Origin of the sequence: Streptomyces sp. NPDC102283 (assembly GCF_044766265.1) — a bacterium.
Classification (GTDB): domain Bacteria; phylum Actinomycetota; class Actinomycetes; order Streptomycetales; family Streptomycetaceae; genus Streptomyces.
Genome location: NZ_JBIWLQ010000027.1, coordinates 1 through 55283, shown reverse-complemented (window position 1 = coordinate 55283; position 55283 = coordinate 1). Strand labels below are relative to the sequence as shown.

Sequence of the window (55283 nt, the reverse complement as noted above, 5' to 3'; positions counted from 1 at the left end):
ACGGCCTCCGCGCCGGTGGCGGCCTCCCCGATGACCTCGATGCCCTCCTCGGCGTCCAGGATCACGCGCAGCGCCGTACGCACCATCCGCTCGTCGTCCGCCAGCACCACCCGCACCGCGGCCCCGCTCATCGCCGCCCCTCCGTCCGCCCGGCCGTGCCCGGCACCGTCGGCAGCGCGGCGGTCAGCCGCCAGACGCCGCCGTCCGCCCCCGCCCCGGTCCGGCCGCCCAGCAGGACGGCCCGCTCCGCGACGCCGCGCAGCCCGCGACCGCCCCCGGGACGCAGCCCGGCGGGCCGCTCGCCCAGCGGATTCTCCATCACGATCTCCAGCTCCCTCTCCCGAACCGCGATCAGCAGCCGCACCGGGGACGTGCCCCCGCCGTGCCGCGACGCGTTGCTCAGCCCCTCCTGGACGATCCGGTACGCCTCCCGCGAGACCACCGGGTCCACACGGTCCGGATCGCCCTGCCGCTCGTACGCCACCCGTACCCCGCAGTGCGCCAGCAGCCCGTCGAGCGCGTCGAGCCCCGGCCCGTACGCCGTGTCCTCGTCGTCCGGCTCCCCGTCCTGCCGCAGCAGCCCCAGCACCGAGTCCAGCTCCCCGACCGTCCGCCGCGTCGTCTCCTCGATGGCGGTCAGCGCCTCGCGGACGAACTCCGGATCGCGGTCCAGGACCCGGCGCGCCGCCCCCGCCTGAAGGGTCACCGCACTCAACGCGTGCCCCACCGAGTCGTGCAGCTCCCGGGCGAGCCGGTTGCGCACCGCCAGATCCGCCGCGCGGCGCTCGGCGGCGGCCAGCCGGTCCTCGGGCGTCGGCCCCAGCAGCACCGGCGCCCGCCGGGCCAGCACCTCCCCGGCCACCGCCGCGACCGACGCCAGCGCCAGCAGCATCGCGAGCCCGGCGAACGGGGCGAGGGCCAGGGCCCACGGCTCCCGCAGCGCCTCGGGACCGTCGAGCAGCCAGGTGGAGCGCAGCCCCGCGGAGACCGGCAGGGCGGCCACCGCCACCGCGAACGGCGGCAGCGCCAGGGTGCTGCCGCTGACGATCCCGCCGAGCGCCAGATGCAGGGTGTACCAGCCGGCGGTACGCACCCGGGCCTGCCGGGTCCGGGCGGGCCCCTCGGCCAGCAGGGCGGGCACGACCCCGCACAGGGCGCGGGCGGCGGCCACGGACAGCGGCCGGACGAGCGGGAAGAAGCCGGTGACCGCCGCGATCGGCAGGGCGATGGCGAACGCGGCGAACTGGGCGGCCACGGACGAGGAGAGAGCCCTCCCGCCACCCGTCATGCCGACCAGGACCGTGCCGACGAGGAAGTACGGCATCAGCAGTGCGCCGCCGATGATCAGATGCAGCCAGCGCAGCCGCGCCCGCCGCCCGAACAGCGCGGCCGGCGGCATCATGACACCCGGTCGGCGGCCGGGTCGGGGGCTCCGGCGGTCGCGGGCAGCGCGGAGGCGGCCGCGCGCTCCGCGAAGAAGTGGGCGCCCAGCGTCACGACGAGTGCTCCGGCCAGCATCTGGACAGCGTAGGTCAACACCGTCGCCGTGGTCGGACGGTCCGCCGCTTCGCCCGCCCCGATCAGCCCCGCGACGCTCAACCAACCGCCCCAGCAGGCCATTTCCGCCGAACCCGCCCAGGCCAGGACGAGCGGCAGCCGCAGGGAGAGGCGGCCGGACCGCCGGAAGCCGAGCAGCAGCACGCCGACGGCGGTGACCACCACGAAGAGCAGGTTGACCGCTTCCAGGACGTAGAAGTCGCTGGTGCGGTCCGCCGCCCGGCCCGCGTCGAGCCCGGCGGTCGAACCGGTGACCCACAGCAGGTGCGTGACGCCGGGGAAGAGAGCCGCCGAAGCCGCGGCGACCGCGGTCGCGCGCAGGGCGGGCGCGGTCGGACCCTCCGGCAGATCCCGCAGCCGCCCCCGCCACAGGTGGCCCCAGCGCTCCCTGGCGTACAGCGCGAACAGGACGCCGAGGGCGAGCCCCTGGACGATGAAGCCGCCGTAGACGACGCCGAAGACCCACGGCTGGAGGAACGGTTCGGAGTTCCCCTCGCCGACCGGCCGCCCGCCGCCACCGCCGAGGAGTCGGACGGCCAGCTGGACCGGGAAGGCCGTCATGATCGGCAGCAGCAGACCGCTCGCCACCCACATCGGCAGCACCAGCAGCCAGGCGGGCACCCGCCGGCCCCAGGGCCGGGTGAGGAGCAGCGCGAGGACGATGACGGCGCCGTCCATCAGCACCGTGGCCCCGTTGGCGACGCGCAGCAGGGTGCCGCCGTCCAGCAGCGCGCTGCCCTCCGGGATGCCGAGCCGACTGCCCGCCATCCAGGCCACCTTGAGCCCGATGTAGGGCAGACAGGCCACCATGGCGACCACCCGGAGCACGGACCGCGCGAGGCCGACGCGGTACGAGGGCGCCTCGGGCGGTGCGACGCGGGAGGGTGCCGCGGCGCGGTGCGGTGGCGCCCCATGGTGCTCGGGCGCCCCGGACCGGTGGGGCGGGGCGGGCGCGGGTGCCTCGGGGGGCCGGTTCACTGTCATGGCACCCAGGCTTCCGCGCCCGCCGGCCCCGCACGTCCTGCCCGGCGACGATCCGTCTCCGCCGCGCGGGGGAGGAGTCCGGCTCAGCCGCGCAGCGTGACCAGGACCTCGTCGACCTCCTCGCCCCGGGCCCGGGCGAACCCGCGCTCCTTGCCGGTCACCACGAAGCCGCACTTCTCCAGCACCCGGCGCGAGCCGAGGTTGTCGGCCGCAGCCCGCGCGTGCAGCGGGCGCGTGGGCGTCTCGTCGAGGAACGCCCGCAGAGCGGCCGTGGCCAGCCCCCGGCCCCAGTGCGCGCGGTCGATCCAGTAGGTCACCTGGCGGTCGCCGGGGTCCCCGTACTCCCCGACGTGGCCCACCACCGCACCGTCGACCACCACCGTGCGCATCACCACGCGGGTCCCGGCCCGGATCCGCGCCCAGTGGGCGTCGAACGCGGCCCGGTCGGTGGGGTCCTCGGCGGTGAACGCGGCGACGCGGGTCGCCCCGGGGTCGCTCATCCAGGCGAAGAACAGCGGCAGGTCGCCGTCTTGGACCGGGCGCAGTGTTATCCCGCCCATCAGAGCCTGCGGGTCGCGAGAGCGAGCCGGTCCCGGGCGTCGAACAGGGCGTCCTTCACCAGCTGTTCGTGTCCGGGGGTGAGCCGGGCGACCGGCACCGAGCAGCTGATCGCGTCGCGCGCGGGTGTCCGGTAGGGAATCGCCACGCCGAAGCAGCGCAGGCCGATGGTGTTCTCCTCGCGATCCACCGCGTAGCCCTGCTCGCGGACCAGCCGCAGCTCCTCGATGAGCTTCTCGCGGTCCGTGATGGTGTGCTCGGTCAGCGCGGGCAGCGACTCGGGCAGCATCTTGCGGACCTGCTCGTCGCTGTGGGTCGCCAGCAGCGCCTTGCCGAGCGAGGTGGAGTGCGCGGGCAGCCGACGGCCGACCCGGGTGAACGGGCGCAGGTAGTGCTGGGACTGCCGGGTGGCGAGGTAGACCACGTTCGTCCCGTCGAGGCGGGCCAGGTGGATGGTCTCCGTGGTGTCGTCGGACAGCCTGTCCAGGGTGGGCCTGGCGGCGGCCACGACCTCGTCGCCGTCGATGTACGACGTGCCGACCAGCAGCGCGCGGACGCCGATCCCGTACCGGGTGCCCGTCGCGTCCGTCTCCACCCAGCCCAGCTCCACCAGGGTGCGCAGCAGCATGTAGAGGCTCGACTTGGGGTAGCCGACGGCCTCCTGGACGGCGGCCAGCGAGTGCATGCCCGGCCGCCCCGCGAAGTATTCGAGGAGTTCCACGGTCCGTACCGCGGACTTGACCTGTGCCCCACCGGACTCGGCGACCGACATCGCCCACGCCCCCTTCTCCAGCTCGACGACTTCGCGTCCGCGTCCGGGTCCACAGCTCGTTCCGCGTCCGCGTCGGCGTCCGAAAGGCCGCCACCCGATCCGCCGCACGATTGCCAACACCGAACGCCCGCAAATAGAGTCCCAGGACATTCACGTCCAGGAACTCTGTTCAGAATACCGAACACTTGCTGATGTGCGGCCGAAGCCGGCCGGAAGTCGGCCGGAGGTCGGTCGCACCACGGGAGGTAATCACGGTGAACGCAGCACCAGTCTGGAGTGTCGACCCCCGAACCGGGAAGCCGCGCGAGCAGGTCGCGGTGGAGGCCACCGCCGGGGAGGTCGACCGCGCGGTCCGGGCGGCCCACGCCGTCCGCGACGCCCTCGCCGACCGCGCGGCGCGCGCCGCTTTCCTGCGTACGGCGGCGGAGCTGCTGGAGGAGTCCGGCGAGCACATCGTCGAGGCGGCCGACGCGGAGACCGCCCTCGGCCCGGCCCGGCTCAGCGGCGAACTCGCCCGCACCGCAGCCCAGTTGAGGGCCTTCGCGGAGGTCGTGGACGAAGGCGCCTACCTCGACGTCCACATCGACCACCAGGACGGCTCCCAAACCCCGCCCTGGCCCGACCTGCGCCGCTACAAGATCCCGCTCGGGGTCGTCGCCGTCTACGCGGCCAGCAACTTCCCGCTCGCCTTCTCCGTGCCCGGCGGCGACACGGCCAGCGCGCTCGCGGCCGGCTGCCCGGTCGTGGTCAAGGCGCACCCCGACCACCCGGCCACCTCCGAACTCTGCGCCTCGGTCCTCCGCCGCGCCGCCACCCGCACCGGACTGCCCGAGGACGTCGTGACCCTGGTGCACGGCTTCGACGCGGGCGTCGAGCTGATCCGCCACCCGCTGGTGGGCGCGGCCGGCTTCACCGGCTCGGTACGCGGCGGACGCGCCTTGTTCGACGCGGCCGCCGCCCGCCCCGCGCCCATCCCCTTCCACGGCGAACTCGGCTCCCTCAACCCGGTCGTCGTCACCGGGGCGGCCGCCGCCGAGCGCGCCGGGGAGATCGGCGCCGGACTCGGCGGCTCGATGACCCTGGGCGCGGGCCAGTTCTGCACCAAGCCCGGCTTCGTCCTGGTCCCCGAGGGCGCGACGGGCGACCAGCTCCTCAAGACGCTCACCGAGACGGTCAGCTCCACCGGCTCCGGCGTCCTGCTGGACCACCGCATGCGGGACGCCTTCGTCGCGGGCGTACGGGAGCGGGCCGCCCTGCCGGACGTCGGGGCGCCCGTCACCCCCGGCGCGGGCGGCGAGCACACCGTCTCCGCCGGATTCCTCACCGTCCCGGCCGCCCGGCTGACCGCCGAGGGCCCGCACGACGCGCTGCTGGAGGAGTGCTTCGGGCCGGTCACCGTGATCGCCCGGTACGCCTCCGCCGACGAGGCCGCCGCCGTCCTCGCCCGGCTGCCCGGGAACCTCACCGCCACCCTCCAGGCCGCCGTGGACGCCGACCCCGACGCGGCGCGCCTGCTGGCCGCCCTCACCCCGCTCGCCGGGCGCGTCCTCGTCAACGGCTGGCCGACCGGCGTCGCCGTCGCCCCCGCCCAGCACCACGGCGGGCCCTACCCGGCCACCACCTCCACCTCCACCTCCGTCGGCGCGACGGCGATCGAACGCTGGCTGCGCCCGGTCACGTACCAGTCCACGCCCGAGGCGCTCCTCCCGCCGGAGCTGCGCGAGGACAACCCGCTGGGCCTGCCCCGCCGGGTGGACGGGCGCCGCGCGTGAGCCCGCACCTGGACGCCCTCCCCTTCGCTCTGCAAGCGGAGGGCCCCGACGGACGCTGGACCCACGCCGACGGCGTGCTGACCGGCCGTGCCGGACCCGGCCAGGACCTGTTCGTCCCCCCGTCCGGCGACTCCCTCGATCCGGCCGCCGACGCGCCGCGCCTGCTCGGAGCGGTGGGGGAGGGCGACTTCCGGCTGGTGGCCCGGGTGCGCCCGGGGCTGCTGGCGGCCGGTGACGCGGGCGCGCTGTACCTGCACGTCGGGGACCGCGCGTGGGCCAAGCTCTGCCTGGAGCACTCCTCGGACCTCCCGACCGTCTGCACCGTCGTGACCCGTGGCCACAGCGACGACGCCAACGCCTTCGTGGTGGAGGAGGGCGTCTGCTGGCTCCGCCTCAGCCGCACCGGCGGCGCGTACGCCTTCCACGCCTCCGCCGACGGCGAGAGGTGGACCTTCGTCCGCTTCTTCACCCTCGGCACGGCGGCGGAACGGGCGGCCGCCCGCGTCGGCTTCCTGGTGCAGTCGCCCACCGGCGAGGGCTGCGGCGCGGTCTTCGACCGGATCGCGTTCCTGGCCGGGGGAGTGGAGGACCTGCGCGACGGGCGGTGACGGCGGTGGGGGAGACGCGGCGGTCGTGGGGCGGAAGGACGCACGGGAAGGTCCGGGAATCACCCGGTACGGATTCGCGTTCGACTCACTGACCTGTACGGAGGACACCTGTGCGCAGGACCCCTCCGCGCCCGCCGCGACCCCTGGAGAGAAGAAGAGTCATGCGCGTCGAGATCTGGAGCGACATCGCTTGTCCCTGGTGCTACATCGGCAAGGCCCGCTTCGAGAAGGGCCTCGCGGAGTTCGCCCACCGGGACGAGGTCGAGGTGGTGCACCGCTCCTTCGAGCTCGACCCCTCGCGGGCCAGGGGCGACACCGCGCTCGTGATCGACATGCTGGCCGAGAAGTACGGCCGCAGCCGCGAGGAGGCGGCCTCGATGGAGGCCAACGTCGCGGCCAACGCGCAGGCCGAGGGGCTCGGCTACCGCACCGAGGGCCGTGACCACGGCAACACCTTCGACCTCCACCGGCTGCTGCACCTGGCCAAGGCCCGCGGACGTCAGGACGAGCTGCTGACACTCGCCTACCGGGCGAACTTCGCCGAGGAGCGGTCCGTCTTCGACGACGAGGTGCTGTTCGCCCTCGCCGTGGAGGCCGGACTCGACGCCGACGAGGCCCGTGCCGTGATCGCCGACCCGGAGGCGTACGCGGACGACGTCCGCGCCGACGAGCGCGAGGCGGCCGAACTGGGCGCCAACGCCGTGCCGTTCTTCGTCCTCGACCGGCGGTACGGGATCTCCGGCGGCCAGCCGTCGGAGGTCTTCGTCCAGGCGCTGGAGCAGGCCTGGAAGGACCGCCCCGTCACCGCCCTCACCGCCGTCGGCGGGGATGCGGCGGCCTGCGACACGGACGGGTCCTGCGAGGTCCCGCGCAGCTGAGCTCCCTTCCGGAGCGGTGCCCGGGAGGAGCACGGAAGCCGTACTCATAAGCGTTCCTTGGGTACCCTCATGACTATTCGTGATTGACTTTGAGTCAGGGGGGCTTCAGGGTGGACGCATGACGATCTTCGCGCCCATCCGAGCGGCAGCCGTCGAGTTCGCGCCCGAGGTCACCTACCTCAACACCTCCAGCTGGGGCCTGCTGCCCCGCCGGACGATCGCCGCGGTCAAGGCCCTGGCCGACGAGAACGCCGCGGGGCGCCGGGTGGGGGCGGGCAGCTTCGAGGCGGTGGAGGCCGCCCGGGTCGGCTTCGCCCGGCTCGCCGGGGTCCATCCGGACCGGGTCGCCACCGGCGGTTCCGTCACCGTCCACGTCGGTCTGATCGCCGCTTCGCTGCCGCCGGGCGCCGAGGTCCTCTGCCCCGAGAACGAGTTCTCCTCCGTGGTCAGCCCGTTCGCGCTCCGCGGCGATCTGCGCGTGCGGTACGCGCCGCTCGACTCGCTCGCCGCGGCCGTGCGCCCCTCGACCGCCCTCGTCGCCTTCTCCGCCGTGCAGTCGGCCGACGGCCGGGTGGCCGATCTCGCCGCCGTCCGCGCCGCCGCCGCGGCGCACGGGGCCCGGACCCTGCTGGACGGCACCCAGGCGGCGGGCTGGCTCCCCCTGGAGGCGGGGGCGTACGACTACACCGTGACCGGCGGCTTCAAGTTCCTGCTCTGTCCGCGCGGTACGTCGTTCCTGACCGTCACCGAGGAGGCGCAGGGCACCCTGCCGCCCCTCTTCGCCGGCTGGGTCTCCGCCGGCGCCCCCTGGACGGGCAACTACGGCCCGCTGGAGCGCCTCGCCCCCACCGCCCGCGGCCTCGACGAGCCGCCCGCCTTCCTCTCGTACCACGGGGCCGAGCACTCCCTGGACCTGCTCGCCGAGGTGGGCGCCGACGCCCTGTACGCGCACGCCACCGGGCTCGCGGCCCGGCTGCGGTCCGGGCTGGCGAAGCTCGGGCACGAGACCGTTCCCGGAGAGTCGGCGATCGTCTCCGTGCCGGGTCTCGAGGGCCGTCAGCCCGATCTGGCGGAGGCCGGTATCGCCGTCTCCGCCCCGGCCGGGAATCTGCGGATCTCCTGCCACCTCTACAACACCGGGGCCGATGTGGACCGGGTCCTGGATTTCCTGGCCTGAGCTGTGCGGCTGCGCCCGCGGCGTCAGTGCCGGTCCGGGCAGTCCGCGGTCTCCCGGCAGAGGTTCTCCTCGACCTTCGCCAGCAGCCGGACCAGCTCCGTGCGCTCGGCCGGGTCGAGGCCCGCGAGTGTGTGCTCCTCCAGGCTGCCCCAGGCGTCCCGCACCGCGGTGTGGAGCGCGCAGCTCTCGTCCGTCGCCTCGACCAGCACGGCCCGCCGGTCGGCCGGGTCGGGGCGGCGGCGCACGTGCCCGGTCTGCTCCAGCCGCTGGAGCATCTTCGTGACCGTGGACGGGTCCAGGTCCAGGGTCCTGATCAGCTCCGTCTGACGGACCGCGCCCCGGTCCCACAGGTGCATCATCAGCAACTCCTGCCCCGGGTAGAGGTCCACCCCCTTGAGCGCCTTGCCCGCGGCGGTCCGGTGCAGCCGGGCCACCCGGGACACGGCGTGGCTGACGGGCCCGCTGAGCGCCGCCGTGGGCGGCGCGTCCGTACAGGCGTCTTCCGCGGGGGTGGCGCGGCCGGTGGTCATGGCGGGCTCCTGGGAGGTCCTCGGGGTTGCGGGCGGAGGCTCTCGATGATGCCCGACGGTTTCCCGCAACTTTACCTTGGTCGGCCAATGGATGGGTTACAGTTGCCGCTACCGCCGATGCTTGGCCGACCACATACTTCTTGGGAGCCCTCATGACCACCGCTTTCGACCCGATCGACCTGTCCGGCACCCAGCTGGCCAACCGCATCGCACTGGCCCCGATGACCCGCAGCCGGGCCGACGAGGGCGGCACCGCCACCGAGCTCACCGCCACGTACTACGCCCAGCGCGCCTCGGCCGGCCTCGTGATCACCGAGGGCATCCAGCCGTCCGTCGTGGGCCAGGGCTACCCCGCCACGCCGGGTCTGCACAGCGCCGAACAGGTCGCCTCCTGGCGCAAGGTCACCGACGCGGTGCACGCCGAGGGCGGCCGCATCTTCGCCCAGATCATGCACGCGGGCCGCATCGGCCATCCGGTCCTGCTGCCGGACGGCCTCGTGCCCGTCAGCGCCTCCCCGGTCAGGGCCGAGGGCCAGGTCTACACCCACGTCGGCCCGAAGGACTTCGTCGAGCCGCGCGAGCTGACGGACGCCGAGATCCACGCGACCGTCGCCGACTTCGTCGCCGCCTCCCGCAACGCCGTGGACGCCGGCTTCGACGGGGTCGAGCTGCACGGCGCGAACGGCTACCTCATCCAGCAGTTCCTGGCCCCCAACACCAACCTGCGCACCGACGCGTGGGGCGGCTCCGACGAGGCCCGCACCCGCTTCGCCGTCGAGGTCGTCAAGGCCGTCGCCGCCGAGATCGGCCCGGAGCGCACCGCCCTGCGCATCTCGCCCGGCAATCCGTACAACGACATCGACGAGCCCGCGCCGGAGGCCACGTACACCGCGCTGGTGCGGGCGATCGAGCCGCTCGGCATCGCCTACCTGCACGTCCTGGAGGCGGCCCCGATCCGGGAGCTGACCCTCGCCCTGCGCAAGGCCTTCTCCGGGACCGTCGTCATCAACGTGCACTCCGAGGGAGCCACCGGCCCCGACGACCACACGGTGATCGACGACGGCATCGCCGACCTGATCTCCTACGGGTCGCTCTTCCTCGCCAACCCGGACCTGCCCGCCCGGCTGAAGGCGGGCGGGCCGTTCAACACCCCCGACCCGTCGACCTTCTTCGGCGGCGACGCCAAGGGCTACACCGACTACCCGGCGCTCGGCGCCGTCTGATCGTCCTCGCGAGGCCTTCCGTCCCACCGCCACGAGGTGCGGCGCGGGTGGTCCGGCAGCTCGGCGCGTCCGGTGGCCCACAGCAGTACGGCCCACCGGTCGCCGCCCGCCGGGGCGTCCGGGAAGAGCCGGGCCAGCACCCGGTCGCAGAGCGCCGGGGGCGGCGACCAGGCCGGCCCCAGGCCCTCGGCGAGGTCATGCGTGTGCACCAGGGTCTCCACCACGCCCATCGCGGCGAAGCCCTCCGGGTCGGAGATCCCGTACCCGTGGTACGAGCGCACCTCGCGCGGCGTCGTCCGCACCATCGAGGCCAGCAGCGCCCCGCTCGCCTCCAGCGTGGCCAGCAGCCCGGCGGGGCCGGCCCCGCGGTCGGCGAACACCGCGTTGTGGGGCCCGCCCTGCCGCTCGGGCGCCCACCGGTAGGGCACCTCGCGGTCCAGCGGAGGCGTGCGGGGCCCCAACTGCACGGCGTACGCGAACAGATCGTCGCTCAGGTGCTCCACCGTCTCCCAGCAGGTCCAGTCGAGGCTCCCCGCGGGCGCGTCCCAGCGGTCCGCCGGGGCTCCTGCCAGCACGTCCACCGCGAGACGCACCGCCGAGGTCACATCGTCGGCGGTCACCGGCAGCCGGGTCCCGGTGAGCGCCGCCCGCTCGGCGGCGGAGCACTCCACACAGAACTCGTTGCCCTCGGGATCGGCGAGCGTCGCCCAGCCGCGCCCGTTCGGCCTGCGGTGGTCGCCCACCATCCTCGCGCCGAGCGCGAGCAGCCGCTCCACCTCCTCGTCCCGGGAGCGGTCCTGCGGCTGGATGTCCAGGTGGACGCGGTTCTTGGTCCGTTTCCCCTCGTCCACCTGAACGAAGAGGATCGCCGCGCCGGGGGCCTCGACCAGCGCCTCCGGGTCGCCGGGGGCGTCGTCGTCGGAGAGCGGCGCGCCGAGCACCTGGGCCCAGAAACCGCCGAGGGCGTAGGCGTCGGCGCAGTCGATCGTGATGTGGCGTACATGGGAGGTCATGGCGCACAGCCTCTCCGCAGACCCGGCCCCGGTCCAACGAGTTACGCGGAAGGGGCCGGGACGGCGTACCGTCCCGGCCCCGGGTCCCACCCGTGCGTCCCGCTACCCCACCGGAGTGAAGTCCCGCGCCCCGATGAACTCGGGGCGGCGGATCGGAGCCGCGAAGGGCTCCTGCGCCGCGTTCTCCACGCTGTTGAAGACGATGAAGACGTTGCTGCGCGCGTACGGGGTGATGTTGTCGCCCGAGCCGTGCATGGCGTTGCAGTCGAACCAGGTCGCCGAACCGGCCTTGCCCGTGAAGAGCTTGATGCCGTGGCGGTCGGCCATCTTCGTCAGCGCCTCGTCGGACGGAGTGCCGGCGTCCTGCATCTGGAGCGACTTCTTGTAGTTGTCCTTCGGCGTCTCGCCCGCGCAGCCGAGGAACGTCTTGTGCGAACCGGGCATGATCATCAGCCCGCCGTTCGTGTCGAAGTTCTCGGTCAGCGCGATGGACACGGACACCGTCCGCATGTTCGGCAGACCGTCCTCCGCGTGCCACGTCTCGAAGTCCGAGTGCCAGTAGAAGCCCGTGGCCCCGAAGCCCGGCTTCACGTTGATCCGGGACTGGTGGACGTACACGTCCGATCCGAGGATCTGGCGGGCCCGGCCCACCACCCGCTCGTCGCGGACCAGACCGGCGAAGACCTCGCTGATCCTGTGGACCTCGAAGACGGACCGTACGTTCTGTGACTGCTTCTCGACGATCGAGCGCTCGTCGGCGCGGATCGCCGGGTCGGAGATCAGCCGGTTCAGCTCCGCCTGGTAGACGGCGACCTCGTCCGGGGCGATGAGCTGGTCGACGGTGAGGAAGCCGTCGTGCTCGTATCCCTGGAGGTCCTTGGCGGCGACCGGACCCGGTGCGCCCGGCGCGGACCAGATGACCGGGTCCTGGCGGGGAGTGGTCATCTCGGCGGCGCCGCGCGAGGGGTACAGATCGGCGCGTACTTCGGTGGTCATGGTGGTTCAGGCCTCCTCGGTCAGCAGTGGGTAGACACCGTTCTCATCATGGTCCTCCCGTCCGGTGACGGGGGGATTGAAGACACACACGCAGCGGAAGTCGGTCTTGGGCCGCATGGTGTGCCGCTCATGCCCGTCCAGCAGGTACATGGTGCCGGGAGTGATCCAGTGCGTCTCGCCGGTCTCGTCGTTGGTGAGCTCGGCCTCGCCCTCGGTGCAGAGCACCGCCTCGATGTGGTTCGCGTACCACATGGAGGTCTCCGTGCCCGCGTACAGCACGGTCTCGTGGAGCGAGAAGCCCACCTTCTCCTTGGCGAGCACGATGCGCTTGCTCTCCCAGGTGCCGGATGCCGCCTTCACATGCCGGTCGGTGTTCTCGATGTCACTGAAAGATCGGACGATCACGGTGAGCGGTTGCCTTTCTTTTCGGACTGCGCCCCGGGCCTCGCGGCCCGGGACGCTCTTCTCCGCCTGCCCCGGCAGTGCCGGGTCAGGCCGTCTCGCGGACGCAGCGGGCCAGCGTGCGCAGGCCCTCGTCCAGCTCTTCGGGGGTGATGGTCAGGGCCGGCAGCAGCTTGACGACCTCGCTCTGCGGGCCCGAGGTCTCCAGCAGGAGACCCAGCTCGAAGGCGCGGGCGCAGACCGCCGAGGCGCGGGCGGGGTCCTCGAACTCCATGCCCCACACCAGGCCCCGGCCGCGGAACCGCGCGGTCGACTCCTCGGCGCAGATGGCCAGCAGCGTCTGCTCGACCTGCTCGCCGCGGGCCAGGGTCTGCTTCTCCATCTGGCCGTCGGCCCAGTAGGCGTCCAGCACGGCGGCGGCCGTGACGAAGGCCGGGTTGTTGCCGCGGAAGGTGCCGTTGTGCTCGCCCGGCTCCCAGATGTCCAGCTCCGGCTTGAACAGGCAGAGCGACATCGGCATGCCGTAGCCGCTGATGGACTTGGAGAGCGTGACGATGTCCGGGACGATGCCGGCTTCCTCGAAGGAGAAGAAGCCGCCGGTACGGCCGCAGCCCATCTGGATGTCGTCGACGATCAGCAGCATGTCCTGGCGGTGGCACAGCTCCTGGAGCGCGCGCAGCCACTCGGCGCGGGCGACGTTGATGCCGCCCTCGCCCTGGACCGTCTCCACGATCACCGCGGCGGGCTTGTTCAGGCCGGAGCCCTGGTCCTCCAGCAGTCGCTCGAACCAGAGGAAGTCGGGAACCGTGCCGTCGAAGTAGTTGTCGAACGGCATCGGGGTGCCGTGCACCAGCGGGATGCCGGCCCCGGCCCGCTTGAACGCGTTGCCGGTCACGGCGAGCGAGCCCAGCGACATGCCGTGGAAGGCGTTGGTGAACGAGACGACGGACTCGCGGCCCTTGACCTTGCGGGCCAGCTTCAGTGCCGCCTCGACGGCGTTGGTGCCGGTCGGGCCGGGGAACATCACCTTGTACGGCAGGTCGCGCGGCCGCAGGATCACGTTCTGGAACGTCTCCAGGAACGCGCGCTTGGCGGTGGTCGCCATGTCAAGCCCGTGGGTGATGCCGTCGCGCTCGATGTAGTCGATCAGCGCTCGTTTCAGCACCGGGTTGTTGTGGCCGTAGTTGAGCGAGCCGGCCCCGGCGAAGAAGTCCAGGTAGGAGTGGCCGTCCTCGTCGGTCAGCCGGGCGCCCTGCGCGCGGTCGAACACGGCGGGCCAGCCGCGGCAGTAGCTCCGTACCTCGGACTCCAGGGTCTCGAAGACGCTCAGGGCGGGCGGGGTGATGGTCACAGCGGATCTCCTGCGTGAGGGGGTGTGACGGGCAGTGGTCGAGTGCTCCCGGCCGCACGGATGCGGCCGGGCCCGCGCCGAGTGGTCGGACGGCGCGAGAAGTCGGTGGGTCCGGACGTACGGGTCGGGTACGCCGGAGTGCGATGGCCGGGGCGGCTCAGGTGGCGAACGGGCCTATCCGGTAGAGCACCTCGGGCAGGTGCGTCTCCTCGGGGAACAGCGCGCCGTCGAAGAGCACTTCCTTCTCCAGCGCGACGTCGTGGCGCTGGGCGTAGGACGTGAACAGCCGGTCGGAGGCGGTGTTGTCCGGCGTGATCGTCGTCTCCACGGACGACAGGCCCTGGTCGGCGGCGACCCGGGCGGTCAGCGCGTCCAGCAGAGCGGCGGCCAGCCCCTTGCCGCGGTGGGCCCCGTCGACGGCCACCTGCCAGACGACGAGGGTCTGGGGGCGGTCGGGCCTGATGTAGCCCGTCACGAAGGCGATGGGCTCGCCGTTCTCGCCACGGGCGACGGCGGAGGTCGCGGCGAAGTCACGGCACCACAGCAGGTAGCTGTACGAGGAGTTCAGGTCCAGGACCTTGGAGTCGCGGGCTATGCGCCAGATCGCGGCTCCGTCCTCCACTCGTGGCGCATCGATACTGAGGAATTCGCTTCGGGCACGGGCAAAATCTGCTGGTGCGGCGGTCATGCGAATTGAATTTACCCAGCAAATTTCGAAATTGCATCGACGTAGAGGGTTGGGCGGAGGCCCGTCATGTGTTATCAGGCGTGCGCGAGCCTCCCGATGGTTCGGGTGCAACTTCCTGCACTTTGTCCTGAATTAATCGGGCATAACGCTTCCCTTGTGGAGTCGGTCACAGGGTTGTAACTCTCGTGAGACCTGTCCGAATCGTGAAGTTCGAGGCCGGAAAAAACTGCCCCGTTTAGGTGACGGAAAAGCGGGCAGAAGAATGTGGGAAGCTGCTTTTAATAAAGCAGCTTCCCACACTATGAATATCAGAGGCTCGGCCAGGTTTCCGAAACAGCCCTACGGGCAGCCTCGATATCGACCGGCCGGCCCGCGTCGGCCAGCACCGCCCCCAGAGCCGCGAGCGAGGACAGCACCGCGCCCCGCGTCGCATCCGCGCCGTAGTGATTGACCCGGATCATCTCCTTGGACAGCGCCCCGCCGCCCGCGACGAGCGGCAGCGCCGGGTCCGCCGCCAGCGCCCCCGCCACCAGCGCGGCCGCGTCCGTCCCCGCCGGGGCGCGCAGTGTCGTCGCCACCGGGGCCGCGTCCCGTGCCTCGTGGACGTACGGCTCCAGCCCGCCGCCCAGGGCCACCGCTCCGGCCCGGGTCGCCGCGGCGGCCGCGGCGTGGCGGGCCATCACCGAGTCCAGGCCCTCGTCCTCGATCCGCGCCACGCAGGCCTCCAGGCCCAGCATCTCCAGCTGCGCCGGGGCGTGCGGCAGCGCCCGGCGGCCGGCGTCGATCCAGCGCTCCTTCCAGTCCAGGAGGGAGAGGTAGGAGCGGCGCGGGGCGGCCGGGTTGGCGGCGATCCGCTCCCAGGCCCGCCCGCTCACCGACACCGCCGACACCCCGGCGGGCCCGCCCATGGCCTTCTGCGCGCCGATCACGCACAGGTCGACGCCCCAGACGTCCGGCAGCAGCGGCTCGGCGCCCACCGAGGCGACCGCGTCCAGCATGAACAGCGCGCCGTGCGCCCGGACCGCCTCGCCGATCTCCGCGACCGGGTTGGTGTTGCCGGTCGCCGCCTCGGCGTGCACCAGCGAGACGAAGTCGATCTCCGGGTGCTCGGCGAGCGCCTCGGCGACCTGGTCGGCGGTGACCGCGGCGTGGAAGGGCACCGTGAGGTCGACGACCTCCGCGCCGCAGTCCCGCAGCCAGTTGCCGAAGGTCTGCCCGTACGGTCCGGTGACCACGTTCAGTGCTTTCGAGCCGGGCCGCGCGCCGCCGCGGATGCAGCCCTCCAGCGGCAGCAGCGCCTCGCCCTGGGTGATGACGACGTCCTGCTCCGTGGCGAGGAGCCGGGCCACGCGCCGCTCGATCGCCGCGAAACGGTCGGCGGTCAGCGGGGGGAGGTCGAGGAAGGGGTGCGTCACGGCGGGGCTCTCTTCGGGTTCGTTCGACGGTCGGAATCGCACTGGCAGCCTACCGACGGCCTCGTACAGTGCCGCGTATGAGTGATCAGGAGGAGCAGCGGGTGCTGCGGGTGAAGGGCCGGGTGCTCGTCGGCCCGGACGAGGTGCGGGACGAACTGTGGGCCGTGGGCGGGCGGATCACCTACGAGCGGCCGTCCGGCGCCGACGACGCGGTGACGGTCACCGGCTGGGCGCTGCCCGGTCTGGTCGACGCGCACTGCCATGTCGGCCTCGACCGGCACGGACCGGTCGACGCGGAGACCGCCGAGAAGCAGGCGCTCACCGACCGGGAGGCCGGAACCCTGCTGATCCGGGACGCGGGATCGCCCTCCGACACCCGGTGGATCGACGACCGCGAGGACCTGCCGAAGATCATCAGGGCCGGCCGTCACATCGCCAGGACCCGCCGCTACATCCGCGACTACGCCCATGAGATCGAGCCCGGCGACCTCGTCGCGTACGTGGCCCGGGAGGCCCGGCGCGGGGACGGCTGGGTCAAGCTGGTGGGGGACTGGATCGACCGCGACGCCGGGGACCTGACCGCCTGCTGGCCGCGCGGCGAGGTCGAGGCGGCCATCGCCGAGGCGCACCGGCTCGGCGCCCGCGTCACCGCGCACTGCTTCGCCGAGGAGTCGCTCACCGACCTGGTGGAGGCGGGCATCGACTGCGTCGAGCACGCCACCGGCCTCACCGAGGAGACCATCCCGCTCTTCGCCGAACGGGGCGTCGCGATCGTCCCGACGCTGGTCAACATCGCCACCTTCCCCGACCTCGCGGCGGGCGGCGAGGCCAAGTTCCCCCGCTGGTCGGCCCATATGCGGCAGCTGTACGACCGCCGCTACGACACCGTGCGCTCCGCGTACGACGCCGGGATTCCCGTCTATGTCGGCACCGACGCGGGCGGCTCCCTGGCGCACGGACTGGTCGCGGGCGAGGTCGCCGAGCTGGTCAAGGCGGGCATCCCGCCCCTGGAGGCGCTCTCCGCCACCGCGTGGGGAGCCAGGCGCTGGCTCGGTCGGCCCGTGCTGGAGGAGGGCGCCCCGGCGGACCTGGTCGTGTACGGCGAGGATCCGCGCGCGGACGTCCGGGTGCTGGCGGCTCCCCGGCACATCGTGCTGAACGGGCGGGTGATCGGATGAGTCGTCGCGGAGTCGCGGAGTCGCCGAGTCGCTGAGTCGCTGAGTTGACGAACGGTGACGGATGTTGTCCCCGGATCGTTGAAGCACCTCTGTGCACGCTCCGGCGCGAGCGCACTCCGTGCGGCTCGCGACGGGTGAAACGAGTGACACCGGCGAACGCACGTGCCGAAAGATTCGAATATGTGCGCGGAAACCCCCCTTTGGGGTGAACTCACGCCAGGTGTCCGTCAGTTCACCCTCAGTGCGTAAAGATTCACGGAGTCGAGGCCACCGGCGCAGGCGATGTCCCCCATTGGACTGTGCCGGTGGCTCCATGTCTCTTGTGGGGGTTCCACCATCTTGAACAGCAACACCTTCCGTCTCGCCGCCCTGGCGGTCGCCGCCGGCCCTGTCGCCCTGCTTGCCGCCGTCCCCGCGCACGCAGCCCCGGCGACGCCCACCACCGGCGGCGAGGGCAGGGCGAGCGCGGTCGTGCTCCGTACCGGGCTCGATGTCTCGCTCCTCAACAAGTCCGTCCAGGTACCGCTCAAGGTCACGCTCAACGAGGTGCAGGCCCCGGCCAGCGCCCGGAAGACCGCGCTCAGCGTGAACGTGGACGGGGTGGAGGGCGGAGCCCCGGTCAGCGTCCTGCGCGCCGACGTGGCCACCGCGAACGCCACGGCGGACGAGCACCGGGCCGAGGGCTACACCAACCTGGCGAAGGCCAGCATCCATGTGCCCGGACTGCCGGTGCTCTCACTCATCGAGGTCGAGAAGGTCACCTCCAAGGCGGTCTGCGAGACCGGCAGGAAGCCCGTCGCCGAGTCCAACGTGCTCGGCCATGTCGCGGTGCTCGGCAAGAAGGTGACGCTCTCCGCCGGCGGGCCGACCCGGGTGGCGGTGCCGGGCGTGGGCGAGGTCTCCCTCGACCTGTCCAAGACGGTCACCACCGAGCGCACGGCGGCCGCGACGGCGCTCCAGCTCAAGGTGTCGGTCAACCCGCTGAATCTCAACGTCGCCGAGGTGGAGGGCGAGGTCACCCTGGCCGAGGCGACCTGCGAGACCCCGAAGGGGCCGAAGATCCCTGAGGAGCCGAAGACTCCTGAGGAGCCGAAGACTCCTGAGGAGCCGGGCTCCACGGACGGCGGCTCCACGGGCGGCGACGTGGAGACGCAGACCGGCACCGACACCGGCACCGCCCCCACCGAGGCCAACCTCGCCGAGACCGGCGGCAGCTCCACCACCCCGTACATCGCGGGCGGAGCGGCCCTGCTGCTGGCCGTCGGCGCGGGCGCGACGGTGCTGGCCCGCAGGCGGGGCGGCAGCCAGAGCTGATACGTGTGAGGGGGCGGCGTCCGCCGTACGGACACCGCCCCCGGCAGGCCCGGCCGGAAGGGCCTCTCAGCGCCCGGAGCGCACGGGCAGCGCCTGCACGGCCTGGTCCAGGGCCTGGAGGAAACGGTTGGTCGTGGCCCGGTCGCGGACCGCGAGCCGCAACCACCGCGGCCCCAGGCCCGGGAACGTGTCACCGCGCCGGGCGGCGAAGCCCAGCAGCCGCAGCCGCTCCCGGACCTCCGCCGCCCGCTCCAGACGCACCAGGACGAACGGCCCCCGGGCCGCCTCCACCACCTCCACCTCGCTGAACTCGGCCAGCCCGGCGAGCAGATGGGCCCGGTCCACCGTGATCCGGTCCGCCGCCTCGGCCGCCTCCACCAACGCCCTCGGCTCCATGCACGCCTGAGCCGCCGCCAGCGCCGGGGACGACACCGGCCACAGCGGCTGCGCCTCGGAGAGCAGCGCCACGGTCTCCGGACCGGCCAGGACATAACCGATCCGCAGCCCGGCGAGCCCCCACGTCTTGGTGAGGCTGCGCAGCACCACGAGCCCCGGGATGTCCGTCCGGTCGCACAGCGCCTCACGCTCGCCCGGCACGACGTCCATGAACGCCTCGTCGACCACCAGCGTCCGACCCGGCCGTGCCAACCGCTCCAGCAGCGCCGCCGGGTGCAGCACGGACGTCGGGTTCGTCGGATTGCCGATCACCACGAGGTCCGCCTCTTCGGGCACCGCCTCCGGGTCGAGCCGGAAGCCGTCCTCGGCGCGCAGCAGCACCCGCCCTACCCCGTGCCCGGCCGCCCGCAGCGCCGCCTCCGGCTCCGTGAACTGAGGATGCACCACGACCGGACGACGGGCCGGAAGAGCACGGGCGATCAGGACGAACGCCTCGGCCGCGCCCGCCGTCAGCAGCACTCGCTCCACCGGCAGTCCGTGCCGGTCGGCGACCGCGGCGCGGGCCGAGGACCCGTCCGGGTAGGCGGCCAGCGAGGTGAGCGACGCGGCTATCCGCTCGCGCAGCCACTCCGGGGGAGTGTGGGTGCGGACGTTCACGGCGAGATCGGTCAGATTCTCGCCGCGCACCTCCGCGTCGCCGTGGTGGCGCAGGTCGGGCCCTGCGCTCTCGATGTTCCGCGTGGGGGGTTTCATGGCAGCCATGGTGAACGGGCGGGAGCCCGCAGTCACCGGTGAGGTGGAAGTTTTCCTCCCGGAAACCTCGAAAGTCCCGGCGACCGCCGGAAACCGGCGGGCCACCGCACAGGTCGCCATCCCCCCGCCGGCGGCCTTCCCGCCCGGGGCGCGGGTCTTCGGCACCACCAGTTCGTCCGCCTCGATCAGCGCCGCCGCCTCCGCGACCGACGCGGTCCCCACCGCGGCACCCACCGCGTCCGAGGGGTGCGGCACCCGGACCGCGGCCAGCGCCCCGGCCGGATGGGTCCGCAGCGGCACCCCGAGCCGGGCCGCCGCACCCACGATCCCCGGCTCGTCGCCCTTGGCGTCGACCGTCGCCACCTCCAGCACGTCCGCCGCGTCCAGCCCCGCCCCGCTCAACACCGCCTCGATCAGGGCGAACACCACATCATCGGGGGCGCCCCGGCGTGCGCCGACCCCCACCACCAGACTGCGGGCGCCGGACTCCGGTCCGGTGCCGACGGATGCTCCGGTCATCGGCGGAGTCCTGCCTTTCAGGTCATACGTCTCGGTGGTGCGGGGGAGGCGGCGGGGCCGTTCCGTATACGGGATCGGGCGGCAGGAAGGGCGCGGCGGACGCCGCCGGTAAGGACACCCTGAGATGCGGAGAGAGGGCCCGATCGGCTAGCAAGGCCCCATGGCGGTGTTCGTCGCGCTCGGCGCGTTCCTGATGACTCTGGCCGGCGGCTGGGTCGCACAACGCGTCACCGACCGCCGTCACCTGGTGCTCGGCCTCGCGGGCGGGCTGATGCTCGGCGTGGTCGGACTCGACCTCCTGCCGGAGGCGATCGAGGCCGCGGGCACGCCGGTGTTCGGGGTCCCCGCCGCCCTGCTGCTGTTCGTCGGCGGCTTCCTGGCGGCCCATCTGGTCGAGCGGCTGCTCGCCGGACGTCAGGTGGCACACGGGGCGAGCGGCGGACGCGTCCCGCAGGTGGGTCTGACGGCGGCCGCCGCGATGGTCGTCCACAGTCTGATGGACGGCATCGCGCTGGGCGCCGCCTTCCAGGTCAGCGGTTCCATGGGCGTGGCCGTCGCGCTGGCGGTGATCAGTCATGACTTCGCCGACGGATTCAACACGTACACCCTCACCAGTCTTTACGGGAACGCCCGCCGCAAGGCGCTCCTGATGCTGTTCGCGGCTGCCGCGGCACCGGTCGTGGGCGCCGCGACGACGCTGCTGTTCACCCTTCCGGAGGAACTGCTCGGCGGCTATCTCGGCTTCTTCGGCGGAGCGCTGCTCTACCTGGCCGCTGTGGAGATCCTTCCCGAGGCGCACCACACCCATCCCGCCCGCTCCACCCTTCTCTGCACCATCGGGGGCGTGGGCTTCATCTGGCTGGTCGTCGGCATCGCGGAGTGAGCCGCGCGTACGCCCGAGCGCCCGGTCACGACGGACGCGCCCCCCGGAGGGTGGGGTCACCGCGCCCGGCAGTGCTCGACGAACCGGCGGGCCACCCCGGGCGACGCGGCCCAGTGGGTGTGCAGATAGCTCGCGTGCACGCCCCGCTGGACGTACCCCTCGACCCGCCGCTCCGGCTGGTGCATGCCCCAGGCGGGTGTGGTCCCCGCCCCCGGCTCCAGCACCGTGCGGTGGAACTCATGACCGCGCATCCGTGTGCCCGCCACCGCCAGCGCGCTGTCCGACACGGCCACCGCCTGCCGGTACCCGAGCGTGAGGCGCTCGGACATCCGGGCCTCGGCGTCCAGCACCCCGCACATGGGCCTCCCGTCCAGCTCCCGCGCCAGATACAGCAGCCCCGCGCACTCGGCCGCCACCGGGGCTCCGCTCAGGGCCAGTTCCGTGACCGCCCGCCGCAACGGCTCGTTGGCGGAGAGCTCGGGGGCGTACATCTCCGGGAATCCGCCGCCGATCACGAGCCCCGCCGTGCCCACCGGCAGCTTCTCGTCCCGCAGCGGGTCGAAGACCACGACCTGCGCACCCGCCGCGGTCAGCAATTCGGCGTGCTCCGCGTACGCGAACGTGAACGCCGCCCCACCGGCCACGGCCACGACGGGCTTCATGGCGACAGCGTCGGGCTTCCGGGCGCACTCCGGCTCCCACGCCTCGTCCGGCAGCGCCGGCGCGGTCCGGGCCAGCGCCATCAGCGCGTCCAGGTCGCATCCGGCGCGCACCCGCTCGCCCATCGCCGCCACGGCGTCCACGGCTTCGGGGCCCCGCTCGGCCACCGGCACCAGACCGAGGTGGCGCGAGGGCGTCGCCACCTGCGGGGCCCGCCGCAGCACGCCCAGCACCGGCAGCCCCGACTCGTCCAACGCGTCCCGCAGCAAGGCCTCGTGCCGGTCGGAGGCCACCTTGTTCAGGATCACCCCGCCGATCCGGACCTCGGGGTCCCAGGAGGCGAACCCATGCACCAGGGCCGCCACCGAACGGGACTGCGAGGAGGCGTCCACCACCAGCACCACGGGGGCGCGCAGCAGCTTCGCGACCTGCGCGGTGGACGCCAGCTCCCCCTGACCCGAGGCGCCGTCGTACAGCCCCATCACACCCTCGACCACGGCAAGGTCGCACCCCGCCGACCCGTGCGCGAACAGCGGGGCGATCAGGTCCGTCCCGCACATGTACGCGTCGAGATTGCGGCCGGGGCGTCCCGTCGCCAGCGAGTGATAGCCCGGATCGATGTAGTCCGGCCCCACCTTGTGCGGGGAGACGGCGAGCCCGCGCGCGGCGAAGGCGGCCATCAGGCCGGTGGCGACGGTGGTCTTGCCGCTGCCGGAGGCCGGAGCGGCGATGACCAGACGGGGCACATTCACCACTCGATGCCCCTCTGCCCCTTCTGCCCCGCGTCCATCGGGTGCTTGACCTTCGACATGTCGGTCACCAGGTCGGCGGCCTCGATCAGCGCGTCCGGCGCGTTGCGGCCGGTGATCACCACATGCTGGGTGCCGGGCCGGTTCCGCATCACCTCGACGACCTCGTCGGTGTCGATCCAGCCCCAGTGCATCGGGTAGGCGAACTCGTCGAGCACGTAGAGCTTGTACGTCTCGGCCGCCAGGTCCCGCTTGACCTGCTCCCAGCCCTCGCGGGCCTTCTCCTCGTTGTCCAGCTGACCGTCGCGCTGGACCCAGGACCAGCCCTCGCCCATCTTGTGCCAGTCGACGGTGCCGCCCTCGCCGCTCGCTCCGAGGACCTTCAGCGCGTTCTCCTCGCCGACCTTCCACTTCGCGGACTTCACGAACTGGAACACCCCGATCGGCCAGCCCTGGTTCCAGGCCCGCAACGCCAGCCCGAAGGCCGCCGTCGACTTGCCCTTGCCTATGCCCGTGTGGACGAACAGGAGCGGGCGGTTGCGCCGCTGACGGGTGGTGAGCCCGTCGTCCGGCACCGATGTCGGCTGTCCCTGCGGCATTAAGCGGCCCTCCCGGCTGCGGTGACGTCCTTGACGAGCCCGGCGATCGAGTCGGCCCGCAGCTCGTCGAGCGTGACGGCGGTGCCTCCCAGTTCCCGGGCCAGCTCCCCGGCGAGACCGAGGCGTACGTACCCCGACTCGCAGTCCACGACGACGGATGCCGTCCCCTCCGAGCGGTGCAGCCGCCCGGCCCGCCCCGCGAGCGCCACCGGCTCCGGCCCGCCGGTCGCCCGGCCGTCCGTGACGACGACGAGCAGCGGCCGCCGTGACGGATCGCGCAGTCGCTCGACCCGCAGCACGTCGTGCGCCTTGAGCAGCCCGGCGGCCAGCGGGGTGCGGCCCCCGGTCGGCAGCGACTCCAGACGGGAGGCCGCCGCGTCCACGGACGAGGTCGGCGGCAGTGCCACCTCGGCGTCCTTGCCCCGGAAGGTGACCAGGCCGACCTTGTCCCGCCGCTGGTAGGCGTCGAGCAGCAGCGACAGCACGGCCCCCTTGACCGCGCTCATCCGCTGCCGGGCCGCCATCGAGCCCGACGCGTCCACGACGAACAGCACGAGGTTGCCCTCACGCCCCTCCCGGGTCGCCTGCCGCAGATCGTCCCGGCGCACCACGAGCCCGCGCCCGGAACGCCCGCGCGCCCGCTGGTGCGGGGCGGCGGCCCGCACGGTCGCCGCCAGGTGCAGCTTGGTCAGCGACCCCTGCGGGCGGCGGGCGCCGGTCGTGCGCCCGTGCTCGGTACGGGCCCGGGAGCGCCGCCCCGCAGCGCCCTCGCCGAGCCCCGGCACGCTGAGCATCTTCGTCCGGAACGGCTCGGCGGACGCCACGGGCTGCTGCTCGGCCCCGGTGGAACGGCCGGGCGCGTCGGGGCTGCCCTCGGGGGCCCCGGAAAGCGTGTCGCTGTCGCTTCCGCCCTCGCCCCGCGGCGGCGTACGGTCTCCATCGGCCTGGGGCGGTACGCCGCCGCCACCGCCGTCATCGTTCCCGCCCCCGTCGGGGTCGGGATCGGGCTGGTCGTCGCCGTCGTTGTTCTCCTGCGGACCGGCCTCGTCCAGGGTCTGGTCGAGCTTGTCCTCGTCCAGGCCGGGCGCGTCGAACGGGTTGCGGCGACGCCGGTGGGGGAGCGCGAGGAGAGCGGCCTGCCGCACATCGTCGGCGGTGACCTCCTCCCGGCCCGCCCAGGCGGCCAGCGCGGTCGCGGTACGGGCCATCACGATGTCGGCCCGCATCCCGTCGACCTCGAACGCGGCGCAGGTCGCGGCGATCTGTCGCAACACGCCGTCACCGAGCACCACCCGGGGCAGCAGGGCGCGCGCGGCGGCGATCCGCTCCCGCAGGGCGCTCTCCTCACCGGCCCAGCGCGCGGCGAACCCCTCGGGATCGTCGTCGTACGCGAGCCTGCGCCGCACGACCTCGACCCGCTCGTCGGTGTCCCGGGAGGCGGCCACCTCGACGGTCAGCCCGAACCGGTCCAGCAACTGCGGCCGCAGCTCGCCCTCTTCCGGGTTCATCGTCCCGACCAGCAGGAACCGTGCCGCGTGCCGTACGGAGACGCCCTCGCGCTCGACGTACGAGGCGCCCATGGCCGCCGCGTCCAGCAGCAGGTCCACCAGGTGGTCGTGGAGCAGGTTGACCTCGTCGACGTACAGGATCCCGCGGTGCGCGTCGGCCAGCAGCCCCGGCTCGAAGGCCTTCACGCCCTCCGACAGCGCGCGCTCGATGTCCAGCGCCCCCACGAGCCGGTCCTCGGACGCGCCGACGGGCAGCTCCACGGTCCGCGCGGCCCGCGACACACCGGCGGCCTCCGCGTGCGGCCCGTCGGGACACGCCGGATCGGGCGAGACGGGATCGCAGGAGAACCGGCACCCCTGCACGACGGAGACCTCCGGCATGAGGGCGGCGAGCGCCCGCACGGCGGTGGACTTGGCGGTCCCCTTCTCACCCCGCACGAGCACCCCGCCGACAGCCGGACTGACCGCGTTCAGCAACAGCCCGAGGCGCAGGTCGTCCTGCCCGACGATCGCGGTGAAGGGATACGGCGTACTCACTTGGCCTCCTGGTCGACATGAACAACAGCTGCTTCCCCAAGCCCCTGGGGCCTTGCGTCAGCGGACCGGGCAACATCAAGCCCGTGGGGCGGTGCCTCGGCGAACCCGGCAACAACACGCCCCTGGCCCCTTGAACCGGCGGACCCGGCAAACTCAACCCCCTCCGGCGATCGAGGAGCGGGGTCCGGGGCAGCGCCCCGGCTCTCCGGAGTACCCGCACCCGCGTCGGCCCCCGGCAGGGCAGGCGCCCCCGGCGGCACGAACGGCAACCCCGCGGGCGCACCCCCCTCGATCAACCGCCACAACGCGTCCGTGTCCGCGTGCTCCTCCACCAGATCCCCGAGCCGGTCCAGCTGCTCCTCCCGCAACACCCCGAAACTCGTGTCCGGCGCCGGCACGAACCGCCGCCCGGCGGCCCGGGCCACCTCCACCAGGAACCGCCGCCGGAACGCGTCGCTCTCCAGCGACCCGTGCCAGTGCGTCCCCCACACCGCCCCCACCCGGCACCCGTCGAGGAACGGCTCCCCGCCCCGCACATCGGCCACCCCGTGGTGGATCTCGTACCCCTCCACCGGCTCGCCCAGCGCCGAACCGACCGGCCGCGCCAGCGTCTTGTCCCGGTCGAAGCGGATGCGCACCGGCAGCAGGCCGAGCCCGTCCACGACCCCCGCCCGCGACTCCACCTCGTCCTCGATCCGCTCACCGAGCACCTGGAACCCGCCGCAGATCCCCAGCACCGGCCGGCCCTCCGCGGCCCGCCGCGCCAGCGCGTCCGCGAGGCCCCGCTCGCGCAGCCAGGCCAACGCCTTCACCGTGCCGCGCGTGCCCGGCACGATCACCAGGTCCGCGTCGGCCAGCTCCTCCGCCCGGTCCACGAACCGCACGACGACGCCCGGTTCGGCGGCCAGCGCGTCCACGTCCGTGAAGTTCGACATCAGCGGTACCGCGCAGACCGCCACCCGCAGCACGTCCTCGCCGTGCGGGGGAGCCACGACCGACTCCCGCACCGCACCCCGCAGGGACACCCGCAGACCGTCCTCCTCGTCGATGCCGAGCCCGTGGGCGTACGGCAGCACCCCGTACGTCCGCCGCCCGGTCAGCTCGAACAGCATGTCCAGGCCCGGCTCCAGCAGCGAGACGTCGCCCCGGAACTTGTTCACCAGATAGCCCGCGACGAGCGCCTGGTCCTCCGCGCCCAGCAGTGCCGTCGTCCCGAAGAAGGAAGCGAAGACCCCGCCCCGGTCGATGTCCCCGACCACCAGGACCGGGAACCTCGCGGCCCGCGCGATCCCCATGTTCACGATGTCCGTGCGCCGCAGATTGATCTCGGCCGGGGACCCGGCTCCTTCGCAGATGACCGCGTCGTACGTGGCCCGCAGCTGCTCCAGGCAGTCCGTCACCGTCCCGAGCAGCGCCTCCTGACGGCCCCCGTGGTACCCCCGGGCACTCATCTCGCCGACCGGTTTCCCCATCAGGACCACCTGGCTGGACCGGTCGCTGCCGGGCTTCAGCAGCACCGGGTTCATCAGAGCCGTCGGCTCCACCCGGGCGGCCTGCGCCTGCATCGCCTGGGCCCGCCCGATCTCCGCGCCCTGGCGGGTCACGAAGGAGTTCAGGGACATGTTCTGGGCCTTGAAGGGCGCGACCTTCACGCCCCGGCGCACCAGCCACCGGCAGATGCCCGCCGTGACGACGCTCTTGCCCGCGTCCGATGTGGTCCCCGCGACCAGCAGTCCGCCGCTCATGTCCGCTCCCGTTCCCGTACCGCGTTCCCTGCCGGACCGTTCATGACCGTCCCCGTCCCCGCCTCTGCCCCGCGGCCATCCGCCCGGCGACCAGCCGGCCCACCACGCACACGCCGAGGGCCAGCGTGCTCACCCGGCGCGACAGCCGTACCGCGCGTTCGATGTCCGCGCCCCGCACGTCCCGTCCGGACTCCCCGTTCAGCACCGGCCGGTGCTCGACGCGCCCCGCGTACGCCAGGGTCCCGCCCAGCCGTACGCCGAGCGCCCCCGCGAACGCGGCCTCCACCGGCCCCGCGTTCGGGCTCGGGTGGCGCCCCGCGTCCGTCCTCCAGGCGCGCACGGCCTCCCGGGGCCGCCCGCCCGCCGCCACGGCCAGCGCGGCCGTCAGGCGGGCGCCGGGCCACCCGGCGAGGTCGTCCAGGCGGGCCGAGGCCCAGCCGTAGCGGCGGTAGCGGGGCGACTTGTGGCCGACCATCGCGTCGAGCGTGTTCACGGCCCGGAAGCCGACGAGCCCCGGAACCCCGCCGATCGCCCCCCACACCAGTGCGCCGACGACGGCGTCCGAGGTGTTCTCGGCGACCGACTCGACGACCGCGCGGGCGATCCCGGGACCGTCCAGCGCGTGCGGATCGCGCCCGCACAGATGCGGCAGCCGCTCCCGCGCCACCTCCAGGTCCCCGGCGGCCAGGGCGCCGCCGATGGCGCGCGCCTCCCGCCCCAGCGACGTCCCCCCGACCACGGACCAGGCGGTGGCGGCGGTCAGCGCGACGGCGAGCGCGGGGCGTCCCCGGACGGCGCGCGCGCTCAGCGCGGCGGCCCCCACGGCGCCTCCGGCGCACACGAGGGTGTGCAGGGCGCCCGCGGCCCGGTCGTCACGCCACAGACGGGTCTCGGCCCGCGCCGCGGCGCGGCCGAATCCGGCGACGGGGTGACCCCGACGGGGGTCGCCGAGCAGGGCGTCGGCGATCATCCCGGCCGTGGCGCCGTACGCGAAGACGCGGTCGGCACGCACGGCTCAGCCGGTCGCGGGGAGGGATGTTCCGGCGCGAGGGCCTGTCGTGGGGGGCACGGGAAGCGGCGCACGGCGGCCGGGCATGGCGTATGTCCTCACTCAGGGTCCGCGCCCTGGTTCGACGTGACCGGCGACGAGAGTCTCCTGGCTTCCGGATCCGCAGTTCCCCCGGCCTTCCAGTCCGCGTGTCGCGGGCCGTGACGTTCCGGTGTGGGGGAGTGCTCCCCGGTGACAGTGGCGGGACCGCGCCGGATTCGCACCGGCTTCCTCTGCTGTCGCCGTAAATGGCTCCGGCAGTCCACCACGCCCCGCGAACAGCCGTCAACTCGCTGTTGACCTGCGAGGCTCCACTGTGCGCAGACGCACATCGGGCCGGACACAGGAGGGTGTGTCCGGCCCGAAGGAGTGCGAGGTGCGGGGTCAGGCGACGATCAGGTAGATCCCGTACGAGACCGCCGCGACGCACAGCGCGAAGCAGGCGTACGCGCCGGTGCGCGCCAGCGCCACCGACCCGCCGGAAGCGCTGCTTCCGGCCGTGGCGGACTGCTTGGAGAGGGCGACGATGCCCAGGGTGAAGAGGCCGACCAGCGCGACGGTGACCACCAGGCTGACACCGAAGACGGAGGCGAGAGCTGCCCAGTCGATTTTCATGCGGATCTGTCCTTACACCTTGGCCGGCGGCCGGGCCGGGTCGTCGGGCGCCGAGGCGGGGGCCGGGATGGTGGATGCGAGGTCGGAGGCCGGGCCGCCGATGGGCGGCGGCTGGACCGCCGCCATGGCGGTGGTGACGACGCCCTGGGGCTCGTCGTCGTCCGTGTCGTTGACGTTGGTGTGGTCGACCGGCTGGCGGCGCGAGGCCACCCAGATGGCGAACGAACCGCCCACCAGGATGACCGCCGTGACGGCGATGCCCCAGGGGCCCTGCTTGGTCAGGAACTCGGCGCCCGCACCGATCAGACCGGCCGCCGGGAGCGTCAGCCCCCAGGCGACGAACATCCGGGTGGCGGTGGACCAGCGGACCACGCCCCCCTTGCGGCCGAGGCCCGCGCCCATGACGGCACCGGAGCAGGACTGGGTGGTGGAGAGCGAGAAGCCGAGGTGCGAGGAGGCCAGGATGACCGTCGCCGCGCTGGTCTGGGCGGCGAAGCCCTGCGGCGGCTGGAGGTCGGTCAGGCCCTTGCCCATCGTGCGGATGATGCGCCAGCCGCCGAGGTAGGTGCCGAGCGCGATGGCCACACCGGCGGAGACGATGACCCACATGGGCGGGTTGGAGCCGGGGGCCAGGACACCGCTGGTGACCAGCGCCAGGGTGATGATGCCCATCGTCTTCTGGGCGTCGTTGGTGCCGTGGGCGAGCGAGACGAGACCGGCGGAGGCGATCTGTCCGGCCCGGTAGCCCTTGGCGGTCGACTTGAGCTGACCCTCGTCGGTGACGTTCCGGTTGATCCGGTACGTCAGCCGCGTGGCCAGCATCGCGGCGATACCGGCGACCAGGGGGGCCGCGATCGCGGGCAGCAGCACCTTGGTGACGACGGTGCCGCCGTTGATCGAGGACCAGCCGGCCGACATGACGGCGGCGCCGATCAGTCCGCCGAACAGGGCGTGGGAGGAGCTGGAGGGCAGGCCGACCAGCCAGGTAAGGAGATTCCACAGGATGGCGCCGACGAGCGCCGCGAAGATGACCTCGGTTCTGATGCCGTCTTCGTTGACGATCCCGCCGGAGATCGTCTTGGCGACCTCCACCGACAGGAACGCGCCGATCAGGTTGAGAACGGCGGACATCGCCACCGCTGTCTTGGGCTTCAGGGCGCCGGTCGAGATGGTGGTCGCCATCGCGTTGGCGGTGTCGTGGAAACCGTTCGTGAAATCGAACACGAGAGCTGTCACGACCACAATCGCAAGCAGCAGCGTGATGTGTTCCATTTACCCAGGCAATCGTTCGACGTCAGTGGCACGTGGACCGTAGGCAACCTGGATGAACGGAAGATGAACTGAGCAGGGCGCTGCGGTGACCCCAAACGGAGTGGGTCGCCTCCGCTTGTGCGCGGGAGGGGCTGCGCGGTGTCTGTGAGGCGGGGCGTGGGCTGTCCTTTGCCTCCGGTTGGCGAACATTTTGAACGGCTGTTCGGCACTCGGAAGAGACCTCCGTCACCTCGCAGGTGACGTTCCGGTTGCGCCACTTGACCCCTACGCTCGCCCCATGAGCGAGCAACACCCGGAATCCGTCGGCCGGACCTGGCGGGACGTCGTCGCCACCGCCCGCCGCAGCGCGGCGGACGGCCTGGTCGTCGGCACCTCGGGCAACGTGTCGGCCCGCGTCGGCGACCTGGTCCTGGTCACGCCCAGCGGGGTGCCCTACGACCGGCTCGGACCCCACGACGCGGTCGGAGTCGATCTGGAAGGCCGCCAGGTCCTCGGCGACCTCGGGCCGACCAGCGAACTTCCCCTGCACCTGGCGGTCTACCGCTCCACCGACGCCGCCGCCGTGGTCCACACCCACGCCGTCCACGCCACCGCCGTCTCCACCCTCGTCACCGAGGTGCCGCTCGTCCACTACGCGGCCGCCATCCTCGGCGGACCCGTCCGCACCGCCGCCTACGCCCGCTACGGCACCCCGGAACTGGCCGAAGCCATGCTCGGGGCCCTGGAGGGCCGTACCGGCTGCCTGCTCGCCAACCACGGCACCGTCGCCTACGGCGACACCCTCGACCAGGCCTACGAGCGCACCGCCCAACTGGAGTGGCTCTGCCGCCTCTGGCTCACCGCGAGTTCCGTGCCCGGCCGCACGCCGGCCCTGCTCGACGCGGCCCAACTGGACGAGGTGACGGAAGCGCTCAAGGGATACGGCCAGCCCGGCTGACCCGCGCTTCCCGCCGAGCCTTCGCGCCGGAGCTCCCGCGAGGGCGGCCTCGCGAACCGCCGGAGCCCCGGTCCCGGGCCGCGTCCGCCCCGGACGGCCCCGTCCACTGGCAGCCCGCCCCCGGCCCCACGACACTGGAGCGGTGCGCCCGGTAACCGCGACGGCAACGGCCGTCACCACGATCCTCGGCGTCGGTGCGACAGCGGTCGCGGCCGGCCGGTACGCCAGCGACGTCGCCCTCAAAGCGGCGCCCGGACGTCCCCTTCCCGCCGACCGCAGACTCACCGTGCATGCCACGGCCGCCGGACAGGTCACCCTGACCCGGTCCTTCTCGGCGCTCAGGCCCGGCACCTACGGTCTGTCCGGACCCGACGTCCACGCGGTCGTCGGGCCCGTCGTCGAAGGGGCCTCCCAGGCCGCCGACACCGTCGTCCGCAGGCTGGAGAACGTCGGCCGGGGGCTCCTCGAACCGGGCGCGAAAGTGCGGCTCACCCCCGCGCTGTACGACGGTGACCCGAGCGGCGACCTCGGCCTGGACCACCAGGAGGTCGAGATCCCCGGCGAGCTGGGAACCCTGCCCGCCTGGTACGTCCCCGGCGCCCGCGACACCTGGGTCATCACCGTGCACGGCCTCGGCACCACCCGGGCCCACCCCATGAACCTGATGGGTTTCCTGCGCGAACAGCGCTTCCCGGTGCTCGACCTCGCCTACCGGGGCGACCCCGGAGCCCCCCGCCCCGCGGACGGCCTCGGCCACTTCGGCGCCTCCGAATGGCGCGATCTCGACGCCGCCCTCCGCTGGGCCCTGCGCCACGGGGCCCGCAACGTGATCGTCCACGGCTGGTCCACCGGCGCCACCATGGCCCTGTACGCCGCGGTCGAGTCCCCGCTCCGCGACCGGATCAGCGGCCTCGTCCTCGACTCCCCGGTGCTGGACTGGCCGGTCACCCTGCGCGCCCTGGCCGCGGCCCGCGGCGTCCCGGCCGCGCTGCTGCCGCTCGCCGTCCGCGCCGCCCAGGGCAGGACCGGGATGAACAGCGCTCCGGTGCTGGAGACCTCGGCCCCGGCCTCACTGCGCGCCCCGACCCTGATCCTGCACGGCCCGGACGACACGATCGCCCCCTGGGACGCCTCCCGCGAGCTCGCCGCCCGCCGTCCGGACCTGGTCAGCCTCCACGCCGTACCGCGGGCTCCGCATGCGTCGATGTGGAACGCCGGTCCGGCCCGCTACGAGGAGACCCTGCGACGCTTCCTCACGCCCCTGATGTGAGCCGATGGGGTGAACTCTCCCGCTTGCCGCCGCACCGGGGGAACCTTTCCCGTACCGGTGAAACACCTTCCGTTTGGGCTTTCGGGCCGTCAGGGGCAAGACTGCTCCCGTGACGTCCCGTACTCCGCGCGACTCCAGGCTGCGACTTGTCCGCCCGCGACCCCTCGCCACCGCCCGCAAGGCCGTGACGACCCGGCGTACCAGGCCGGCTCCCCGGCCCCCCGAGGGCACCCCGCCCCGTACGGAACTGGCGCGCCAGGCCAGGGCGGTGCTCGCCGACGCCGTACGCATCGCCCACTGGGCGGCCGGCGCGCCGGGGCCGGGCACCGCCGCCCCGCTCGCGGCCCACGCCCTCGAACGGGCGGCCACCGCTCTGGAACTCTCCCCGGCGCAGATCCGCGCGGGGTGGGACCGGGCCCGGCTGGCCGGACTGATCGAGCTGCACGGTGACACCGCCCGCCCCGGCTGGCGGCTGCGCGCCTGGGACCGGGACGATTCCGCCGTCCTGCGCGGCTGGGTGGCGCTCTTCGACGCCTGGTCGCTCGTCCACGCCGCACCCGCGGACATCGAGGCGGGCGCGGTCGCCGAAGCCGTCGAGGCCGTGCCCCAGGTGCTCTCCCTCCTCCAGCTCTCCGCCGGCCCGGTCACCGTCCCCGCCCTGCTGGACCTCCTCGGCCAGCGCGTCGCCGAACTCCAGGAGGAGCGCTGCGAAGTGCCCCTGGGACCCGTCAGAACCGTGCCCGCCGACCAGGCGGAGACCCCCGCCCGGGCTGGGGCGTCCCGGAACGGCGCCGGACCCGCCCGGAGCGCGGACCTCAACGCCCTGCTGCTCGACTGGGCCCTGGAGGGCCTCGCCGCCGTCGGGGCGCTGACGCTCGGCAAAGGGCACGCCACCCTCACCCCGCTCGGCAACTGGGCGGTCTGGGTCAAGCTGGAACAGATCTGCGTCGCCGCGCAGAGCCCGGCCGGGAACATCGAGCAGTCCGCCGCCGACATGCTCCTCGGCTGCGCCCGGCTCACCCCCGGCCCGGCCCGCGCCGAATACCGCGCCTGGCTCGCCGCCCGCACCGTCGGCAGCGCCGTGGCCGAACTGCTGGCCGTCGCCCGGGGCGAGGACGCGCTGCTGCGCGGACTGGCCTTCGAGGCGCTGAGGGTCGTCGGCGCCCCCGCCGAACCCGAGGTCCGCGCCGTCCTCGCCGAACCCTCGCTGCGGCCCTACGCGCTGCTCTGGCTCGCCGAGTACGAGGGCAACGACCCGGACGACGCCCAGGACGTCCTCAGCCGGGAGGAGGCCACCTGGCTCTGGGTCGACACCGCGGCGGCCGTCGCCGACCACGGCGAGACCGGGCTCCTGGTGCGCCATCTCGACTCCGCCGTCCAGGGCACCGTCCCCGCCCTGCTCGACGAGGTCAGGGCCGTCGGCCATCCGCGCACCGTCCAGGTCCTGGTCGCCCTGGCCGCGGCCCACCCGGACCCGGCCCTGGCCAAGGCGGTCCGCCGGGCCGCCTTCCAGGTGCACACCGGAGGGTCCTGAGCCCGGGCCCCGACCGGGACCGCGGTGCCGTGCGCAAGCCAGGCCGCCTCCGGGGTCCGCTCAGCCGGACCCCGGGGCGTACGTCCCGAAGCTCCACACGTTGCCCTCGGCGTCCCGCGCCATGTAGTCCCGGGAGCCGTAGTCCTGGTCGGTCGGTTCCATGAGGATCTCCACGCCGAACTCCTTGGCACGGGCGTGGTGCTCGTCCACCTCTTCCACCACCACGTACACCCCCGCCGGGCCCGCACCCGTCATCGCCTGCGCGAACAGTCCCTCGCGTCCCTTGGAGCCGAGCATCACCCTGCCGTTGCCGCAGGACAGCTCGGCATGCAGCACACTGCCGTTCTCCCCCTCGTGGACCGCCTCCTCGGTGAAGCCGAGGCCCTGCGTCAGCGTCCTGATCGCGGCCTTCGCGTCGTCGTAAAGGATCGTCGGGTAGATCGTGGGAACGCCGCTCGCCCCGCCTGCCATCGCGCTCACCTCTCCTGCTGCCACGCCTGTCCGGATCACCCTGATGTGATCTGCGTCTCAGGTCTCAGTCTTCCACCGGGCACTGACAATGCCCTCCCGAAAGCGTTCCCGCAGGTCAGGTGCGTTAGGTTCAGGCGAAGGTGTCGCACCGCGCCATATCCCCCGTGCGGAACCCGATGGAGAGCCGCTGCTGCCGCCGCGCGGCTGAACCGTGCGTCCACGACTCCGGGGTGATCCGTCCCTGGCACCTCTCCTGGGTCCGGTCGTCGCCGACCGCCGCAGCCGCGTCCAACCCGTGCCGGACGTCCGCCCGGGCAGGCTCCGTGATCAGCGGTCGGCCCGTCCGGTGTCGTCGTGGCACGGCGTCGCTGTTCTCGCCCTGCCGCCCGTCCTGCGTCCGGGCCCCGCGCCGAGTATCGGCCGGTTCGTCCCGACGAGCACGCGGAAAAGAAGTTGCGTACCGCCAGTAGAATGGGCCGTATGGCCTTTCTCCTTGTGCATTAGCGGCGTCGAGAGACCTCCGCCCTCGTCCCTCCGCCGTCCATACTGCCCTGGAGTTTTTCCGTGATCACCGCCTCCGGCATCGAGCTGCGCGCCGGCGCCCGCATCCTCATCGAGTCCGCTTCCTTCCGCATCGCCAAGGGCGACCGCATCGGCCTCGTCGGCCGCAACGGAGCGGGCAAGACCACCCTCACCAAGTGCCTCGCGGGCGAGGGCACCCCCGCCGGGGGCACCATCACCAGGTCCGGCGAGGTGGGCTACCTCCCGCAGGACCCGCGCACCGGCGACCTCGACATCCTCGCCCGCGACCGCATCCTCTCCGCCCGCGGCCTCGACGCGATCCTGCGCAAGATGCGCGAGAACGAGGACCGGATGGCGAACGGGCAGGGCGCCACCCGCGAGAAGGCGATGAAGAAGTACGAGCGCCTGGAGACGGAGTTCCTCACCAAGGGCGGATACGCCGCCGAGGCCGAGGCCGCCACCATCGCCGCCGCGCTCAGCCTGCCCGACCGGGTCCTCGGCCAGCCCCTGCACACGCTCTCCGGCGGTCAGCGCCGCCGCGTCGAGCTGGCCCGGATCCTCTTCTCGGACGCCGACACCCTCCTCCTGGACGAGCCGACCAACCACCTCGACGCCGACTCCATCGTCTGGCTGCGCGACTACCTCAAGTCCTACCGCGGCGGCTTCATCGTGATCTCCCACGATGTCGACCTGGTCGAGACGGTCGTCAACAAGGTGTTCTACCTCGACGCCAACCGTTCCCAGATCGACGTCTACAACATGGGCTGGAAGCTCTACCAGCAGCAGCGCGAGGCCGACGAGAAGCGCCGCAAGCGCGAGCGCCAGAACGCCGAGAAGAAGGCCGCGACCCTCAACGCGCAGGCCGACAAGATGCGCGCCAAGGCCACCAAGACCGTCGCCGCCCAGAACATGGCCAAGCGCGCCGACCGGCTGCTCTCCGGCCTGGAGGCCGTACGGGTCTCCGACAAGGTCGCCAAGCTGCGCTTCCCCGACCCCTCGCCCTGCGGCAAGACCCCGCTGATGGCGGAGGGCCTCTCCAAGTCGTACGGCTCGCTGGAGATCTTCACCGACGTCGACCTCGCCATCGACAAGGGCTCCCGCGTCGTCATCCTCGGCCTCAACGGCGCCGGCAAGACCACGCTGCTCCGCCTGCTCGGCGGCGCCGAGAAGCCCGACACCGGCGAGATCATCGAGGGACACGGCCTCAAGCTCGGGTACTACGCCCAGGAGCACGAGACCCTCGACCCGGACCGCACGGTCCTGGAGAACATGCGCTCCGCCGCGCCCGACCTCGACCTCGTGGCCGTCCGCAAGACGCTCGGCTCCTTCCTCTTCTCCGGCGACGACGTCGACAAGCCCGCGGGCGTGCTCTCCGGCGGCGAGAAGACCCGGCTCGCCCTGGCGACCCTGGTCGTCTCCTCCGCCAACGTGCTCCTGCTCGACGAGCCGACGAACAACCTCGACCCCGCCAGCCGCGAGGAGATCCTCGGCGCGCTGCGCACCTACAAGGGTGCGGTCGTCCTCGTCACCCACGACGAGGGCGCCGTCGAGGCGCTCCAGCCGGAACGGATCATCCTGCTCCCGGACGGCGTCGAGGACCTCTGGGGAGCGGACTACCGCGACCTCGTCGCCCTCGCCTGATCCACCGGGGATAGATCATTCGGCCTACGCGTGATCCATCATCTGCGTGAGGACGTCTCGTACTCCGGTGGTGCGCCCGGCGCTCACCCGTCGTGCGCCCCCTTTCCGGCCACTCTTCCCCGTACGGCCCTGACCTGGCGGTTCTCCTGCCGGTCCGGGCCGTGCACCCCCGTACGCCCTGGGGAATCAGGGATTCCGCTCGTGTCGGCGTGCTTCTCGTCCGGGAAACCGCTCGCACCGACCTTGCCGAATGGGTGGCCAGGAAGCGCGGGAGGGGTGATCATGAGAGTCCAGAGCGCACTTCGCATGAGGAGGCACGGGTGGCCGAGACTCTGAAGAAGGGCAGCCGGGTAACCGGCGCCGCGCGTGACAAGCTCGCGGCAGACCTGAAGAAGAAGTACGACTCCGGTGCGAGCATTCGGGCGCTGGCCGAGGAAACCGGCCGCTCCTACGGGTTCGTCCACCGGATGCTCAGTGAGTCCGGAGTGACGCTGCGGGGACGCGGCGGCGCGACACGGGGCAAGAAGGCCGCTTCGGCCTGAGGCCCTTGAGTTCCGGCGCCCTCGGCGTCATGCGGGCCCAACGGAATTCGGGGTGACCACCCGGCTGACCGCAAGGTCGCCCGGGTGGTTACTGTTCAGTCACTTCATACCGAGTGCTGACTGCACCCCATCCGGAGGCGCCCCATGACCTCGATCGACACTGTGCTCGACAAGGACGGCGTACGGCTCACCGTCGACGACGCCGTCGCCACGGTGACGCTCACCAACCCGGCCAAGCGCAACGCTCAGTCTCCCGCTCTGTGGCGGGCGTTGACCGAAGCCGGACGGGCGCTGCCCGGCACGGTCCGGGTCGTGGTGCTCCGCGCCGAGGGCATGTCCTTCTCCGCGGGCCTCGACCGGCAGGCCTTCACTCCCGAGGGCTTCGACGGCGAGCCGTCGTTCCTCGACATGGCGCGCGGCCCGGAGGCCGAGCTCGACGCGACCATCGCCGAGTACCAGGAGGCGTTCACCTGGTGGCGCCGCAACGACCTCGTGTCGATCGCCGCGGTCCAGGGCCACGCCATCGGCGCCGGATTCCAGCTCGCCCTCGCCTGCGATCTGCGGATCGTCGCCGAAGACGTGCAGTTCGCCATGCGCGAGACCAGCCTCGGCCTCGTTCCCGACCTCACGGGCACCCACCCCCTGGTGCACCTCGTGGGGTACGCCCGCGCGCTCGAAATCTGCGCCACCGGCCGCTTCGTGCACGCCGAGGAGGCCGAGCGCACCGGCCTCGCCAACCTCGTGGTCCCCGTCGACCAGCTCGACGCGGCGGCCCGCGACCTGGCCGGGGCCCTGGTGGCGGCGCCCCGTGACGCCGTCGTCGAGACGAAGGCCCTCCTGGCCGGCGCGCTCTCGCGCGACTACGCGCAGCAGCGCGTCGCCGAGCGGGCCGCCCAGGGCCGCCGGCTCCGTGACCTGGCGGGCATCACCGACTGACCACGGCCGTGACCAGCACCGACACCGGCAACCGGTCCTCCGAGGCCGCCGCCACCGCCGTGCGCACCGACCGGGCGACATCCAGCGCCCGGTGGTCCCCGGCCGTCGCCACCTCGACGCGCACATGATCGTGGGCGGTGTGCACCGGGCCGCCCAGGACCCGCGTCAGCGAGACGACCCCCGGCGCCCCGGCGGCAGCCGTCGCCACCGGCCCCTCCGGCCCCGGGCCCGGGGCCGGAGGCGTTGTCTCCGCGACCGTCACCTGATCGGTCGCACCGGCCTCCAGCAATGCCGTGACCGTCAGGTCCACCTCGGTGACCTCCAGACCCAGCCGGGCGGCTGCGGCCGTGAGCAGCGCCGCGCGCAGGGCCGCCGCGGTGTCGGGCAGCGGCCGGTCCGGGGTGGTGGAGAACTCCGCCTCGATCCGCAGCGGCCCCGGCGGCAGCGCACTCGGCGGAGCCGGGGGCGGCGCCGGGGCCGCCGGGTCCCGCGACACGGCGGGGCCGCTCCCGGCCACAGCCGCCTCAAGAGCCTCCTGCGTCGGACCGATCCGCAGCTTCCCCAGCACCGTCCCGGGGAGAGTGGCCGCCGCGCACAGCACCGACGCGGCGGCCGTCTCCGCGATCCACGCGCCGTCCGCCGGACCGCCCAGCGGCAGCAGCCTGCCCAGACCCAGCCGTTGCCGTACCGAAGCGGTCCATCCGTCGACCCTCTGCGGGCCCCGTGCCGTCGTCATCACCCCAGACTGCCGTATCCACGACGCGGGATGGGGAAAGCGCACTTAACGTGGGCAAGGAAGTCCAAACCAGTCCCGAAGGGAAGACCGGCGATGACTGAGAGCTCCCAGCGCAACAACCCCGACAGCGGGTCCGGTGGCAAGACCCCGCTGAGCAAGCGTGGCGGCGGCGACCCGGGCACCCGGGGCCGCACCACCATCGCCGACGGCGTCGTCGAGAAGATCGCCGGGATGGCGGCACGCGATGTGGTCGGCGTCCACGCGATGGGCAGCGGCCTGTCCCGGACGTTCGGCGCGGTCCGCGACCGGGTCCCCGGCGGCGGCAAGTCCGTCACCCGCGGAGTCAAGGCCGAGGTCGGCGAGTCGCAGACCGCCCTCGACCTGGAGATCGTCGTCGACTACGGCGTGGCGATCTCCGACGTGGCCCGTGACGTGCGCGAGAACGTCATCGCGGCGGTGGAGCGCATGACCGGCCTCGAGGTCGTCGAGGTCAACATCGCGGTGAGCGACGTCAAGCTGCCCGACGAGGACGACGATGACGACGGCAACGACGATCAGCGTCTTCAGTGACCCTTCCGCATCTCCGTCGCACGCCAGTTGAGGAGAGAGACACGATGAGCATGGCTGTCGCCGGTCTGTTGGCCGGCATGGCGCTCGGGTTCGCCGGGTATTTCGGCGGGTTCGGAGCCTTCGTACTGGTGGCCGCGCTGGGCGCGGTCGGCTTCATCGCCGGCCGCTTCCTGGACGGCGACCTGGAGCCCGGCGACTTCTTCCGGAGTCGCGAGCGCGGCGACCGGCGACGGTGACGGCGGTGAACGGCCGGGTCGCCGCCGCGATACGGGGCGAGACCCGGATCGCCGACCGCGTCGTCGCCAAGATCGCCGCCCAGGCGGCGAAGGAGGCGGTCGACGAACCGCCCGCGGACGGGGCGTCGCCGCGTGCCACGGTCACCGTGCACCGCGACGCCGCCCGGGTCCGCGTCAGTCTGGAACTCGGCTACCCCAGTGACATCGGCCGCCAGTGCGGCGCCGTACGCCGCCGGGTCGCCCAGCGGGTCAAGGCACTGGCAGGCATGGAGGTGCCCGAGGTGGCCGTGCAGGTCGAACGGCTGCACCCCGCCGGAACGAGCGCCGCCGCACAGGGGAGGATCCGATGACCGAACCCGGTGAACCCACCGGCTCCACCCGGCGGATGCCCACCCTGGGACAGAGCGACGACCACGCGAGCCCGCAGGCCCCGAACACGTCGGCCGACGCCCGCGAACCGGTCCCCACCCTGGAACAGGGCGACGGCACCGCCCGCCGCTTCTGGTCCGCCCGTCGCGTCCCGGCCGCCCTGCTGGCCCTCGTGGTCCTGGGCGGAGCAGGGCTGCTGCTCTACGACATCGCCGCCGTACGGGCCGACCACCCGGCCATGCAGTGGCGTCGCTCCCTCGCCGACGGACTGGCCGAACGGAATCTGGACGACATCGCGGTGCTCATCGGGGCCGGCGTCGCGGCCTTGATCGGCCTCTGGCTGATCCTCCTGGCCCTCACCCCCGGACTGCGCGACCTGCTGCCGATGCGTCGCGACCGCGCCGACGTCCGGGCCGGACTCGATCGTAGCGCCGCCGCACTGGTCCTGCGGGACCGGTCCGTGGAGGTGTCCGGCGTGCAGTCCGTGCGGGTCGGCATGGGACGGCGGAAGGCGAAGGTGCGCGCGCTCTCCCACTTCCGGGAACTCGACGACGTGCGGGCCGACCTGGACGCCGTGCTGGAGAAGGCCGTCCGGGAACTGGGCCTGGCGAAGCCGCCGGCCCTCTCCGTCCAGGTGCACCGACCGGCGAAGAAGGGATGAGCCGCATGCGCTCCACCGTCAACAGGGTCCTGCTGGCCCTGGCCGGGCTGGTGCTGGTCGTCGTCGGCGGGGCGGTGCTCGCCGCCGGCCTCGGCGCCTCCGTGCCGTCCTGGTGGCCCTGGGACGGCAAGACCGACGTGCTGCTCAGCGTGGCCGACCGGCAGCGCTGGCGTGACGCGGGCTGGTGGTGGCCGACGGTGATCGCCGTCCTCGCCGTCCTCGTGGTCCTCGCCCTGTGGTGGCTCCTCGCCCAGCTCCGCCGCGGCCGGCTCGCCGACGTACTGGTGGACAGCGGCGACGGCGAAGGGGCCCAGGTGCGGGGCCGCGCCCTGGAGGGCGTCCTCGCCGAAGAGGCGGGCGCACTGGACGGAGTGGCCCGCGCCCAGGCGATGCTGACCGGCCGCCGCACCGAGCCCCGGGCCCGGGTCCGGCTGATGATGGAACCGCACGCCGCGCCCCTCGGGACGCTGAACGCGGTCGCCGACGGGGCCCTGGCGCACGCACGCACCTCGGCCGGTCTGGACGCGCTTCCCGCCGAGGTGCGCCTGCGGGCCGTCAAGCACCGCGCGGAGCGGGTGTCCTGACGGCCCTTACGGCACCCGGGGACCGGCGGGGCGGGTCAGAAGCCGTGCCGTGATCCGCCGTCCACCGGGACCATGATGCCCGTGAGGTAGGAGGCGGCGGGGGAGAGCAGGAAGGCCGCGGTCTTCCCGAACTCCTCGGGCGTCCCGTAGCGGCGCAGCGGAATCCGTGCCTCGTTCGCGGTGCGGGCGGCCTCCGCGTCGCCGGACAGGGCGTCCAGTTCGCGGACCCGGTCGGTGTCGATCCGGGCCGGCAGCGCGCCCACCACCCGGATCCCGCGCGGGCCCAGCTCGTCGGCCAGCGACTTGGCGAAGCCGGCGAGACCGGGGCGCAGCCCGTTGGAGATGGTCAGCCCCGCGATCGGCTCGTGGACCGATCCGGAGAGCACGAAGCCGATCACGCCGCCTTCGCCGAGCGCGGCGGCCGCCGTCCGGGCGAGGCGTACCGCTCCCAGGAACACCGTCTCGAACGCCGTCTGCCACTGGTCGTCCGTGTTGTCCGCGAGGAAGCCGGGGGCGGGTCCGCCGACACTGATGAGGATGCCGTCGAGCCGCCCGAAACGTTCCCGCGCCGAGTCCACGAGGCGCTGCGCGGCGCTCGGGTCGGCGTTGTCGGCGGCGAGCCCGACGACGTCCGGGCCCAGCTCGGCGGCGGCCTCCACGACCACCTTCTCGTCCCGCCCGGTGATGATCAGCTTCGCGCCGTCGCCGGCGAGGGAGCGGGCCGTGGCGTTGCCGAGGCCCCGGGTCGCTCCGGTGACGATGTAGACGCGGTCCTTCAGTCCAAGATCCATGGCCCTATCCTGCCGGGTCCTCACCGGCGAGGTCGACAGCGGAGTTCACCAGTCCGATATGGCTGAAGGCCTGGGGGAAGTTGCCCAGCTGCCGCCCCGCCGCCACGTCGTACTCCTCGGCCAGCAGGCCCACGTCGTTGCGCAGCCCCAGCAGATGCTCGAACAGCTCCCGCGCCTCGTCCGGCCGGCCGATCCGCTGCAACGCGTCCACCAGCCAGAACGAGCAGGCGAGGAACGCGCCCTCGTCGCCCGGAAGTCCGTCCACGGAGGCGCCCTGGGTGCTGTAGCGGCGGACCAGTCCGTCGCTGCCGAGCTCGGCGCGGACCGCGTCCACCGTGCCGATCACCCGGGGGTCGTCCGGCGGCAGGAATCCGGTCCGCACGATGAGCAGCGTCGAGGCGTCCAGCTCCCGCGACCCGTAGGACTGGGTGAAGGTGTTCCGCTCGGGGTCGTACCCCTTCTCGCAGACCTCGGCGTGCACGGCGTCCCGCATCGCCCGCCAGCGGTCGGCGTCGCCGGGCAGTTCGGGATTCTCCTCCAGCGAGCACACCGCCCGGTCGGCGGCGACCCAGGCCATCACCTTGGAGTGCACGAAGTGCCGCCGGGCGCCGCGGATCTCCCACAGCCCCTCGTCCGGCTCGCGCCAGGTCGACTCCAGGAAGCCGAGCAGGCTGAGCTGGAGGTTCCAGGCGTGCGGCTTGTCGTCGAGACCGGCGACGCGGGCGAGGCGTAGCGCGTCGATGACCTCGCCGTACACATCGAGTTGACGCTGACGGACGGCCGCGTTGCCGGTGCGCACCGGCCGGGAGTGCTCGTACCCCGTGAGCCAGGGCAGCTCCGACTCGGGCAGCCGCCGCTCGCCCGCCAGCCCGTACATGATCTGGAGGTCGGCCGGGTCTCCGGCGACGGCCCGCAGCAGCCAGTCCCGCCAGGCCTCCGCCTCCTCCAGATAGCCGGCCGAGACCATCGCCCCGAGCGTCAGCGTGGCGTCCCGCAGCCAGCAGTAGCGGTAGTCCCAGTTCCGTACGCCGCCGATCTCCTCCGGCAGGGAGGTGGTCGGGGCCGCCACGATGCCGCCCGTCGGGCCGTACGTCAGCGCCTTCAGGGTGATCAGGGAGCGCAGCACGGCATCGCGGTAGGGGCCTTCGTAGGTGCAGGCGCCGGTCCACTTCGCCCAGTCGTGCAGGGTGTGCTTCAGCGCCTTGTGCGGGTCGATCAGCTTCGGGCGCGGCGAGTGCGAGGGGTGCCAGGTCAGCACGAACGCGACGCTCTCGCCCTCGGCGACGGTGAACGAGGAGCAGGTGCTGAACTGCTGGCCCCAGGTCTTGACCGGCGGTTCGCTGCGCAGCCATACGGAGTCGGGGCCCGCGACCGCCACCCGGTGGCCGTGCGAACGCCGCACCCAGGGCACCACCGAGCCGAAGTCGAAGCGCAGCCGCAGCACCGAACTCATGTCGACGGTGCCGCTGACGCCCTCGACGATCCGCATCAGGTCCGGCGACCTGTCGCGCTGGGGCATGAAGTCGATGACCTTCACCGTGCCGGTCCGCGTCTCCCAGTACGTCTCCAGGACCAGGGAGTCACCCGCGTACCCGCGCCGGGTACAGGTGTCCGAGGCGTTGGCCCCCTTGGGCGCGATGCGCCAGTGGCCGTTCTCCTCGGTGCCGAGCAGGGCGGCGAAGCAGGCGCCGGAATCGAAGCGGGGCAGGCAGAGCCAGTCGGCGGAACCGTTCCTGCCGACGAGCGCGGCGGTCTGGAGATCGCCGATCAGGGCGTAGTCCTCGATGCGTGGGGTCACGCCTGGCGTTTTCCCGGACCGGGCCCTTGTCAACCAGCCATCCGGCGTCCGACGCCGTGTCGGACGTCTCAGGCGCTCGCCGGCGCCGGCTGCTCGGGGGCGTCGGCCGTCGCGTTCTCGGCCGCGGCCTGCTCGCGGTCGCGCTTCTCACGGCGTACGAGAACGATCCAGCCGACCGGGACGGCGGCGACGAACAGCCACCACTGGACGGCGTAGGCCATGTGCGGGCCGATCGAGCTGTCGTCGGGGGAGGCGATCTGTTCGGGCAGATCCCCCGTCGGCCGGGGGGCGGTCTGCTCGATGTAGCCGCCGAGGACCGTCCGGGACAGCAGCTGGGACTGCTGGTCGCTGTTGATCAGCATCACCTGCCGGTCCGGCAGTCCCGCCAGGTCCTTGATGCCGCTGCTGCCGGTCGTCTCGTCCGCCTTGAGGCGGCCGGCGACGGTCACTTCGCCCCGGGGCGCGGGCGGCACGTCGGGGAAGGCGGTCTGGTTCGGCGCGGCCGGCACCCAGCCGCGGTTGACCAGGACGGTGCCGCCGCCCTTGAGGTCCAGCGGGGTCAGGACATGGACGCCGATGCGGTCGTCGTCCGAGGTCCGGCGGCGGACGACCACCTCGTGCTCGGTGTCGAACGTCCCCGTCGCGGTGACCGTCCGCCAGTAGTCCGAGCGCGGGACGGTGTGTCCGGGAGAGGTGAGCTCGGAGACCGGGACGGGCCGCGCGTCGAGGTTCCGGGAGATCAGCCCGTTCTGCTCGACCCGGTGATCGTGCTTGTGGAACTGCCAGAAACCCAGCTCGATCATCGTCGGGATCAGCGCGAGGCCGAGCAGGGTGAGGATCACCCACTGCCGGGTCAACAGGAAGCGGTACACCCCATGACCGTACAACCGGGGTCATGGGGTGCGGCACTCAGGGGTGCCGCCGGAGCGTGCCGGCTGCGGGGCGTTCCATCATGCTTTGTCCACGATGCCCGCCTTCCCTTCGGCGCGGGCGCAGTGGGCGCCGCAGTACCAGTGTCCTTCGACCTCGACGCCCTGCCCGATCACCTGGACCCGGCAGTGCTCGCAGATCGGCGCCATGCGGTGGATGGCGCAGGAGAAGCAGTCGAAGACGTGCACCGCGCCCTGCGCGTGCACCTCGAAGGACATGCCGTAGTCGTTTCCGCAAACCTCACAACGTGCCATGCGCCACAGGGTGGGACGCCCGGCGGCCACCGGGCGAGCGGCTGCCGGGCGAGTCGCGCCCGGTTCACTCCGATGACGGTGCGGGGGCCTGGTGCGGCAGAGTCGTCCCTCCTGACGGTCCGGCGGGGGCCACGTCGCGCAGCAGATGGGTGAAGGCGCTCTCCTCCAGGATGGGCGTCCCGAAGGCCTTCGCCTTCTGCGTCTTGGAGGTGGCCGCGTCCGGGTCGTTGGTCACCAGCAGACTGGTCAGCCGCGACACGCTGGTCGCCACGTGCAGGCCGGCCTCCACCGCCCGGTCCTCCAGCAGCTCCCGGTCGATGGAGGTGTCCCCGGAGAAGGCGACCCGCATCCCCTGCTGGAGCGGCTTCTCCTTCTCGTACCGCCCCGGATTGGGATACGGGCAGGCCGGGCGCTTGCGCGAGGGCCGCCAGCTGTTCTGCTGCCGGGAGGGCTGATAGCCGACGCGCGGGGCGACGGGGGAGTCGGACCACTCGGTCAGCGGACGGCACTCCAGCAAGGGCAGCCGCACCCCGCCCCGGGCCGCGGCGTGCAGGCTCGGCCGGAACGCCTCGGCCAGCACCCGGGCGTCGTCCAGGGCATGGTGGGCCTGCTGCTGTACGACGCCGAAGTGCGCGGCGAGGGAAGCCAGCTTGTGGTTGGGCAGCGGCAGCCGCAGCTCCTTGGCCAGCGCGATCGTGCACAGCCGGTGCTCGACCGGGGCGACCACCGACGCTCGCGCGTACTCCCGGGCGATCATCGACCAGTCGAACGCCGCGTTGTGCGCGACGAGCACCCGGTCCGTGAGCCGCTCGGAGAGCTCGGCCGCGACCTCCGGGAAGAGCGGGGCGCCTTCCAGGACATCGCTCGTCAGCCCGTGGATCCAGACGGGGCCGGGGTCCCGCTCCGGGTTGACCAGCGTGTACCAGTGGTCCTCGACATTGCCCTGGGCGTCCAGCCGGTAGACGGCGGCGGACACTATCCGGTCGTCGCGGGCGAGTCCGGTGGTCTCCACGTCGACGACCGCGTACCCCTGGGGGTAGGCGGTCGGCCACGGTGCGGCTGTCTGGAGGTCGTCGAGCATGGTCACAGAGAATACGGGCCGCGACTGACAGTCCCCTATTCGGCCGGGCGGGGGCGGGGGCGACGCACGGCCGGGACCTGCGCAACTCACCGGGCCTGCAACGCCTCTGATTGGCAGAAAGTGCCAAAGACTGCTGACGCCAGGTCTCGCATACTTGTGGGTAACAACGTCTAGCCCTCGCCGACGCGCGGCCCTACGGTGCTCGCATGGAGCCGAACCTGCCCGATGTCGTGCTGTGGTCAATACCGGCCTTCGTGCTGCTCACCGTGATCGAGATGGTCAGCTACCGCCTCCACCCGGACGAGGACGCCGCCGGGTACGGGACCAAGGACACTGCCACCAGCCTCACCATGGGCATCGGCAGCCTCGGCTTCGACCTGCTGTGGAAGATCCCCATCCTGGCGATCTACATGGGCGTCCACGAACTGACGCCGCTGCGGGTGCCCGTGCTGTGGTGGACCGTCCCGCTGATGCTCCTCGCCCAGGACTTCTTCTACTACTGGTCCCACCGCGGCCACCACGTGATCCGGATCCTGTGGGCCTGCCACGTGGTCCACCACTCCAGCGAGAAGTTCAACCTCACCACCGCGCTGCGCCAGCCCTGGACCTCCGCGACGGTCTGGCCCTTCTACCTGCCGCTGATCGCCTGCGGGGTGCACCCGGCGGCGCTCGCGTTCTGCCAATCGGCCAACCTCGTCTACCAGTTCTGGGTGCACACCGAACGCGTCGGCAAGCTCCCGCGCCCCTTCGAGTACGTCCTCAACACGCCCTCCCACCACCGCGTCCACCACGCCTCCCAGGGCGGCTACCTGGACCGCAACTACGGCGGGATCCTGATCGTCTGGGACCGGATGTTCGGGTCCTTCGCGGCCGAGACCGAGCGGCCCGTCTACGGGCTCACGAAGAACATCTCCACCCACAACCCGCTGCGCGTCGCGACCCATGAGTACGCCGCCATCGCCCGGGACGTCCGGGCCGCCGACACCTGGAGCGAGCGGGCCGGGCGGGTCTTTCGCGGGCCCGGCTGGCAGCCGACGCCGAAGGCGGGGGCCGGAGCCGAGGCAGAGGCCGGGCCCGGGGCCGCGGTCGCGGCCGGAGAACCGGTGCCCGTGTCCATGGAGACCTCCGCCCCGGAACGCGCCCTGTGAGCGCCACCGACTCGCGCCCCGCGCGCACCCGCGGAGCCGAGCGCTTCGCCCGCCCCGTGCTCCTCGCCTTCCTCCTCGCCGCCGCGGTGGACCTGGCCGGGCTGATCGCCGGGGCCGAGACCGTCCACCTGATCGCCAAGCCGCTGCTGATGCCGCTGCTCGCCGGGTACGCGGCACTGAGCGGCGGGCCCCGGCTGCTCGTCGCGGCCCTGCTGTTCGGGTGGGGCGGCGACGTCTTCCTCCTCGCCGACAGCGACCTGGCCTTCCTCGTCGGCATGGGCTCCTTCGCCGTCGGCCATGTCTGCTACCTGGCGCTGTTCGGCCGCGCCCGGGCCTGTGCGCCGCTGGCCACGGGCGCCGGATACGCCCTCGTCCTGGTCGTCTTCCTCGTGCTGATCTGGCCGGACCTCCCGGCGGACCTGCGTATCCCGCTGACCGGCTACAGCCTGCTGCTCACGGCCGTGGCCTGGCGGGCCGGCGTGCTCGGCCGGTACGCGGCGGCCGGCGGGGCGCTCTTCCTGATCTCCGACGCCCTCATCGCCACCGGCATCGCCCAATGGCCGCAGGCGCCCGCCCCCGACTTCTGGGTCATGCTCACCTACATCGCCGCCCAGGCCCTCCTGACCCTCGGGGTGCTCACGGCCGCCCCGGCCGGGGGAACCGGGCGAACCGGGGCGTACCGTGAACCGGGTACCAGCGTCTGAGACCGGCAAGGACCCCGAACGTATGCGCGCCACCGTCATCCACGCCCCCCACGACATCCGGGTGCAGGAGGTGCCGGACCCGGGGATCCAGCAGCCCACCGACGTGGTGCTCCGGGTCCTGCGGGCCTGCATCTGCGGCAGCGACCTGTGGGCCTACCGGGGCGAGTCGGCCCGGCGGTCCGGTCAGCGCATCGGCCACGAGTTCCTCGGCGTCGTCGAGGAGGCCGGCCCCGGGGTGAACGGCTTCGCCGTCGGCGATCTGGCCGTCGCCCCGTTCGTCTGGTCCGACGGCACCTGCACCTACTGCGCCGAGGGCCTCACCACCTCCTGCCCCGAGGGCGGCTTCTGGGGCTCGGTCGGCCCGGACGGCGCGCAGTCGGACGGCGGCCAGGGCGAGGCCGTCCGCGTCCCCCACGCCGACGGCACCCTGGTCAAGCTCCCGGCCGCCGCCGCATCCGACGACCGCCTGCTCACCGCCCTGCTGGCGCTCTCCGACGTGCTGGGCACCGGCCACCACGCCGCCGTCGGCGCGGGCGTCGGGCCGGGCAGCACCGTCGCGGTCATCGGTGACGGCGCGGTCGGCCTGTGCGGGGTGCTCGCCGCCAAGCGGCTCGGCGCGGAGCGCGTCATCGCGCTCGGGCGCCACACCGCACGCACCGACATCGCCCGCCGCTTCGGCGCGACCGACGTGGTCGCCGAACGCGGTGAGGCCGCCCTCGCCGCCGTCCGCGAGCTGACCCGGGGCCAGGGCGCGCACAGCGTCATCGAGGCCGTCGGCACCGAGCAGTCGATGCGCACGGCCCTCGACATCGTCCGCGACGGCGGCTCCATCGGTTACGTCGGCGTCCCGCACGGCAGCGCCACCGGCGTGGACCTCGGCGTGATGTTCGGCCGGAACATCGCCCTGCGCGGCGGCGTCGCCCCCGTACGCACGTACATACCGGAGCTGCTCCCCGACGTGCTGGACGGCACGATCGACCCGTCGCCCGTCTTCGACCGGTCGATCGGCCTGGACGAGGTGCCCGTCGGCTACAAGGAGATGGACGAGCGGACCGCGCTGAAGGTGCTCATCACGCCGTAGGGCCCCGAGGCGGGGCGGGGGCCCGGGGAGAACGTCCTCCCCGGGCCCCCGCTGCTTGCTCGGCCGGGTGCCTACCAGCGCACCGCGTCCAACGCGTCGACCACTCCGGCTCCGTAGAAGCCGTTGTAGCTCCTGCCGCCTTCGCAGACCGCGTCGATGACGCCGTCACCGTTGATGTCGTACGGCTCACCGCACGCCTTCGCGTCCGCCTGGAGCGTCAGAAGCGCCTTCACCGCGGCCGGCGAGGCGTAGGGGTGCTTCGACTTGATCAGCGCCACGACGCCCGCGACGTGCGGGGACGCCATCGACGTACCGGCCTTGTAGCCGAACTTGCCGCCCGGCAGCGTCGACAGGATCAGCCCGTTGACGGCCGGCGGTTCGGGGGTCTGGTAGACCGTCGAGTCACCGCCCGGGGCCGCCACGTCGATGATGCCCCTGCCGTAGTTCGAGTAAGAGGACTTCAGGCCCTTCGCACCCGTCGCGGAGACCGTCACGACACCCGGCAGCATGGTCGGGATGTCCGGGCAGGCGCTCGGGTCGATCGTCCGCGTGACCGTCTCGCTGTCGTTCGGGCTGCTCTGGTCCACGATCGCGTCGGAGGCCAGGTCGTTGCGGGAGTTCCCGGCCGCCGCGACGTTGACCGTGCCCTTGCGCTCCGCGTACTTCACGGCGCGGGTGAGAGCGTCGACCAGGGCGCCCTGGTCCGGGTCGTTCTTGCAGTTGAACAGCCACGGGTCGGTGTAATAGCTGTTGTTGGTCACCTCGACGCCGCGCTCGGCGGCCCAGAGGAACCCGCAGACGACGGCCTCGGTGTAGAAGAACCCGTCCGGGTTCGACACCTTGATGCCCGACACCTTCACGCCCGGGGCGACGCCGGTGACGCCGGCGCCGTTCTTCGCGGCGGCGATGGTGCCCGCCACATGCGTGCCGTGGTCGCTCTCGCCCGCCGCCGGGCGCCAGGAGCCGGCGGTGGTGTCCGGAGCGCCCGACACACAGTTGGCCGAGGCGCCGTTGTCGAAGTTCGGGGCCAGGTCCGGGTGGGTGTCGTCGACGCCCGTGTCGATGACGGCGACCGTCACCTTCTTCGAGCCCAGCGTCTTCTGGTGCGCCTTGTCCGCCTTGATCGCGGGCAGCGACCACTGGAGGGGCTCCAGCGGGTCCTCGCCGGCCTTCGCGTCCGCGGCGGCGGCCGCCGCCTGCTCGGCGGTGAGCGGCTGCGCTATCGCGCCGACGTCCTTGGTGGCCTGCGGGACGATCGGGTTCGTGCGGGTGGCGCCCGCCGACTCCACACCGCGTACCCGGCGGATCGTTTCGCCGAACGCGGGGTTCTGCGAGTGGACGACGATGACGCCGATCTGCTCATAGGCGATGACGACCGTGCCGCCGGCCTTGGCGATCGCTTTCTTGACGTTCTTGACGGTGCCGTGGCCGCCCCGGGTGTTGACCACGTAGGACAGCTTCGGCCCGTCGGTCCGCACGCTCGCGGAGGCCTGCTCGCCGGTGGGCGCCGCCGTGGCCGTCGCCGTCGGCAGGAAGCCGAGCGAGGCGGTCAGCGCGAGTCCGACGGGAATCGCGAGTGCGCGGGTCCGTCTTGATGCCAGATGAGCCATGGGTTCTCCACATCATCCGTGCCGAACGACCGGACACCTGGCGTGTTCGGTCGCGTACATGACGAGTGAAGCTATCGCTGATCATCCCGGTGCATCAACGCTTACGGGCAAGTTAGTTCGAAGAGTGACCTGTGCGGACGAATGTGAACGGCCGGCTTCCGGGCAACCGGGTGCACCGCGACACCTCCGAGAAGGCGAAAGACACGGTGAACCGCTTCGTCGTGCCCTCCGTGCCGTTGTCCAGGAGGCACATGGCCGTCCCCCGGTAACGAGGCTTCCCTTGACACCCACCGTCCCCCAGACCACCGCACCCACGTCGCGAGGAGATTCCGTGGCTACCGATGCACCGCCGCCCGAGGGCACATCGCCCACCGGCCCCGTCCAGCCCACCACCGAGGCGTTCGTCGCGATGCAGGCGAGCCCGGACTTCGCCGACCTGCGCCGCTCCCACCGCTCCTTCGCCTTCCCCCTGACCATCGCCTTCGTGACCTGGTACCTGCTCTACGTCCTGCTCTGCAACTACGCGGGCGGATTCATGGCCACCGAGGTCGTCGGCAACATCAACATCGCGCTCGTCCTCGGACTCGCCCAGTTCGCCACCACCTTCCTCATCGCCTGGCTCTACTCCCGGCACGCCGCCACCAAGCTCGACCCCAGGGCCGACGCGATCAAGTCCCGTATGGAGGCCGACCTGTGAGCGCCGCCCACGCCCTTTACCCCGCCGTCCAGCTCGCCGCCACCGAGGGAGCGAGCGAGCACCGGCCGCTGATCATCACGCTGTTCGGCGCCTTCGTCGTGGCGACCCTCTTCATCACCGTGTGGGCGGGCCGCCAGACCAAGAGCGCCTCCGACTTCTACGCGGGCGGCCGCCAGTTCACCGGATTCCAGAACGGACTCGCGGTCTCCGGCGACTACATGTCCGCCGCGTCCTTCCTCGGCATCGCCGGGGCCATCGCCCTCTTCGGGTACGACGGCTTCCTGTACTCCATCGGCTTCCTCGTCGCCTGGCTCGTCGCCCTGCTCCTGGTCGCCGAACCGCTGCGCAACTCCGGCCGCTACACCATGGGCGACGTCCTCGCCTACCGGATGCGCCAGCGCCCCGTCCGCACCGCCGCCGGCACGTCCACGATCGTCGTCTCGATCTTCTACCTGCTGGCGCAGATGGCCGGCGCGGGCGTCCTCGTCTCCTTGCTGCTCGGCATCACCAGCGACGCCGGGAAGGTCCTGATCGTCGCCCTGGTCGGCGTGCTCATGATCCTCTACGTCACCATCGGCGGCATGAAGGGCACCACCTGGGTGCAGATGGTCAAGGCCGTCCTGCTCATCGCGGGCACCCTGCTCATCACCTTCCTGATCCTGCTGAAGTTCAACTTCAACATCTCCGATCTGCTCGGCACCGCCGCCAGCAACAGCGGCAAGGGCTCGGCCTTCCTGGAGCCCGGTCTGAAGTACGGCGTCGACAACGTCTCGAAGCTGGACTTCATCTCGCTCGGCATCGCTCTGGTCCTCGGCACCGCGGGGCTGCCGCACATCCTGATCCGCTTCTACACCGTGCCCACCGCCAAGGCCGCCCGTAAGTCCGTGAACTGGGCGATCGGCATCATCGGCGCCTTCTACCTGATGACGATCGTGCTCGGCTTCGGCGCGGCGGCGATCCTCAAGCCAGGCGACATCATCGCCTCCAACAAGGCGGGCAACACCGCGGCGCCACTCGCCGCACTGGAGATCGGCGGCGGCTCCGGATCCACCGGTGGCGCCATCCTCCTCGCGGTGATCTCCGCCGTCGCCTTCGCCACCATCCTCGCCGTCGTCGCCGGACTCACCCTCGCCTCCTCCTCGTCCTTCGCGCACGACATCTACGCCAACGTCATCCGCAGGGGGAAGGCCACCGAGAAGGAAGAGGTCCGCGCCGCGCGCTGGGCCACCGTCGCGATCGGCGTCGTCTCCATCGGCCTCGGCGCACTCGCCCGCGACCTGAACGTCGCCGGGCTCGTCGCCCTGGCCTTCGCGGTCGCCGCCTCCGCCAACCTGCCGACGATCCTGTACAGCCTCTTCTGGAAGCGCTTCACCACGCAGGGGGCCCTCTGGTCCATCTACGGAGGCCTCGCCTCCTCCGTCCTGCTGGTGCTTTTCTCGCCGGTCGTCTCCTCCAAGCCCAGCTCGATGTTCCCGAGCGTCGACTTCGCCTGGTTCCCGCTGGAGAACCCCGGCCTGATCTCGATCCCGCTCGGCTTCCTGCTCGGCTGGGTCGGCTCGCTGCTCTCCAAGGAGAAGCCCGACACGGACAAGTACGCCGAGCTGGAGGTCAAGTCCCTCACCGGCGTCGGAGCCCACTGAGCACACCGGAAGGCCCTCCCTCGGCCCATCGCCGGCGGGCCCTTCGGCTCATCGGCCACCCGTGGCGGCCGGGCCGCGTCGTAGAGTCCTACGACGCGGCCCGGCCGCGCCTCGTGGCAAACGGGCCGCCCCGATGTCAGCGGTCTCACGTAGGCTCGGTCATACCGGAACCGCGAAGGGCCGACACCTCCAACGAGGCGACGACCCGGCAGGGGCGACGGACCGAGAAGAGCGACCGCACCACCGCGGACACCCCGGGGGAGGGATCACCGTGCTCATCGACACCTATGACCGGGTCGCCACCGACCTGCGCGTGTCACTCACCGACAAGTGCAACCTGCGCTGCACCTACTGCATGCCCGAAGAGGGCCTTCAGTGGCTCGGCAAGAGCGAGCTGCTCTCCGACGACGAGATCGTGCGCCTGATCCGTATCGCCGTCACCTCGCTCGGCATCACTGAGGTCCGCTTCACCGGCGGCGAGCCCCTGCTGCGTCCCGGCCTCGTCTCCATCGTCGAGCAGTGCGCCGCGCTCACCCCGCGCCCCCGCATGTCGCTCACGACCAACGGCATCGGACTCAAGCGGACCGCCACCGCCCTCAAGGCCGCGGGGCTCGACCGGGTCAACGTCTCGCTGGACACCCTGCGCCCCGACGTCTTCAAGACCCTCACCCGCCGTGACCGCCACCGGGACGTGCTGGACGGCCTGGAGGCCGCCCGCGAGGCCGGGCTCACCCCGGTGAAGGTCAACTCCGTCCTGATGCCGGGACTCAACGACGACGAGGCTCCCGAGCTGCTCGCCTGGGCCGTCGCCCACGACTACGAGCTCCGCTTCATCGAGCAGATGCCGCTCGACGCCCAGCACGGCTGGAAGCGCGACGGCATGATCACCGCCGGGGACATCCTGGCCTCGCTGCGCACCCGCTTCACCCTCACCGCCGAGAGCGACGAGTCCCGCGGCTCCGCCCCCGCCGAGCGCTGGACCGTCGACGGCGGCCCGCACCGCGTCGGCGTGATCGCCTCCGTCACCCGCCCGTTCTGCCGCGCCTGCGACCGCACCCGGCTCACCGCGGACGGCCAGGTCCGCACGTGCCTCTTCGCCCGCGAGGAGACGGACCTGCGCGGAGCACTGCGCGGGGACGCGCCCGACGAGGAGATCGCCCAGCTCTGGAGGACGGCCATGTGGGGCAAGAAGGCGGGCTCCGGACTGGACGACCCGTCCTTCCTGCAGCCCGACCGCCCGATGTCGGCGATCGGCGGCTGAGGCCCGGGCTGCGGAGCCTCAGCCTTGAGGATCAAGGGCCGAGTCCCCCACGGCCCGAGGACCAAGGTCCCCCGGCTCAGGCTTCGGTCTCTTTGCCGTCCCCGGCTTCCCAGTCCTCCAGTGCCACAACGTCCTTGAGGAAGCCCCGTACACCGAGGAACGAGGACAGGTGCTCCCGGTGTTCGTCGCAGGCCAGCCAGGTCTTGCGCCGCTCGGGCGTGTGCAGTTTGGGGTTGTTCCAGGCGAGCACCCACACGGCGGCGGACCGGCAGCCCTTGGCGGAACAGAGCGGGGCGCCGGTGGGGCTCTCGGCGGACGTCTCGGAAAAGATCACGTGACCCAGCCTAAGTCAGGTGTTCCGCGAGCCTTCTGACGCATCCCCGGCCGGAGAAAGGGCGACGCCGAGCAGCCACGGGGGGAGCTGCCCGGCGTCGGTCCGTCGCTCCGACGGGGGATGCGGAGCGCTTTCGAAGTATGTCACGGCGACCGGGGTGCGGTGCACCGGAACGTCATGATTGATCTGAGCATTTCTTGAGCTTCGCGGGGCGCCAGGGTTCAGGTGTGCTCGTGCGGCGGCCGGGCCCTGCCGGACGGCTCCTCGAAGTCCCCGGACTCGGCCGTACCGGCCACCGGAGCGGCCTCCACCTCCGGCCGCAGCGGCATCTGCACGAACGTCGTCGGCAGCGAAGTCACGTTCTCACGGCCCGCGTTGGCGATGACCACCGCCACATACGGCAGCAGTACCCCCAGCACCAGCGCCACGATCGCCACATGCCGTTCCACGTTCCACAGCACCGCGGCCAGCACCACCGACACCGTGCGCACCGACATCGAGATCACATAACGTCGCTGTCGGCCGCGGACATCGTCCGTCAGCCCCTGACGGGCGCCCGTGATCCGGATGACCTCCGTACCCGCGCTCTTCCGCAGCATGCTCCACCACCAGATCTCGTCGCCGGACGCTCCCGGACCGGGCCGCATCCACGGTACGCCCGGCACCGGCCGGGCAGGAGACCGGGGCACGCCGTACGAGGAGGGTTCGGACGGTGCGCGGGGCGGGCCGGGTCCCTCGAACGGCCCAACCGGGCATGCGCCGCCCGGACGGCGGGCCGAGACTGGGCGGACGCGCACTCCGCGCCGTACGAGGAGGCGAAATGAGCTGGTTGTGGGCAATCATCGTGGGACTGGTGCTGGGTGTCATCGCCAGAGCGATCCTGCCGGGCAAGCAGGACATCCCGCTCTGGCTGACGGCCGTGTTCGGCATCCTCGGCAGCATCCTCGGCAACGCCGTGGCCGGCTGGATCGGTGTGGAGGACACCAAGGGCATTGACTGGATCCGCCATCTGCTGCAACTGGCGGGCGCCGTGGCCGTCGTCGCCCTCGGCGACATGGCCTGGCAGTCCTTCCGCGGCAGCCGCAGACAACGAACCTGACCCAGCCGGGTCACACAGCCGCACAGGGCCGGGGGGGGGGGGGGGGGGGGGGGGGGGGGGGGGGGGGGGGGGGGGGGGGGGGGGGGGGGGGGGGGGGCCGGGCGCGGCGCCCCCCCCCCGCCCCCCCCGGGGGGCGGCCGCCCCCC

Annotated in this window: 56 protein-coding genes, 1 pseudogene and 1 riboswitch (1 of these 58 running past the window's edge); of the genes and pseudogenes, 26 read left to right on the top strand and 31 right to left on the bottom strand. The window is 72.7% G+C overall.

Annotated features, from left to right (window positions below):
• The 5 genes from ACIRJT_RS35670 to ACIRJT_RS35650 form a co-directional block, all read right to left on the bottom strand.
• On the bottom strand, nucleotides 1–131 hold the 5' end (the start) of the coding sequence (locus tag ACIRJT_RS35670; protein WP_403917861.1) for a response regulator. 532 nt of this gene lie to the left of the window's left edge; only the first 131 of its 663 coding nucleotides appear in the window; its start codon is at nucleotides 129–131; the stop codon falls past the left edge of the window.
• Nucleotides 128–1402 (bottom strand): sensor histidine kinase, encoded by a 1275-nt coding sequence (locus tag ACIRJT_RS35665; protein WP_403917858.1) that lies wholly within the window; start codon nucleotides 1400–1402, stop codon nucleotides 128–130. Before ACIRJT_RS35665 ends, ACIRJT_RS35670 begins: the two co-directional genes overlap by 4 nt.
• Nucleotides 1399–2367, bottom strand: a complete 969-nt coding sequence (locus ACIRJT_RS35660; RefSeq protein WP_403917969.1) for a hypothetical protein — start codon at nucleotides 2365–2367, stop codon at nucleotides 1399–1401. The genes ACIRJT_RS35665 and ACIRJT_RS35660 overlap by 4 nt, the downstream gene beginning before the upstream one ends.
• Before the next feature lie 257 nt (nucleotides 2368–2624).
• Entirely contained in the window at nucleotides 2625–3101 is a 477-nt protein-coding gene (locus tag ACIRJT_RS35655) for a GNAT family N-acetyltransferase (RefSeq protein WP_403917855.1), read from the bottom strand.
• Complete coding sequence (locus tag ACIRJT_RS35650; protein WP_403917853.1) at nucleotides 3101–3871, bottom strand: IclR family transcriptional regulator; 771 nt, start codon at nucleotides 3869–3871, stop codon at nucleotides 3101–3103. The genes ACIRJT_RS35655 and ACIRJT_RS35650 overlap by 1 nt, the downstream gene beginning before the upstream one ends.
• Before the next feature lie 254 nt (nucleotides 3872–4125).
• On the opposite strand from ACIRJT_RS35650, the gene ACIRJT_RS35645 reads away from it, so the two are divergent.
• The 4 genes from ACIRJT_RS35645 to ACIRJT_RS35630 all read left to right on the top strand — a co-directional run bounded on the left by ACIRJT_RS35645 (nucleotide 4126) and on the right by ACIRJT_RS35630 (nucleotide 8306).
• Entirely contained in the window at nucleotides 4126–5643 is a 1518-nt protein-coding gene (locus ACIRJT_RS35645; RefSeq protein WP_403917851.1) for an aldehyde dehydrogenase family protein, read from the top strand.
• The gene (locus ACIRJT_RS35640) at nucleotides 5640–6251 is read left to right on the top strand and encodes a DUF1349 domain-containing protein (RefSeq protein WP_403917847.1); all 612 of its coding nucleotides are present in this window, start codon (nucleotides 5640–5642) and stop codon (nucleotides 6249–6251) included. Before ACIRJT_RS35645 ends, ACIRJT_RS35640 begins: the two co-directional genes overlap by 4 nt.
• Before the next feature lie 161 nt (nucleotides 6252–6412).
• Nucleotides 6413–7129: a DsbA family oxidoreductase gene (locus tag ACIRJT_RS35635; protein ID WP_403917844.1), complete on the top strand. Its 717-nt coding sequence runs from the start codon at nucleotides 6413–6415 to the stop codon at nucleotides 7127–7129.
• Nucleotides 7130–7247: 118 nt separating this feature from the next.
• Nucleotides 7248–8306: an aminotransferase class V-fold PLP-dependent enzyme gene (locus tag ACIRJT_RS35630; RefSeq protein WP_403917842.1), complete on the top strand. Its 1059-nt coding sequence runs from the start codon at nucleotides 7248–7250 to the stop codon at nucleotides 8304–8306.
• Between the two features lie 23 nt (nucleotides 8307–8329).
• On the opposite strand, the gene ACIRJT_RS35625 is transcribed toward ACIRJT_RS35630, so the two are convergent.
• Nucleotides 8330–8836, bottom strand: coding sequence for a MarR family winged helix-turn-helix transcriptional regulator (locus ACIRJT_RS35625; RefSeq protein ID WP_403917841.1), 507 nt, complete (start codon nucleotides 8834–8836; stop codon nucleotides 8330–8332).
• Nucleotides 8837–8988: 152 nt separating this feature from the next.
• On the opposite strand from ACIRJT_RS35625, the gene ACIRJT_RS35620 reads away from it, so the two are divergent.
• Nucleotides 8989–10059: an alkene reductase gene (locus ACIRJT_RS35620; RefSeq protein ID WP_403917838.1), complete on the top strand. Its 1071-nt coding sequence runs from the start codon at nucleotides 8989–8991 to the stop codon at nucleotides 10057–10059.
• On the opposite strand, the gene ACIRJT_RS35615 is transcribed toward ACIRJT_RS35620, so the two are convergent.
• The 6 genes from ACIRJT_RS35615 to ACIRJT_RS35590 form a co-directional block, all read right to left on the bottom strand.
• Nucleotides 10035–11072 carry a VOC family protein gene (locus tag ACIRJT_RS35615; protein WP_403917835.1) on the bottom strand — a complete coding sequence of 346 codons (1038 nt, stop codon included), beginning with the start codon at nucleotides 11070–11072 and terminating at the stop codon, nucleotides 10035–10037. The genes ACIRJT_RS35620 and ACIRJT_RS35615 overlap by 25 nt on opposite strands.
• Nucleotides 11073–11174: 102 nt before the next feature.
• On the bottom strand, nucleotides 11175–12068 hold the full coding sequence (gene thpD / locus ACIRJT_RS35610; RefSeq protein ID WP_403917833.1) for an ectoine hydroxylase: 894 nt from the start codon (nucleotides 12066–12068) through the stop codon (nucleotides 11175–11177).
• Between the two features lie 6 nt (nucleotides 12069–12074).
• Nucleotides 12075–12473 carry an ectoine synthase gene (locus tag ACIRJT_RS35605; RefSeq protein WP_007450483.1) on the bottom strand — a complete coding sequence of 133 codons (399 nt, stop codon included), beginning with the start codon at nucleotides 12471–12473 and terminating at the stop codon, nucleotides 12075–12077.
• An 85-nt stretch (nucleotides 12474–12558) separates the two neighbouring features.
• Nucleotides 12559–13821 carry a diaminobutyrate--2-oxoglutarate transaminase gene (gene ectB, locus ACIRJT_RS35600; RefSeq protein WP_403917830.1) on the bottom strand — a complete coding sequence of 421 codons (1263 nt, stop codon included), beginning with the start codon at nucleotides 13819–13821 and terminating at the stop codon, nucleotides 12559–12561.
• 157 nt (nucleotides 13822–13978) lie between these two features.
• Complete coding sequence (gene ectA / locus ACIRJT_RS35595) at nucleotides 13979–14509, bottom strand: diaminobutyrate acetyltransferase (protein ID WP_403917827.1); 531 nt, start codon at nucleotides 14507–14509, stop codon at nucleotides 13979–13981.
• Nucleotides 14510–14817: 308 nt separating this feature from the next.
• Entirely contained in the window at nucleotides 14818–15924 is a 1107-nt protein-coding gene (locus tag ACIRJT_RS35590; RefSeq protein ID WP_403917825.1) for a pyridoxal-phosphate-dependent aminotransferase family protein, read from the bottom strand.
• Between the two features lie 77 nt (nucleotides 15925–16001).
• Between ACIRJT_RS35590 and ACIRJT_RS35585 the strand changes: the two genes are divergently transcribed.
• Nucleotides 16002–17102, top strand: a complete 1101-nt coding sequence (locus ACIRJT_RS35585) for an amidohydrolase family protein (RefSeq protein ID WP_403917823.1) — start codon at nucleotides 16002–16004, stop codon at nucleotides 17100–17102.
• Between the two features lie 339 nt (nucleotides 17103–17441).
• Nucleotides 17442–18416 (top strand): SCO1860 family LAETG-anchored protein, encoded by a 975-nt coding sequence (locus ACIRJT_RS35580; RefSeq protein WP_403917820.1) that lies wholly within the window; start codon nucleotides 17442–17444, stop codon nucleotides 18414–18416.
• 66 nt (nucleotides 18417–18482) lie between these two features.
• On the opposite strand, the gene cobC is transcribed toward ACIRJT_RS35580, so the two are convergent.
• A complete protein-coding gene (gene cobC, locus ACIRJT_RS35575) occupies nucleotides 18483–20084 on the bottom strand; it encodes an Rv2231c family pyridoxal phosphate-dependent protein CobC (RefSeq protein WP_403917817.1) in 1602 nt (533 codons plus the stop codon).
• 160 nt (nucleotides 20085–20244) lie between these two features.
• Between cobC and ACIRJT_RS35570 the strand changes: the two genes are divergently transcribed.
• Nucleotides 20245–20967, top strand: a complete 723-nt coding sequence (locus tag ACIRJT_RS35570) for a ZIP family metal transporter (RefSeq protein ID WP_403917815.1) — start codon at nucleotides 20245–20247, stop codon at nucleotides 20965–20967.
• Nucleotides 20968–21023: 56 nt separating this feature from the next.
• On the opposite strand, the gene ACIRJT_RS35565 is transcribed toward ACIRJT_RS35570, so the two are convergent.
• From ACIRJT_RS35565 to ACIRJT_RS35535, 7 genes are all read right to left on the bottom strand, one after another.
• Entirely contained in the window at nucleotides 21024–22382 is a 1359-nt protein-coding gene (locus tag ACIRJT_RS35565; protein WP_403917812.1) for a cobyrinate a,c-diamide synthase, read from the bottom strand.
• Complete coding sequence (cobO, locus tag ACIRJT_RS35560; RefSeq protein ID WP_018512216.1) at nucleotides 22376–22975, bottom strand: cob(I)yrinic acid a,c-diamide adenosyltransferase; 600 nt, start codon at nucleotides 22973–22975, stop codon at nucleotides 22376–22378. The genes ACIRJT_RS35565 and cobO overlap by 7 nt, the downstream gene beginning before the upstream one ends.
• On the bottom strand, nucleotides 22975–25020 hold the full coding sequence (locus ACIRJT_RS35555) for a putative cobaltochelatase (protein ID WP_403917809.1): 2046 nt from the start codon (nucleotides 25018–25020) through the stop codon (nucleotides 22975–22977). Before ACIRJT_RS35555 ends, cobO begins: the two co-directional genes overlap by 1 nt.
• Nucleotides 25017–26765, bottom strand: coding sequence for a cobyric acid synthase (locus ACIRJT_RS35550; RefSeq protein ID WP_403917807.1), 1749 nt, complete (start codon nucleotides 26763–26765; stop codon nucleotides 25017–25019). Before ACIRJT_RS35550 ends, ACIRJT_RS35555 begins: the two co-directional genes overlap by 4 nt.
• A gap of 40 nt (nucleotides 26766–26805) precedes the next feature.
• On the bottom strand, nucleotides 26806–27777 hold the full coding sequence (locus tag ACIRJT_RS35545) for a cobalamin biosynthesis protein (RefSeq protein ID WP_403917804.1): 972 nt from the start codon (nucleotides 27775–27777) through the stop codon (nucleotides 26806–26808).
• A 137-nt stretch (nucleotides 27778–27914) separates the two neighbouring features.
• Nucleotides 27915–28048, bottom strand: a riboswitch (cobalamin riboswitch).
• 149 nt (nucleotides 28049–28197) lie between these two features.
• The gene (locus ACIRJT_RS35540; protein WP_137233883.1) at nucleotides 28198–28428 is read right to left on the bottom strand and encodes a hypothetical protein; all 231 of its coding nucleotides are present in this window, start codon (nucleotides 28426–28428) and stop codon (nucleotides 28198–28200) included.
• A 12-nt stretch (nucleotides 28429–28440) separates the two neighbouring features.
• The gene (locus ACIRJT_RS35535) at nucleotides 28441–29700 is read right to left on the bottom strand and encodes an anion permease (RefSeq protein WP_403917802.1); all 1260 of its coding nucleotides are present in this window, start codon (nucleotides 29698–29700) and stop codon (nucleotides 28441–28443) included.
• Nucleotides 29701–29977: 277 nt separating this feature from the next.
• Here ACIRJT_RS35535 and ACIRJT_RS35530 point away from each other — a divergent pair, with 277 nt between their 5' ends.
• The 3 genes from ACIRJT_RS35530 (at nucleotide 29978) to ACIRJT_RS35520 (ending at nucleotide 33441) form a co-directional block, all read left to right on the top strand.
• The gene (locus tag ACIRJT_RS35530; RefSeq protein ID WP_403917799.1) at nucleotides 29978–30637 is read left to right on the top strand and encodes a class II aldolase/adducin family protein; all 660 of its coding nucleotides are present in this window, start codon (nucleotides 29978–29980) and stop codon (nucleotides 30635–30637) included.
• Nucleotides 30638–30779: 142 nt separating this feature from the next.
• Nucleotides 30780–31907, top strand: a complete 1128-nt coding sequence (locus ACIRJT_RS35525; protein WP_403917796.1) for an alpha/beta hydrolase — start codon at nucleotides 30780–30782, stop codon at nucleotides 31905–31907.
• A gap of 184 nt (nucleotides 31908–32091) precedes the next feature.
• Nucleotides 32092–33441: a hypothetical protein gene (locus tag ACIRJT_RS35520; RefSeq protein WP_403917966.1), complete on the top strand. Its 1350-nt coding sequence runs from the start codon at nucleotides 32092–32094 to the stop codon at nucleotides 33439–33441.
• 60 nt (nucleotides 33442–33501) lie between these two features.
• On the opposite strand, the gene ACIRJT_RS35515 is transcribed toward ACIRJT_RS35520, so the two are convergent.
• Nucleotides 33502–33912 carry a VOC family protein gene (locus tag ACIRJT_RS35515; RefSeq protein WP_403917963.1) on the bottom strand — a complete coding sequence of 137 codons (411 nt, stop codon included), beginning with the start codon at nucleotides 33910–33912 and terminating at the stop codon, nucleotides 33502–33504.
• 130 nt (nucleotides 33913–34042) lie between these two features.
• Nucleotides 34043–34312 (bottom strand): annotated as a pseudogene (locus ACIRJT_RS35510) (neutral zinc metallopeptidase); the annotation flags it as partial.
• 164 nt (nucleotides 34313–34476) lie between these two features.
• Here ACIRJT_RS35510 and ACIRJT_RS35505 point away from each other — a divergent pair.
• The 3 genes from ACIRJT_RS35505 (at nucleotide 34477) to ACIRJT_RS35495 (ending at nucleotide 37553) form a co-directional block, all read left to right on the top strand.
• The gene (locus ACIRJT_RS35505) at nucleotides 34477–36075 is read left to right on the top strand and encodes an ABC-F family ATP-binding cassette domain-containing protein (RefSeq protein WP_403917793.1); all 1599 of its coding nucleotides are present in this window, start codon (nucleotides 34477–34479) and stop codon (nucleotides 36073–36075) included.
• Nucleotides 36076–36395: 320 nt separating this feature from the next.
• A complete protein-coding gene (locus ACIRJT_RS35500) occupies nucleotides 36396–36617 on the top strand; it encodes a helix-turn-helix domain-containing protein (protein ID WP_006123601.1) in 222 nt (73 codons plus the stop codon).
• Nucleotides 36618–36761: 144 nt separating this feature from the next.
• Nucleotides 36762–37553 carry an enoyl-CoA hydratase/isomerase family protein gene (locus ACIRJT_RS35495; protein WP_403917790.1) on the top strand — a complete coding sequence of 264 codons (792 nt, stop codon included), beginning with the start codon at nucleotides 36762–36764 and terminating at the stop codon, nucleotides 37551–37553.
• Here ACIRJT_RS35495 and ACIRJT_RS35490 read toward each other — a convergent pair.
• A complete protein-coding gene (locus ACIRJT_RS35490) occupies nucleotides 37543–38289 on the bottom strand; it encodes a hypothetical protein (RefSeq protein ID WP_403917788.1) in 747 nt (248 codons plus the stop codon). The two genes, ACIRJT_RS35495 and ACIRJT_RS35490, sit on opposite strands and share 11 nt — an antisense overlap.
• A 93-nt stretch (nucleotides 38290–38382) precedes the next feature.
• Here ACIRJT_RS35490 and ACIRJT_RS35485 point away from each other — a divergent pair, with 93 nt between their 5' ends.
• Genes ACIRJT_RS35485 through amaP form a run of 5 tightly spaced genes read left to right on the top strand, consistent with a single transcriptional unit; the run spans nucleotide 38383 to nucleotide 40709 of the window.
• On the top strand, nucleotides 38383–38859 hold the full coding sequence (locus ACIRJT_RS35485; protein WP_403917786.1) for an Asp23/Gls24 family envelope stress response protein: 477 nt from the start codon (nucleotides 38383–38385) through the stop codon (nucleotides 38857–38859).
• Between the two features lie 44 nt (nucleotides 38860–38903).
• Nucleotides 38904–39095, top strand: coding sequence for a hypothetical protein (locus ACIRJT_RS35480; RefSeq protein ID WP_012381448.1), 192 nt, complete (start codon nucleotides 38904–38906; stop codon nucleotides 39093–39095).
• On the top strand, nucleotides 39092–39445 hold the full coding sequence (locus ACIRJT_RS35475; protein ID WP_403917783.1) for a hypothetical protein: 354 nt from the start codon (nucleotides 39092–39094) through the stop codon (nucleotides 39443–39445). Before ACIRJT_RS35480 ends, ACIRJT_RS35475 begins: the two co-directional genes overlap by 4 nt.
• Nucleotides 39442–40125, top strand: coding sequence for a DUF6286 domain-containing protein (locus tag ACIRJT_RS35470; RefSeq protein WP_403917780.1), 684 nt, complete (start codon nucleotides 39442–39444; stop codon nucleotides 40123–40125). Before ACIRJT_RS35475 ends, ACIRJT_RS35470 begins: the two co-directional genes overlap by 4 nt.
• Before the next feature lie 5 nt (nucleotides 40126–40130).
• On the top strand, nucleotides 40131–40709 hold the full coding sequence (amaP, locus tag ACIRJT_RS35465; protein WP_403917960.1) for an alkaline shock response membrane anchor protein AmaP: 579 nt from the start codon (nucleotides 40131–40133) through the stop codon (nucleotides 40707–40709).
• A gap of 35 nt (nucleotides 40710–40744) precedes the next feature.
• On the opposite strand, the gene ACIRJT_RS35460 is transcribed toward amaP, so the two are convergent.
• From ACIRJT_RS35460 to ACIRJT_RS35440, 5 genes are all read right to left on the bottom strand, one after another.
• Nucleotides 40745–41500: an SDR family oxidoreductase gene (locus tag ACIRJT_RS35460; RefSeq protein ID WP_403917777.1), complete on the bottom strand. Its 756-nt coding sequence runs from the start codon at nucleotides 41498–41500 to the stop codon at nucleotides 40745–40747.
• Between the two features lie 4 nt (nucleotides 41501–41504).
• Nucleotides 41505–43298: a glycoside hydrolase family 15 protein gene (locus ACIRJT_RS35455; RefSeq protein WP_403917774.1), complete on the bottom strand. Its 1794-nt coding sequence runs from the start codon at nucleotides 43296–43298 to the stop codon at nucleotides 41505–41507.
• Nucleotides 43299–43366: 68 nt separating this feature from the next.
• Nucleotides 43367–44170, bottom strand: a complete 804-nt coding sequence (locus tag ACIRJT_RS35450) for an SURF1 family protein (RefSeq protein ID WP_403917772.1) — start codon at nucleotides 44168–44170, stop codon at nucleotides 43367–43369.
• Between the two features lie 78 nt (nucleotides 44171–44248).
• Nucleotides 44249–44482, bottom strand: a complete 234-nt coding sequence (locus ACIRJT_RS35445; protein ID WP_403917769.1) for a hypothetical protein — start codon at nucleotides 44480–44482, stop codon at nucleotides 44249–44251.
• Between the two features lie 64 nt (nucleotides 44483–44546).
• Entirely contained in the window at nucleotides 44547–45569 is a 1023-nt protein-coding gene (locus ACIRJT_RS35440) for a DEDDh family exonuclease (protein ID WP_403917766.1), read from the bottom strand.
• Nucleotides 45570–45769: 200 nt separating this feature from the next.
• Between ACIRJT_RS35440 and ACIRJT_RS35435 the strand changes: the two genes are divergently transcribed.
• From ACIRJT_RS35435 to ACIRJT_RS35425, 3 genes are read left to right on the top strand one after another with little or no spacing between them, the layout of a single operon-like run.
• On the top strand, nucleotides 45770–46711 hold the full coding sequence (locus ACIRJT_RS35435; RefSeq protein WP_403917764.1) for a sterol desaturase family protein: 942 nt from the start codon (nucleotides 45770–45772) through the stop codon (nucleotides 46709–46711).
• Nucleotides 46708–47415 carry a lysoplasmalogenase gene (locus ACIRJT_RS35430; RefSeq protein WP_403917762.1) on the top strand — a complete coding sequence of 236 codons (708 nt, stop codon included), beginning with the start codon at nucleotides 46708–46710 and terminating at the stop codon, nucleotides 47413–47415. Before ACIRJT_RS35435 ends, ACIRJT_RS35430 begins: the two co-directional genes overlap by 4 nt.
• Nucleotides 47416–47437: 22 nt before the next feature.
• Nucleotides 47438–48496, top strand: a complete 1059-nt coding sequence (locus ACIRJT_RS35425; RefSeq protein ID WP_403917759.1) for a zinc-dependent alcohol dehydrogenase family protein — start codon at nucleotides 47438–47440, stop codon at nucleotides 48494–48496.
• Nucleotides 48497–48567: 71 nt separating this feature from the next.
• Here the strand turns inward: ACIRJT_RS35425 and ACIRJT_RS35420 are convergent, their stop codons facing one another.
• Nucleotides 48568–50106 carry a S8 family peptidase gene (locus ACIRJT_RS35420; RefSeq protein WP_403917757.1) on the bottom strand — a complete coding sequence of 513 codons (1539 nt, stop codon included), beginning with the start codon at nucleotides 50104–50106 and terminating at the stop codon, nucleotides 48568–48570.
• Nucleotides 50107–50437: 331 nt separating this feature from the next.
• On the opposite strand from ACIRJT_RS35420, the gene ACIRJT_RS35415 reads away from it, so the two are divergent.
• The 3 genes from ACIRJT_RS35415 (at nucleotide 50438) to moaA (ending at nucleotide 53704) form a co-directional block, all read left to right on the top strand.
• Nucleotides 50438–50803, top strand: coding sequence for a DUF485 domain-containing protein (locus ACIRJT_RS35415; RefSeq protein ID WP_403917755.1), 366 nt, complete (start codon nucleotides 50438–50440; stop codon nucleotides 50801–50803).
• Nucleotides 50800–52443 carry a cation acetate symporter gene (locus ACIRJT_RS35410; protein ID WP_403917752.1) on the top strand — a complete coding sequence of 548 codons (1644 nt, stop codon included), beginning with the start codon at nucleotides 50800–50802 and terminating at the stop codon, nucleotides 52441–52443. Before ACIRJT_RS35415 ends, ACIRJT_RS35410 begins: the two co-directional genes overlap by 4 nt.
• A gap of 271 nt (nucleotides 52444–52714) precedes the next feature.
• A complete protein-coding gene (moaA, locus tag ACIRJT_RS35405; RefSeq protein ID WP_403917751.1) occupies nucleotides 52715–53704 on the top strand; it encodes a GTP 3',8-cyclase MoaA in 990 nt (329 codons plus the stop codon).
• Between the two features lie 76 nt (nucleotides 53705–53780).
• Here moaA and ACIRJT_RS35400 read toward each other — a convergent pair whose 3' ends face one another.
• Together ACIRJT_RS35400 and ACIRJT_RS35395 are read right to left on the bottom strand one after the other, a co-directional pair.
• A complete protein-coding gene (locus ACIRJT_RS35400; protein ID WP_403917748.1) occupies nucleotides 53781–54038 on the bottom strand; it encodes a hypothetical protein in 258 nt (85 codons plus the stop codon).
• A gap of 221 nt (nucleotides 54039–54259) precedes the next feature.
• Nucleotides 54260–54637 (bottom strand): DUF3099 domain-containing protein, encoded by a 378-nt coding sequence (locus ACIRJT_RS35395; protein WP_403917745.1) that lies wholly within the window; start codon nucleotides 54635–54637, stop codon nucleotides 54260–54262.
• A 221-nt stretch (nucleotides 54638–54858) separates the two neighbouring features.
• On the opposite strand from ACIRJT_RS35395, the gene ACIRJT_RS35390 reads away from it, so the two are divergent.
• Nucleotides 54859–55137, top strand: a complete 279-nt coding sequence (locus ACIRJT_RS35390; protein WP_371622736.1) for a GlsB/YeaQ/YmgE family stress response membrane protein — start codon at nucleotides 54859–54861, stop codon at nucleotides 55135–55137.
• Nucleotides 55138–55283: the final 146 nt, after the last annotated feature.

Excerpts from the sequence above, each read along its gene's own strand:
- ACIRJT_RS35665 (WP_403917858.1), bottom strand. The coding sequence starts at position 1,402 with ATGATGCCGCCGGCCGCGCTGTTCGGGCGGCGGGCGCGGCTGCGCTGG.
- ACIRJT_RS35660 (WP_403917969.1), bottom strand. The coding sequence starts at position 2,367 with ATGGTGGCCTGTCTGCCCTACATCGGGCTCAAGGTGGCCTGGATGGCG.
- ACIRJT_RS35655 (WP_403917855.1), bottom strand. The coding sequence starts at position 3,101 with ATGGGCGGGATAACACTGCGCCCGGTCCAAGACGGCGACCTGCCGCTG.
- ACIRJT_RS35650 (WP_403917853.1), bottom strand. The coding sequence starts at position 3,871 with ATGTCGGTCGCCGAGTCCGGTGGGGCACAGGTCAAGTCCGCGGTACGG.
- ACIRJT_RS35635 (WP_403917844.1), top strand. The coding sequence starts at position 6,413 with ATGCGCGTCGAGATCTGGAGCGACATCGCTTGTCCCTGGTGCTACATC.
- ACIRJT_RS35630 (WP_403917842.1), top strand. The coding sequence starts at position 7,248 with ATGACGATCTTCGCGCCCATCCGAGCGGCAGCCGTCGAGTTCGCGCCC.
- ACIRJT_RS35625 (WP_403917841.1), bottom strand. The coding sequence starts at position 8,836 with ATGACCACCGGCCGCGCCACCCCCGCGGAAGACGCCTGTACGGACGCG.
- ACIRJT_RS35620 (WP_403917838.1), top strand. The coding sequence starts at position 8,989 with ATGACCACCGCTTTCGACCCGATCGACCTGTCCGGCACCCAGCTGGCC.
- ACIRJT_RS35615 (WP_403917835.1), bottom strand. The coding sequence starts at position 11,072 with ATGACCTCCCATGTACGCCACATCACGATCGACTGCGCCGACGCCTAC.
- thpD (WP_403917833.1), bottom strand. The coding sequence starts at position 12,068 with ATGACCACCGAAGTACGCGCCGATCTGTACCCCTCGCGCGGCGCCGCC.
- ectA (WP_403917827.1), bottom strand. The coding sequence starts at position 14,509 with ATGACCGCCGCACCAGCAGATTTTGCCCGTGCCCGAAGCGAATTCCTC.
- ACIRJT_RS35585 (WP_403917823.1), top strand. The coding sequence starts at position 16,002 with ATGAGTGATCAGGAGGAGCAGCGGGTGCTGCGGGTGAAGGGCCGGGTG.
- cobC (WP_403917817.1), bottom strand. The coding sequence starts at position 20,084 with ATGACCGGAGCATCCGTCGGCACCGGACCGGAGTCCGGCGCCCGCAGT.
- ACIRJT_RS35570 (WP_403917815.1), top strand. The coding sequence starts at position 20,245 with ATGGCGGTGTTCGTCGCGCTCGGCGCGTTCCTGATGACTCTGGCCGGC.
- cobO (WP_018512216.1), bottom strand. The coding sequence starts at position 22,975 with ATGCCGCAGGGACAGCCGACATCGGTGCCGGACGACGGGCTCACCACC.
- ACIRJT_RS35550 (WP_403917807.1), bottom strand. The coding sequence starts at position 26,765 with ATGAGCGGCGGACTGCTGGTCGCGGGGACCACATCGGACGCGGGCAAG.
- ACIRJT_RS35540 (WP_137233883.1), bottom strand. The coding sequence starts at position 28,428 with ATGAAAATCGACTGGGCAGCTCTCGCCTCCGTCTTCGGTGTCAGCCTG.
- ACIRJT_RS35535 (WP_403917802.1), bottom strand. The coding sequence starts at position 29,700 with ATGGAACACATCACGCTGCTGCTTGCGATTGTGGTCGTGACAGCTCTC.
- ACIRJT_RS35530 (WP_403917799.1), top strand. The coding sequence starts at position 29,978 with ATGAGCGAGCAACACCCGGAATCCGTCGGCCGGACCTGGCGGGACGTC.
- ACIRJT_RS35515 (WP_403917963.1), bottom strand. The coding sequence starts at position 33,912 with ATGGCAGGCGGGGCGAGCGGCGTTCCCACGATCTACCCGACGATCCTT.
- ACIRJT_RS35495 (WP_403917790.1), top strand. The coding sequence starts at position 36,762 with ATGACCTCGATCGACACTGTGCTCGACAAGGACGGCGTACGGCTCACC.
- ACIRJT_RS35490 (WP_403917788.1), bottom strand. The coding sequence starts at position 38,289 with ATGACGACGGCACGGGGCCCGCAGAGGGTCGACGGATGGACCGCTTCG.
- ACIRJT_RS35485 (WP_403917786.1), top strand. The coding sequence starts at position 38,383 with ATGACTGAGAGCTCCCAGCGCAACAACCCCGACAGCGGGTCCGGTGGC.
- ACIRJT_RS35480 (WP_012381448.1), top strand. The coding sequence starts at position 38,904 with ATGAGCATGGCTGTCGCCGGTCTGTTGGCCGGCATGGCGCTCGGGTTC.
- ACIRJT_RS35470 (WP_403917780.1), top strand. The coding sequence starts at position 39,442 with ATGACCGAACCCGGTGAACCCACCGGCTCCACCCGGCGGATGCCCACC.
- amaP (WP_403917960.1), top strand. The coding sequence starts at position 40,131 with ATGCGCTCCACCGTCAACAGGGTCCTGCTGGCCCTGGCCGGGCTGGTG.
- ACIRJT_RS35460 (WP_403917777.1), bottom strand. The coding sequence starts at position 41,500 with ATGGATCTTGGACTGAAGGACCGCGTCTACATCGTCACCGGAGCGACC.
- ACIRJT_RS35445 (WP_403917769.1), bottom strand. The coding sequence starts at position 44,482 with ATGGCACGTTGTGAGGTTTGCGGAAACGACTACGGCATGTCCTTCGAG.
- ACIRJT_RS35435 (WP_403917764.1), top strand. The coding sequence starts at position 45,770 with ATGGAGCCGAACCTGCCCGATGTCGTGCTGTGGTCAATACCGGCCTTC.
- ACIRJT_RS35425 (WP_403917759.1), top strand. The coding sequence starts at position 47,438 with ATGCGCGCCACCGTCATCCACGCCCCCCACGACATCCGGGTGCAGGAG.
- ACIRJT_RS35420 (WP_403917757.1), bottom strand. The coding sequence starts at position 50,106 with ATGGCTCATCTGGCATCAAGACGGACCCGCGCACTCGCGATTCCCGTC.
- ACIRJT_RS35395 (WP_403917745.1), bottom strand. The coding sequence starts at position 54,637 with ATGCTGCGGAAGAGCGCGGGTACGGAGGTCATCCGGATCACGGGCGCC.
- ACIRJT_RS35390 (WP_371622736.1), top strand. The coding sequence starts at position 54,859 with ATGAGCTGGTTGTGGGCAATCATCGTGGGACTGGTGCTGGGTGTCATC.